Here is a 56,271-nt window from a genome sequence, read left to right on the forward strand (position 1 = left end):
GAGCCGCCCGACGTACCCCACCAGGAGCGCGTCGGGCCGGTCGCCGAGCAGCCGGACCCGCAACGCGGGGTCACGACGGCCGGGGTGGAACTGCTCCAGGTCCACCCCGCGCGGCCAGAGCGCGGTGCCGGGGACGCCGAGCGTGGCCAGCTGGGCCAGGCTCGCCGTCGACGGCGCCAGGGTGCGGTCGACGCGGGTGTGGATCCGGCGGGTCAGCCGGGCCGCGGCCCGGGCGCCGCCCGGGACGTCGTAGCGCTCGGCGAACCCGACCAGGTCGGTCTGGTAGATCGCGACCGCGGGGATCCCGAGCTCGCCGGCGGCCCTCACCGCCTGGTGGCCCAGGGTGGCCGGCGAGGCGATGTGGACGACGTCCGGGCGGAAGCGCAGCATCTCCGCGCGCAACCGGGCCGTGGTCTCGAGCCCGATCTTGAAGTCCCGGTAGAACGGGAGGTGGGCGCCGCGCGCGTGCCGCACCGGGAACCCGGCGTAGGTGTCGGGTCCGGTCGGGGCGACCAGCTCGGCGTCGTGCCCGGTGGCGGCGAGGTGCTCGAGCACCCGGCGCACCGAGTTGGTGACCCCGTTGACCTGCGGCAGGAACGACTCGCTGACGATCAGGACGCGGAGCGCATCGGTCATGTGCGTGACGCTAGGGAGCCCCCGGCAACGCACGACGAGGACGGCGTGGCCGGGATGTGAACAGCATCAGGCCGGCAGGACGTGGGAGCGTTCCCGGCCGAAGACCGCGAAGCCGGCGCGGCGCAGGATCGGCCCCGAGGTCTCGACGCGGCCCTTGACCAGCGCCATCGACGCACCGCGGGTCCGCGCCAGGTCGAGCCGCGCCGCGAGCACGGCGCGGTAGACGCCCCGGCCGCGCGCCTCGGGGACGACGCCGCCACCCCAGAGCCGCGCCACGTCGTGGCCGCCGGCCCCGGCGAGGGTCAGGCCGCCCGACCCGACGGGACGCCCGTCGAGGTAGGCCACGGCGGTGCTGGCCCGGCCGGCCTCGTGGTCGGCCGCCGCCTGGACGGCGAGCTCGCCGACCCGCTCGTCGGAGGGGACGGCGCCCTCCTCGAAGGCCTCCGCCGCGACCCGCAGCGCGTCGCGGGTGGTGGCCTCGTCGGCCTGCCACCGCACCTCGACGTCACTCGGCACGTCCAGGCCAGGCCCGCCAGGGACGCCGTCACCGAGGTCGAGCGCGAGCACGTCGAGGGTCTCGTGCACCCTCGCACCCCGGGCGGCGAGCGCGTCCTCCAGCCCGGCGGGGGCGTCGAGCCCGACCCGGACGACGAGCTCGTCGCGGCCCCAGGCCCGCACCTGCGCGAGCGCCTCGTCGAGGACGCCGTCGACCGGCGCCGAGCCCGAGACCCGCAGCAGGTTCGGCGGCGCCCCGAAGTAGTCGGGCCACCGCACCAACACCAGCCGGTCGTTGCGGACGACGTCGGCGTCGTCGGGGTACCAGACCCACGCGGCCGACTCCGCGGCGACGCGCGCCGCGGTGACCGCGGGGCTCACGCCTCGGTGGCGGCCAGCTGTCCGCAGGCCGCGTCGATGTCGCTGCCGCGGGTGTCGCGGATCGTGGTCGAGATGCCCTTGGCCTCGAGCCGGCGCACGAACTCGTCCATGTCGTGGTCGAAGGACCGGGTGAACCTCGACCCGGGAACCTCGTTCAGCGGGATCAGGTTCACGTGCACCCACCCCCAGTCGCCCCGCGCCTGCAGGACGTCACCGAGCAGGTCGGCGCGCCAGGCCTGGTCGTTGATGCCGCGCATCATGGCGTACTCGATCGAGACCCGGCGCTTGGTGACCTGGGCGTAGTGCCAGGCGGCGTCGACGGTCTCGTCGACCGAGTAGCGGGTGTTGATCGGGACCAGGTCGTTGCGCAGCTCGTCGTCGGGCGCGTGCAGGCTCAGCGCGAGGGTCACCGGGATGCCCTCGTCGGCCAGCTGCAGCATCCGCGGCACCAGGCCGACGGTGGAGACGGTGATGTTGCGCGCCGACATGCCGAGGCCGTCGGGCGTGGGGTCGGTCAGGCGCCGGACGGTGCCAATGACGGCCTTGTAGTTGGCCAGCGGCTCGCCCATGCCCATGAAGACGACGTTCGAGACGCGTCCGGGGCCGCCGGGGACCTCGCCGCGGGTCATCGCCCGGGCACCGGCCACGACCTGCTCGACGATCTCGCCGGTCGACATGTTGCGCTGCAGGCCGCCCTGGCCGGTGGCGCAGAACGGGCACGCCATGCCGCAGCCGGCCTGGCTCGACACGCACACCGTGGCGCGGTCGGGGTAGCGCATCAGCACCGACTCGACCAGGGCCCCGTCGAAGAGCCGCCACAGCGTCTTGCGGGTGGTGCCCTTGTCGGCCTCCATGGTGCGCAACGGAGTCATCAGGCTCGGCAGCAGTGTGGCGACGAGCTCGTCGCGCTGGCCGGCCGGCAGGTCGGTCATCTCCGCGGGGTCGTCGACCAGCCGGGAGAAGTAGTGGGTCGAGAGCTGCTTGGCGCGGAACCCGGGCAGGCCGTTCTCCTCGAGCAGCGCCTTGCGCTCGGGTGCGGTGAGGTCGGCGAGGTGCCGCGGCGGCTTCTTCCGCCCGCGCGGCTCGTCGAAGACCAGCTTCAGCGACGTCGCCCCCTCGGGGGCGGTCGGGCTGTCGGTGGGGGTGGGGTTCTCGGCCATGTCCGTACGATTCTCCCACCCCTGCCCACCTCGACCCAAACGTCGAGCCCGGCCCGCCGCCACCCTCCCCGGAGGTTGAGCAAGCGAGCGCCAGCGAGCGCCGACGAAACCGCAGCCCCACGCCGCCACCCCCGCCGGAGGTTGAGCAAGCGAGCGCCAGCGAGCGCCGACGAAACCGCAGGCCCTCCCCCGCCAACCTGCCCTCGGCGGCCCAGCCCGGTGGGCCAGCAGTTTCGACACGCGGGTCGCGACCTCGTTCCTCAGTCGCGCCGCTCGCCCAACCCCGTCGAGCTGCCCCGTCCTCGCAGGCTCGGACAGTCAGCTCAGCTGGTGAGCGGGACGACGTCGGCCGCGCCGAGCCGGGCGGCGTCGGCAGTGGCGTCGTCGGGCATCTGCTGGCTCTCGAGCTCGGCCTCGACCCGCTTGACGTAGTGGTCGATCTCGAGCGCCCGCTGCTCGTCGCTCCAGCCCAGCAGCGGCCCGGCCAGGTCGGCGACCTCCTCGACGGCGCGGACGCCGCGGTCGAAGGTCTCGATCGAGAGCCGGGTGCGCCGGGTGAGGATGTCGTCGAGGTGGCGCGCGCCCTCGTGGGAGACGGCGTAGACGACCTCGACCCGCAGGTAGTCGGGGGCGCCCTCGAGGGGCTCGCCCAGCGACGGGTCGGCCGCGACCAGGTCGAGCAGCTCGTGGATGAGCGAGCCGTAGCGGCCCAGCAGGTGGTCGATCCAGACCTCGTGCAGGCCCGAGGACTCCGCCAGCAGGTGCCGGGCGTTCTTCGCGGCCTGGTACCCCTCGGCGCCGAGCAGCGGGATCTTCGCGGTCACCGAGGGCCCGACCGTGCGGTCGAACATCGCCGACATGCCGTGCACCGCCTCGTCGACGGCGTCCTCGGCCATGATCCGGTAGGTCGTGTACTTGCCGCCCGCCACGACGACCAGCCCGGGCGCCGGGTGGCCCACCGCGTGCTCGCGCGACAGCTTGGACGTCGCCTCGGACTCGCCCTCCAGGAGCGGCCGGAGCCCGGCGTAGACGCCCTCGACGTCGGCGCGGGTCAGCGGCGTCTCGAGGACGGCGTTGACGTGCTCGAGCAGGTAGTCGATGTCGGCCTGGCTCGCCGCGGGGTGCGCGCGGTCGAGGGTCCAGTCGGTGTCGGTGGTGCCGATGATCCAGTGCCGGCCCCACGGGATGACGAAGAGCACCGACTTCTCGGTGCGCAGGATCAGCCCGACCTCCGAGCGGATCCGGTCCTTGGGCACGACCAGGTGGATGCCCTTGCTGGCCCGGACGTGGAACTGGCCGCGCTGGCCGCCGAGGTCCTGGGTCTCGTCGGTCCACACGCCGGTCGCGTTGACGATCTGCTTGGCGCGGATGGTGACGGTGGTGTCGTTCTCGAGGTCGCGGACGACGGCGCCGGTGACCCGCTCGCCCTCGCGGAGCAGCTCGACGACGCGGGCGCGGGAGGCCACCTTGGCGCCGTAGGCCGCCGCGGTGCGCGACAGGAACATCGTGTGCCGGGCGTCGTCGACCTGCGCGTCGTAGTACTTCAGCGCGCCGACGAGCGCGTCCTTGCGCAGCGACGGCGCCAGCTTGCGCGCACCGTTGCGGGTCAGGTGCTGGTGCAGCGGGACGCCCGCGCGGCCCGAGACGCGCGACATCACGTCGTAGAGCGCGACGCCCGAGCCGGCGTAGAAGCGCTCCCACCAGCGGTGCTGGAGCGGGTAGAGGAACGCCACCGGGGTGACCAGGTGCGGGGCCAGCTCCTGCAGGAGCAGGCCGCGCTCCTTGAGCGCCTCGGCCACGAGCCGGAAGTCGAGCATCTCCAGGTAGCGCAGGCCGCCGTGGACCAGCTTGCTGGAGCGGCTCGAGGTCCCCGAGGCGAAGTCGCGCGCCTCGACCAGGCCCACCTTGAGGCCGCGGGTGGCGGCGTCCAGCGCGCTGCCCGCGCCGACCACACCACCGCCGATCACCAGGATGTCGAGCTCCTCGGCCGCCATGGCTCGCAGGGAGTCCTCGCGGTACTCGGGCGACAGTGCGACGGACCTCATGGCAGGTGTTCCTCTCGGGGGTGGTTTCTCTCGACGGTACTGCGCGGTGGTGCGGTGGCCAGGGCCCGACCGGGTGGTCGGGCCCCGGCCGGCGGCTCAGTCGACGTCGACCCAGTCGAGCGTGCGCTCGACGGCCTTCTTCCACTGGGCATAACCCTCGGTGCGCTGCTCGTCATTCCACTGCGGCGACCAGCGCTTCGCCTCGTTCCAGTTCTCGCGCAGCTCGTCGGTGTTGTTCCAGAACCCGACCGCCAGGCCCGCGGCGTAGGCCGCACCGAGCGCCGTGGTCTCGGCCACCACCGGGCGGCTGACCTCGACCCCGAGGACGTCGGCCTGGATCTGCATGCACAGCTCGTTGGCCGTGACGCCGCCGTCGACCTTGAGCACCTCGAGGGTGACGCCGGAGTCCTTCTCCATCGCCTCGGCCACGTCGCGGCTCTGGTAGCAGATCGACTCCAGGGTCGCGCGGGCCAGGTGCGCGTTGGTGTTGTAGCGCGACAGCCCGACGATCGCGCCGCGGGCGTCGGAGCGCCAGTACGGCGCGAAGAGGCCCGAGAACGCCGGGACGAAGTAGACCCCGCCGTTGTCGTCGACCTGGCGGGCCAGCGACTCGCTCTGCGCGGCACCGCTGATGATGCCGAGCTGGTCGCGCAGCCACTGCACGGCCGAGCCGGTCACCGCGATCGAGCCCTCGAGGGCGTAGACGGCGTCGGCGTCACCGAACTTGTAGCAGACGGTCGTCAGCAGGCCGGCCTCCGAGCGGACCAGCTCGGTGCCGGTGTTGAGGAGCATGAAGTTGCCGGTGCCGTAGGTGTTCTTGGCCTCGCCCGGGGCGAAGCAGACCTGGCCGACGGTGGCCGCCTGCTGGTCGCCGAGGATGCCGGTGATCGGGACCTCGCCGCGCAGCGGGCCGTTGGCGCGGGTGGTGCCGTAGGCGTCGGGCTCGCTGGAGGAGCGGATCTCGGGGAGCATCGCCCGCGGGATGTTGAACAGCGCGAGCAGCTCGTCGTCCCACGCGAGGGTCTCGAGGTCCATCAGCATGGTGCGGCTGGCGTTGGTCGGCTCGGTGACGTGGACGCCGCCGTCGGTGCCGCCGGTGAGGTTCCACACCAGCCAGCTGTCGGTGTTGCCGAACAGCGCGTCGCCGCGCTCGGCCGCCTCGCGGACGCCGTCGACGTTCTCGAGGATCCACTGGATCTTGCCGCCCGAGAAGTACGTCGCGGGCGGCAGTCCGGCGCGCTGCCGGATCAGGTCGCCGTGGCCGTCGCGCTCGAGCTTGCTGGCGATCCTGTCGGTGCGGGTGTCCTGCCACACGATCGCGTTGTAGTACGGACGGCCGGTGTTCTTGTCCCACACGACGGTGGTCTCGCGCTGGTTGGTGATCCCGAGGGCGACCAGGTCGCTGGCGTTGAGGTTCGCCTTGCCGAGGCCGGTCTGGAGCACCGAGCTGGTGCGCTCCCAGATCTCCACCGGGTCGTGCTCGACCCAGCCGGCCTGCGGCATGATCTGCTCGTGCTCGAGCTGGTGCCGGGCGACCTCGTTGCCGCTGTGGTCGAAGATCATGAAGCGGGTGCTGGTCGTGCCTTGGTCGACTGCTCCGACGTACTGGGCCATGGGTGTGTCTCCTGTGGTGGTGTGGACGTGAGATGTCGTGGGTGGTGGGGCGGGCCGCAGGCTCAGGCCTGGACGCCCTTCTCGCCGGCGGTCTCCGGCTCCTCGGCGGGCAGGTGGATCTCGATGAGGAACTTGAACGCCGCGCCGCCGATCAGGCCGCCGATCACCGGGGCCACGATCGGCACCCAGAAGTAGAGGTCGTTGCTCCCTGCTGCCTCCCACACGTCGTTGCCGTACCCGGTCATCCAGGCGGCGAGGCGGGGGCCGAGGTCACGGGCCGGGTTGATCGCGTAGCCGGCGTTCGCACCCCAGGCCATGCCGATCGCGACGACGACCATCCCGACGAACCAGGGCGTCAGGTTCGCCAGCGGCGGGGCGTTGGTCGCCGTGGTCAGCGCCAGGACGAGGAAGACCAGGATCGCGGTGCCGAGCAGCTGGTCGGCGAACGCGGTGGTGATCGACACGACCGCCTCGCCGTCGGGCGTGGCGCCCGGCGAGGTGAAGAAGATGCCCATCGAGGCCTTGCCGAGGTCGGGGTCGATGGCCTTGATGAAGTCGGCGTAGGTGAAGCGGACGATGATCGCGGCGACGAACGCGCCCGCGAGCTGGGCCAGGGCGTAGGGCCCGACCTTGCTCCAGGGGAAGCCGCGGAACACGGCCAGCGCGACGGTCACGGCGGGGTTGAGGTGGGCTCCGGTGATCTTGCCGGCGGTGTAGATGCCGAGCACGACGCCGAGGCCCCAGGCCCAGCTGATCGAGTCTGCGTCACCGCGTCCGGCGGCGACGACGGATGCGACGACGCCGCACCCGAACAGGATCAAGATCAGGGTCCCGGCGAACTCGGCGCTCAGCTCGCCGACCAGGGTGTTCTTCTTCGTGGACACAGCAGTGTTCTCCTCCCGGGTGCCTGTGGTCGGCACCGCGACCACTGTGACGCCCGTCACGGGTCGGGCGCCACCCCTGCCGTTCGACATGGTCGAACGTCGGGTCGACATGGTCGAACGGACCCTAGGATGGGCCGGTGCCCGGCTCGATCCAGTCCATCCAGCGCGCCGCGGTGGTGCTGCACTTCCTGGGCGCGCTCTCGGAGCCGGTCCCGCTCGGGGACGTCGCCCGGATGCTCGCCCTGCCCAAGCCGACCGCCCACGGCATCCTGCGCACCCTGTGCGAGGTCGGCTTCGTCGTGCAGGAGCGCGACACGGGGCGCTACTCCCTCGGCACCGGCCTGTCGCGCCTCGGCGAGGCGCTCGACCCGCACCTCCTGCGCTCGCGCGCGGTCAACTGGGCCGACGGCCTCGCCGCGCGCACCGAGCTCGAGGTGCAGCTCGGCATCCTCACCGGCCAGTCGGTCGAGGTGCTCCACCACGTCTTCCGGCCCGACGGGTCGCCCCAGCAGCTGCGGGTCAGCGAGCTGCAGCCGCTGCACGCGACCGCCCTCGGCGTCACGCTGCTCGCCTTCTCCCCCGCCGCCGGGCGCCTGCACGACCTCCGGCTGCCGGCGTACACGCCGTCGACGCCGGCGAGCCGCGTCGACCTCACCCGCGTGGTGCAGCAGACCTTCCGGCGCGGCTGGGTCCTCACCGACGGCACGCTGCGCCCGGGCGTCGCCGCGGTCGCCGCGCCGATCCGGCACCACATCGGCATCGGCGTGGGCGCGCTGGCCGTCGTCGGGCCCCGCGACCGGGTGATCGCCGCGGCGGGCGAGCCCCGTGCCGGCATCGTCGACCAGGTGGTCGCGGCCGCCGACGCGATCTCGGTGCACCTGCAGGACCGGTTGTGAGGGACCGGCGGTGAGGGCCTACGTCGCGGCGATCGACCAGGGCACGACCTCGACCCGCTGCCTGATCTTCGACCACCACGGCCGGATGGTCTCGGTGGCCCAGCACGAGCACGCGCAGCACTACCCCCAGCCGGGCTGGGCCGAGCAGGACGCCGCCGAGATCTGGCGCAACACGCTGCGGGTGCTGCCCGAGGCGCTCGCCGACGCCGGGCTGTCGGCCGCCGACCTCGCCGCGGTCGGGATCGCCAACCAGCGCGAGACCACCGTGGTCTGGGACCGCACGACCGGCCGGCCGCTGGCCCGGGCCATCACCTGGCAGGACACCCGCACCGCCGAGCTCGTCGAGGAGCTGAACCAGGGCCCCCACGCCGACCTGTTCCGCGAGGTGTGTGGACTGGCGCCGGCCGGCTACTTCGCGGCCCCGCGGCTGCGGTGGCTGCTCGACCACGTGCCCGGGCTCGAGCGCCGGGCCCGCAGCGGCGACATCGCCTTCGGGACGATGGAGAGCTGGCTGATCTGGAACCTCACCGGCGGGCCCGACGGCGGCGTCCACGTCACCGACGTGACCAACGCCAGCCGGACCCTGCTCATGGACATCCGCACGCTCGACTGGGACCAGCGCCTGCTCGACGCGCTCGACATCCCGCGCGAGCTGCTGCCCGAGGTCCGGCCCAACGCCCAGGTCTACGGCGAGTGCGTCGTCGGCCTGCCGGGCGTGCCGATCGGCGGCGCCTTCGGCGACCAGCAGGCCGCACTGTTCGGCCAGACCTGCTTCGAGGCCGGCGAGGCGAAGTGCACCTACGGCACCGGCGCGTTCCTCCTGATGAACACCGGTGACCAGATCACCACCTCCGAGCACGGGCTGCTCTCGACGGTCGCCTACGCCCTGGAGGGCCAGGCGCCGGTCTACGCCACCGAGGGGTCGATCGCCGTCGCCGGCGCGCTCGTGCAGTGGTTCCGCGACTCGCTGGAGATGATCCGCTCGGCCCCCGAGATCGAGACGCTCGCGCGCCGCGTCGAGGACAACGGCGGGTGTTACATCGTGCCCGCCTTCGCCGGGCTCTTCGCGCCCCGCTGGCAGCCGGACGCGCGCGGCGTGGTGGTCGGGCTGACGTCGTACGTGACGCGGTCGCACCTGGCACGCGCCGTCCTCGAGGCGACGGCGTGGCAGACCGCGGAGGTGGTCGAGGCGATGGCCGCCGACACGGGGATCAACTTCACCCGGCTCAAGGTCGACGGCGGGATGACCGCCAACCACCTGCTCATGCAGTCGGTGGCCGACGTCCTCGCCGTGCCGGTCGAGCGACCGCTGGTGGCGGAGTCGGTCTCGCTCGGCGCGGCCTACGCCGCCGGCCTGGCCGTGGGCTACTGGCCCGACCTCCAGGGACTGCGCGACAACTGGCACCGCGCCGCGGTGTGGGAGCCGGCGATGAGCGACGCGCTCCGGCGCCGCGAGCGGGCCGCCTGGGACCGCGCCGTCGAGCGGACCCTACACTGGGTGCACGACGACGACGCCGCCCGCTGAGCGCCTGGGTCAGCCGTCGCTCCTGAGCAGCAGGTAGGTCGTCGCGACCGCCGTCAGGGCCACGACGAGCGGCGTGAGCAGGACGCCGAAGAGCATGTAGCGCGCGAACCGGCGGGTCCCCGGCAGCGCGATCAGCACCAGGTCGACCACCAGCACCAGGCCGACCGCGACGAGCAGGATCCACGGCTGGTCGGACACGTCGTAGCCGATCACCGTGTCGAGCAGCCAGCCGAGCGCGAGCAGCGCCACCAGGATCGCGGCGACCCCGGCGAAGAAGCCGGCCAGCGGCGTGAACACCGGGTGCTCGCGGTGCCAGAAGCGCGGGCCGTCGTCCTCGGACGACGGTGCCGGGTCGGCGGCCGGGTCGGCGGCCGGGTCGTCGGCCGGGCCGTCGACCGGCGTCGGCTCGTGCGGCGTCGTCGTCGTCGGCGGCGTCGCGGTGCCGTCGCTCGGGGTCTCGGGGCCGCCCTGGTCGACGCGGACGCCCTCATCGGTGCTCATCACCGATGATCGTAGGCGGTGGGGCGCAGCGATCAGGCCAGATCGAGGACCAGCACGTCCGGGAGGGTGAGGCGGGCCCACCGGTCGAGGTCCGGCTCGGTGCCGCCCAGGACGGCGGCCAGCGCCGTCCAGGCGGTCCCGTGGCCGACCAGGACGACGTCCTCGTCGGCGTGGGTGGCCAGGATCGGCTCGACGGCCGCGACCACGCGGGCGCGGCAGTGCGCGAGCGGCTCCCAGCCCGCGCGGACCGACACCTCGGGCCTCGCGAAGGCGTCGCGGACGGCGTCCTCGAGGTCCTCGACCCACTCCGTCGAGTCGCGCACGTGCTCGCGCAGCCCGTCGACGATCCCCACGCCGGCGTCGGTGAGCAGCTGGGCGGTCTCGGTCGCCCGGGGCTCGGGCGAGCAGTACCAGGCCGCGTGCCGCGGCAGCCGGTCGCGCAGGGTCCACACGTCGTCGTAGTGCGCAGGGTCGAGCACCCACTCGTGCGCGGGCCGGTGGCGCTCGACCGAGGGGCGGCCGTGGCGGACCAGGTGCAGCCTCACGTGAAGACGAGGTAGTGCAGGAGCAGCCAGATCGGCGCGATCGTGGCCAGCAGCGAGTCGAGGCGGTCCATCAGGCCGCCGTGGCCCGGGATCACCTGGCTCATGTCCTTGATGCCGAGGTCGCGCTTCATCACCGACTCGCACAGGTCGCCGAGGGTCGCCATGACCACGGTGACCAGGCCGAGGCACAGGCCGACCCACCAGTCGCCGTCGAGCAGGAGGACCACGAGCGCCCACCCGGCGGCCAGGCAGAACACCGCCGAGCCGGCGAAGCCCTCCCACGACTTCTTCGGGGAGATCACCGGGGCCATCGGGTGCTTGCCGAAGAGCACGCCGGCGATGTAGCCGCCGATGTCGGAGGCGATGGTGACCAGGATGAAGGCGAGGATGCCCTGGACGCCGTCGTCGTCGAGGCCGCCCCCGTCGAGGCCGCCCTCGGAGAGCATCAGCGCGACGAAGGAGCCGAGGAACGGCACGTAGACGAGCGTGAAGACCGACGCGGTGGCCGTCTTGACGTACCCGTCGATGCCCCGGCGCAGCAGCCACAGCATGACCACCAGCGCCGAGACGGCGGTGGCGGTGACCAGCGCGTCGGTGCCCCACAGGTAGGCGACGACGACCATCACGACGCCGCCGAGCATCAGCGGCTGCTCGGGCAGGTCGATGTCCTTGGCCAGCAGGCCCTGGCGCAGCTCCCAGATGGCGACCACCACGGCGATCACGACGATCACCATGAAGGCCGGCTTCCAGAACGCCAGCGAGGCCGCGATCGCGCCGAGCAGCACCACGGCCGAGCCGACGGCCGCCTTCAGGTCACGGCCGGCCCGCCCGTGGTCCTTCGGCGGCGCCGCCGACGGACCGGAGGAGGAGCCGGACGACGACGGGGAGGGGGCCGGGGACGCGGGTGGCATGGGTGGGGTCGGGCGGCGGAGGTCTCAGACCTCGAGCAGCTCGGCCTCCTTGTTCTTCAGCATCTCGTCGATCTCGTCGGTGTGCTTCTTGGTGACGCCGTCGAGCCGCTTCTCGGCGCCGGTGACGTCGTCCTTGCCGACCTCGCCGTCCTTCTCGAGCTTCTCGAGGGCCTGCTTGGCGTTGCGCCGCAGGTTGCGCACGGCGACACGGCCGTCCTCGGCCTTGCCGCGGGCGAGCCTGATGTACTCCTTGCGGCGCTCCTCGGTGAGCTCGGGGAACACGCAGCGCAGCACCTTGCCGTCGTTGGCGGGGTTCACGCCGAGGTCGGAGTCGCGGATCGCCTTCTCGACGTTGGGCATGGCGCTCATGTCGAAGGGCTGGATCATGATGACCCGCGCCTCGGGCGCGGTGAACGACGCCAGCTGCTGCAGCGGCGTCGGGGTGCCGTAGTACTCGACGACGATCTTGTTGAACATCGACGGGGTCGCGCGACCGGCCCGGATCGCCGCGAACTCCTCGCGCGTCGCCTCGACCGACTTGTCCATCTTGCTGTCGGCCTCGTTGAGGATGTCCTTGATCACGGGTGTTCCCTTTCCGGTGGTGACGCTCGTGCGGGCGGCTCGTGCGACGGGTGCTGGTGGGCGCGTGCGGCGGGTCAGTCGGCGCTGACGAGCGTGCCGATCCTCTCACCCTGCACGGCGCGCAGGATGTTGCCCTCGGGCTCCATGCCGAACACGATCATCGGCATCTTGTTCTCCATGCACAGGGCGAACGCCGTCGCGTCGGCCACGCGCAGGCCTCGCTGGAGGGCGTCCTGGAACGTCAGCGACTCGAGCTTGGTGGCGGTGGGGTCGATCTTCGGGTCGGCGGTGTAGACGCCGTCGACGCCGTTCTTGCCCATCAGCACGACCTCGGCCTTGATCTCGAGGGCGCGCTGGGCGGCGACGGTGTCGGTGGAGAAGAACGGCATCCCCATGCCGGCGCCGAAGATGACGACCCGGCCCTTCTCCATGTGCCGGATCGCGCGGCGCGGGATGTAGGGCTCGGCGACCTGGCCCATCGTGATCGCGGTCTGGACCCGCGTCTCCACGTCGAGCTTCTCCAGGAAGTCCTGCAGGGCCAGGCAGTTCATGACGATGCCCAGCATCCCCATGTAGTCGGCGCGCACGCGGTCGATGCCGCGCTGCTGGAGCTCGGCGCCGCGGAAGAAGTTGCCTCCCCCGGTGACGACGGCGATCTGGACGCCGGCCTGGGCGACCGAGGCGATCTCGCGCGCGATGGCCTGGACGACGTCGGGGTCGACCCCGACGCTGCCGCCGCCGAAGACCTCGCCCGAGAGCTTGAGCAGGACTCGCTTGTAGCCGGTCATCGGGTCCTTCCGTCCGTGATGAGTCGCTGTGAGGCTACCGCCCGACCACCCGTGCCGCACCGTCGGGCCGGACGCGCGCCGCAGACGCCAGCAGCGCCGCCGGTTCCGGCGGCGCTGCTGGGTGGTCGTGCTGGTGTCGAGCTGGTGTCGAGCTGGGTGGTGCTGGGTGGCTAGGCGCCGACCTCGAAGCGGGCGAACCGCGTCAGGGTGGTGCCGGAGGCGTCGAGGACGGCCTTGACCGTCTTCTTGTTCTCGGTCACCGAGGCCTGCTCGAGCAGGACGACGTCCTTGAAGAAGCCGTTGAGCCGGCCCTCGGTGATCTTGGCGATCGCCTGCTCGGGCTTGCCCTCCTCGCGCGAGGTCGCCTCGGCGATCTCGCGCTCCTTGGCGACGACGTCGGCGGGGACCTCGTCGCGGGTGAGGTACTGCGGGCGCATCGCGGCGACCTGCATGGCGGCCGCACGGGCGGCCTCCGCGTCACCCTCGTACTGGACGAGGACGCCCACGGCGGGCGGCAGGTCGGCCGCACGCTTGTGCATGTAGGCCACGACGTTGCCGTCGAAGTAGGCGAACTGGCCGAGCTCGATCTTCTCGCCGATGCTGACGGCCAGCCCGTCGACGACCTCGCCGACGGTCTGGTCGCCGAGCGACACCGAGCGCAGCGCCTCGGCGTCGGCCGGCTTGGCCTCCGACGCGGCGTCCGCGATCCGCTGGGCGGCGGCGACGAAGTCGGCGTTCTTGGCGACGAAGTCGGTCTCGCTCTTCAGCTCGACCAGGACGCCGGGCGCGTGCGCCACGAGTCCGGACGAGGCCTCGCGCTCCGCACCGCGCTTGGCCGCCTTGGCCTCGCCCTTGATGCGCAGCAGCTCGACTGCCTTGTCGAAGTCGCCGTCGGTCTCGTCGAGCGCCTTCTTGCAGTCCATCATCCCGGCGCCGGTCAGCTCACGGAGCTTCTTGACGTCGGCCGCGGTGAAAGCCATGGGTACTCCTTCGTACGGGTAGCGGGAAGCTGGATCAGGACTCGGAGGAGACCTCGGCCGGAGCCTCGGTGGTCTCCTCGGTGGGGGCCTCGGCAGCGGGCTCCTCGGCAGCGGGCTCCTCGGCGGCGGGGGCCTCGGTCGGCACGGCCGACTCGGCGACCTCGGCGGCCTCGGCACCCTCGGACGCGGCACCGGTGGCCTCGGCGGCCGGGGTCTCGGCGGCCGGGGCGCTGGTGGCGGCCTCGGCGGCCTTCTCGGCGTCGCCACCCAGGAGCTCGCGCTCCCACTCGGCGAGGGGCTCCTCGGCCGTGGCGGTGGCACCGGTCTTCGCACCGGAGCGGGCGATGAGGCCCTCGGCGACGGCGTCGGCGATCACGCGGGTCAGCAGGCCGACCGCGCGGATGGCGTCGTCGTTGCCCGGGATCGGGAAGTCGACCTCGTCGGGGTCGCAGTTGGTGTCGAGGATGCCGATGATCGGGATCCGCAGCTTGCGCGCCTCCTCGACCGCCAGGTGCTCCTTCTTGGTGTCGACGATCCACACCGCGGCGGGCGTGCGGACCATGTCGCGGATGCCGCCGAGGGTCTTGTCGAGCTTGTCGCGCTCCCGCTTCATCTGCAGGAGCTCCTTCTTCGTGCGACCCGAGCCGGCGACGTTGTCGAAGTCGACCTCGTCGAGCTCCTTGAGGCGGTTGATCCGCTGGTGCACGGTCTGGAAGTTGGTCAGCATGCCGCCGAGCCAGCGCTGGTTGACGTAGGGCATGCCCACGCGGGTCGCCTGCTCGGCGATCGCCTCCTGCGCCTGCTTCTTCGTGCCGACGAACATGATCGTGCCGCCCTTGGACACGGTCTCCTTGATGAAGGCGTAGCTGCGGTCGATGTAGGCCAGCGACTGCTGCAGGTCGATGATGTAGATGCCGTTGCGCTCGGTCATGATGAAGCGCTTCATCTTGGGGTTCCAGCGACGGGTCTGGTGCCCGAAGTGGACGCCGCTCTCGAGGAGCTGGCGCATGGTCACGACTGCCATGGTGGTTCTCTTCTCCTGTGGTGGGGCCACCGCCGTCCGCACGACCTTGAGGCAGGACGCGCCGGGGTGACTCCGGGTGTGTTTTCAGTTCGACGCCGCCGACGGGTGCCGGTGGCCCTGACGCCCACGCGCGATCCGACCGGCCGGGCGTTGGTGCTGGTGTCCGGCAGGACCGAGGATCGTCGCCCGCGGGTGATCGGCTGCCCGACAGGAGTCGGGCGGTCGTCGCGGTCTGGGAGCGTGCGAATTTCACTCTTCCGAGTGATGGGCACAGCGTAGTCCGTGGCCCGGCACGACCGCGAATCCCGCCCGTGACCACCTGTCGTCCACAGGTCCGCGCCGACGACGGTTCTCCCCAGGCCGGCCCGCGGACGTCGCCGGGCGCCGGAGTCCTCCGGCACCGTCGGTCCATGACCCCCACCGCCGCCCGGGCCCCGCGCGCCCTCGTCGTCCTGCTGGCCGTCGTCGGCTGGCTGCTCCTCCCCGTCGCGGCCGCTCCCGCCGTGGCCGACCCGGCCGGTGCCGACCCGGTCGGCGTCTGGCCGTTGGCTCCGGAGCCGGAGGTCGTGGCGCCCTTCGACCCGCCCGACACGCCCTTCGGGCCGGGGCACCGGGGCGTCGACCTGCGCGGCACGCCCGGCCAGGGCGTGCGCGCCGCGCTGCCCGGCACCGTGTCGTTCGCGGGCACGATCGCCGGGCGCGGCGTCGTGGTGGTCGACCACGGCACCACCCGCACGACCTACGAGCCGGTCGCGGCGTCCGCGGCCGTCGGCGACGCGGTCGCCGCCGGTCACCGGATCGGCACGCTGCAGCTGCCGGGGTCGCACTGCTTCCCGGCCGCCTGCCTGCACTGGGGCTGGATCGAGGGAGCCTCGACCTACCTCGACCCGCTGCGTCTCGTGGGGCTGGGGCCGGTCCGGCTCCTCCCCCTGTGGCGCGACCTCCCGGTCGGTCCCCCGGGCCGCCCGCCGGCCCGCCCCCTGGTCCGGCTGCCCCTGGCGCTGGTGCTCGGGTTGTTCCGGTGAGGGCGGGGCACCGGGCTCAGGCCCGGGGGTGCGCCTGCTGGTAGGCCCGGCGCAGGCGGTCGGTCGTCACGTGCGTGTAGCGCTGGGTCGTGGCCAGCGAGGCGTGGCCGAGGAGCTCCTGCACGGAGCGGAGGTCGGCCCCGCCCTCGAGCAGGTGGGTCGCCGCGGTGTGCCTCAGCCCGTGCGGACCCATGTCGGGCGCCCCGGGGACGTCGGCGATCCGCCGGTGCACGAGGGTGCGCACCGCGCGCTGGTCGATGCGCCGCCCGCGCGCCCCGAGGAAGAGCGCGCCGCCGGCGCCGTCGACGACGAGTGCCGGGCGCCCGTGACGCACCCAGAAGTCGAGGGCGCGCGCGGCCGGGCGGCCGAACGGCACGGTCCGCTCCTTGCGCCCCTTGCCGAGGACCCGGACGACGTTGCGGTCGCGGTCGACGTCGTCGACGTCGAGGCCGACCATCTCCCCTACCCGGATTCCCGTCGCGTAGAGCAGCTCGAGCATCGCGATGTCGCGCAGCCCCACCGGGCTGCCGTCGTCGGCGGCCTCCACGGCGGCGGCGATCAGGTCGCGGGCCTCGTCGGCGCGCAGCACCGAGGGCAGCGTGCGGTGCGCCTTGGGCGAGCCGAGGCTCGACCCGGCGTCGACGGCGACCCGGTCGGTGCGGGCGAGCCAGGCCGTGAAGACCCGGACCGCCGTGGCCCGCCGGGCCAGCGTGGTGCGCGAGCGGCCGAGGCTCTGCTGCTTGGCCAGCCAGCTGCGCAGGGTCCGCAGGTCCACCTCGCCGACGTCGGCGCAGCCCAGCCGGGCGGCGTGCTCGAGCATCCCGGCGACGTCGCCGAGGTAGGCCCGGACGGTGTGGGGCGTCAGGTCGCGCTCGAGGACCAGGTGTCGCTCGTAGTCGGCGAGCACCCGCGCGAACGACTCGGGCAGCACGTCGGGCTGCTCGGCTCGGGCGTCGTCGCTCACCCGCCGATCGTAGGGGCGCCACCCGCGCTCACCCGTGAGCCTCGGCGGTGAGCCGCCACCCGCCGTCGGCGAGCTCGACCAGCCCGGAGTCGAGCAGCCGGGCGAGGCCCGCGCGCACCTCGAGCAGGCCGAGACCGGCCACCCGGGCGATGGAGTCGGGATGGGCCGGGCGGCCGACCGGCACCGCGTCGAGCACCTGACGCTGCCGGACGGTGAGCCGGTCGCGCGCGGTGGACGGCTCGCGGTGCTCCTCGACCAGGTGCTCGCCGGCGGCCCCGACCATCTCCAGCACGTCCCCGCCACCGGTCACCAGGGTCATCGCACCGGCCCGGATCAGCTCGTGGACGCCGGCGGAGCCGGCGCTGGTGACCGGACCAGGGACGCCCATGAGGGAGCGTTGCAGCCGCCCGGCCCAGTTGGCGGTGTTGAGGGCACCGCTGCGCCGGGCGGCCTCCACCACCACCGTGCCGCGCGACAGTGCGGCGATCAGCCGGTTGCGGGCCAGGAACCGCACCCGTTGCGGGGAGCAGCCCGGCGCCGCCTCCGACACGACCGCGCCGGTGGCGGCGATGTGGTCGACGACCTCGCGGTGGGCCTGCGGGTAGACCCGGTCGGCCCCGCAGGCCAGGACCGCCACCGTGGGCCCGTCGGTGGCGGCACCGCTCGGCGCGCCGCCGCTGATCGCGCCGCGGTGCGCGGCCACGTCGATGCCGAACGCGGCGCCGGAGACGACCACCCTCCCGGACCGGGCCACCACGGCCCCGATCTCCCGGGCGACGTCGGCGCCGTACTGGGTGGCCGCACGGGACCCGACCACGGCGACCGCGTCGACCAGCCGGTCGAGCCGGAGCGGTCCCTTGACCCACAACCCGACCGGCACGCCCCCGCGGTCCTGGATCGAGCCGGCCGCGGCCAGGTCGCCGAGCGGCTCGGGCCACTCGTCGTCCCCGGGCACGACGAAGCGCAGCCCGAGCCGCGCCGACCGGTCGAGCTCGCCGCACGGGTCGACCGAGGCCAGCCGCGCCGCGACGTCGGTGCGCAGGCCGTGCGGGTCGCGCTCGTGCAGCAGCAGGTCGTGCAGCCGGACGGCGCCGAGCTCGGCCACCAGCGCGGTCATCTTGACGTCGCCGGGCTCGCCGAGCCGGTTGAGGGCCACCCGGGCGAGCCGCTCGCGGTCGGGCACGCTCATCCGGCCATCCCCCGCTCCAGCGTGTGCACCATCAGGGCGTCGCCGGCGCGCAGCCGCAGCGCGACGTCGACCTCGTCGCGGTCGGGCCCGACGTCGCCGCCCGCGGTGACCGCGCGCAGGTCGGCGATCGTCCAGGCGAGCCGGTGGACCCGCACGGCGCCGCGGCTGCTGAGCCTGCCCTCGTAGAGCCGGTCGTCGAGCAGGCGCTGGGCGCCGGCCGGCAGCGGCCAGCGGTCGCGCAGCACCGGACCGGGGACCTGGCTGTTGAGGCGCCACCCGCACCCGGCGTACCGCTCGGCCTGGCGGGCCCGGGCCGCGGCCACGCGCCCGCGCACCTCGGCCGAGGACTCGAGCCGCGAGAACCGGTCGTGGTCGTGGGGTCGCAGCGGCCCGACGTGGCGGGAGATGTCGAGCCGGTCGGCGATCGGCGCCCGCATCTTGCGGCGGTAGTCGCGCAGCTCCACGGCACGACAGCTGCACCGGTTCTGGCCGCGGTCGTCGCTGTAGTCACCGCACGGGCACGGGTTGCAGGCCAGGACGAGCATCCCCCGCGCCGGGAGGGTGACCGACTCGTCGGAGCGCGCGACGGTGATCTCGCCGCTCTCGAGCGGCTGCCGCAGCGCGTCGATGACGTCGGAGCGGAACAGCGGCCACTCGTCGAGGAACAGGACGCCGCCGTGGGTGCGGCTGAGCTCGCCGGGACGCACCTGCCCGCTGCCGCCCCCGACGATGCTCGTCTTGCTCGCGTCGTGGTGCGGTGCCGAGAACGGCGGCCGGGTGATCAGCCCGTCGCCGGGCTCGAGGGCGCCGGCCAGGGAGTGCACGGCCGTCAGCTCGAGCGCCTCCTCCGGCCCGAGGTCGGGCAGCACGGTCACGATGCGCTCGGCGAGGCTGGTCTTGCCCGACCCCTTGGGCCCGGACAGGTGGAGGGGGTGGCCGCCCGCCGCGGCGACCTCCACCGCGTACTTGGCGTCGGCCATGCCGTGCAGGTCGGCCAGGTCGACGTCGTCGAGCCGGTCGGCCCCGCGCCAGGCCAGCAGCCGGGTGCCGGACATCGGCGCGACCGGCGGCGCGGTCGGCACCACCTCGCCGCGCAGCTCGGCGACGACCTGGAGCAGCGAGCGCATGCCGAGCACGGCCACGCCGGGCACCATCGCCGCCTCCTGGGCCTGGGGCTCGGGCACGACGACGTGCCGGATGCCCCGGTCGACGGCGGCCAGCACCATCGGCAGCACGCCCGGCACCGCACGGAGCCCGCCGGCCAGGGTCAGCTCGCCGATGAACACGGTGTCCCTCAGCGCCTCGGGCGGCAGCTGCCCGTCGGCGGCCAGCACCGCGACGGCGATGGCCAGGTCGAAGTGCGGTCCGCGCTTGTGCAGGTCGGCCGGCGAGAGCAGCAGGGTGGTCCGCTTGGTGGCCGGCCAGACCAGGTCGCTGTTGGCGATCGCCATCCGGCAGCGGTCACCGGCCTCGCGCAGCGACAGGTCGAGCCGGCCGACCATCGCGAGCCCGGCCTGGCCGGGCGAGACGTCGGCCTGGACGTCGACGAGGTGACCCAGCGCCCCGTGCAGGGAGACCGCGTGGGCGGTCGCGAACGGCATCAGCCGACCCCGCGGACGTGCTCGACGACCGCCGGCCCCCGGCGGGGTCGCATCACCGCGACCAGGTCGACGCGGATCTGGGCCGGGCGCACGCCGCGGGCCTCGGCCCACCGGACCCCGAGGCGCTGCAGCCGCTCCCGCTTCACGTCGGTGATCGCCTCGTGCGGGCTGCCGTTGACCAGGCTGGTGCGGGTCTTGACCTCGCACACCACGAGCACCGGGCCCTCGCGCAGCACCAGGTCGATCTCGCCCTCGCGGCAGCGCCAGTTGGCGTCGAGGGTCACCATCCCCTGCTCGACGAGGTAGCGCTCGGCGACCCGTTCGCCGTACGCCCCGATCGCCTGCCTGCTCGTCGTCGCCCTCGTGACCCGTGTCGTCGTCATCTGCTGACCTCCTGCGGACAGCGTGGGCGGCGGCGCGACGTCGCGGGCCCGGCACCGAGCCGCCCTGTGGAGAACACCGGGACCGCCCGGCCTGTGGACGACAAGTGGTCGTCCCGCCGGCGTGTCAGGTGGTCAGGGCGTCGCCGGCGTCGGCGGCGAGGACGAGGCCCACGATGGTGAGCACCCAGTAGACGGCGCCGGCGCTGTGGTCGAGCATCCACGTGGACAACCGGGCGAGCGGCCGGCGCAGGATCCCCGCGAGCGCCAGCCTCAGCACGAGCAGCACCACGGCCGGGGCCACCATCACCAGGCAGTACCCGGCCACCACGACCACCCGCTCGACCGGGTTCAGGTCGGCGGCGGTGACCAGGGCGGCGGCCGCGAAGAACGGCACCATCGACGCCACCTCGACGGCGGCCGCGAGCAGGGCGACGCCGACGACCACGCGGTAGCGCCCACGAGACCCGGGGCCGGCCCCGGAGTCCTCGAGCCGTTGCTGCCAGCGCTCGAGGCGGGCCCGTCCGGCGTCCGGCCCCGGCCGGCCCCGCCCGAACCACCGACGCGGGTCGCCGAAGACCCCGATCGCGAGCAGCGTGAGCCCCACCCCGAGCTCCGCCTGCCGGACCCAGCGCCACGAGCCCAGCTCGCTGCCCCAGGAGGTGAGCCAGGCGGCACCGCTGACCACCAGGAGCCCCACGACCGCGTAGGCGACCGCGATGGTGAGCAGGTAGACCAGGTAGGAGCGCACCTGCACGCGCGGCGACAGGAGCATCAGGAGCGGGAGCACCAGGGTGCCGATGCTGGTGCTGTCGACGAGCGCCAGGGCGAGCAGCGCCCCGAGCAGTGCCGAGCCGGTCATGCGAGACCTCCCTCATTGGCGGTCGGGCACGCCGAACCATAGGCGAACGACACGCCACCGAGGTCGATGACATGATTCCGTGTCACTTTCACCGGCTGCGGCTCACCGCTGCTCGACCGCTGCCTCGCCAGTAGGGGTGTAGTCGAGGGATCGATACCGTGGTGGGTATCCGGTGCGTCGCCGCCGGTCGGACTGCGCCGTTGATCGCGCAGGGCCGACACAGGGCAATTCCACCGCAGTCACGTGGACGCAAACTTCCTCAAACACAACTCTGTACCGCTCTCTGGCGGAACGCCGGCGGCTGCCCGGCTCACCACGCGGCGACCCGTCGAATACACAGCCAGACCGGCAAACAATACAAGATTCAATTTCCGGAACAATCCGTTGTGCCCCTGCCCGGAATTGACGGACAAGTAAAGTGCGTCCCAGAAAAGTTCTCTCGAGACCAGCATCCACCAGAACTCTCGGGGGGAAGTGCCGCAATCCGGGGAGGACCATGCCAGAGCACTTCATTCCGTCCAGCACGACCAGGGGCGGGAGCGGCGCCGCGCGACTCTCGGTGGCCGACGCCGATCCCGAACCGTCCGCCGAACCGCCCGCCGAGCGGTCGGCCGCCGGGGCGTCGGCAGCGCCGGGCGACGCGGTCGTCCAGTACGACATCCACGAGCTGGCCGCGGCCACCCACCTCTCGGTGCGCACGATCCGGGCGCACCAGACCCGCGGGCTGCTGGCCCCGCCACGACGTCAGGGCCGGCGCGTGGTCTACGGCCGCCGCCACCTCGAGCGGCTCGAACGGATCAAGGCCCTCCAGCAGGAGGGCTACAACCTCGCCGCGATCGCGGCCCAGTTCCTGCCGTCGCGGGTGACGGTGCAGAACCAGACCGCCCTGCGCCTGCTGCGCCGCTCCGCGGCCAAGCACCCGGTGGTGGTGGCCAACCTGCTCAAGCACGGCGTCGTGATGATCACGCCGAGCGGGAACATCGAGATCGCCGAGGAGTCGCCGGTGCTGGCGGCCTTCGAGCTGGTGCACCTCGGCTTCGAGGTCTCCGACTGCGTCTACGTCCTCGCCGAGGTCATCGACGCCATCGCCACCGCGATGCCCGGCGTGCTGCGGAGCATCGACCAGACATCGCGGGGGCCCGGGCTGCTGGCCCTCGCCCTCGAGGGCGAGGACGCCGACCCGCGCAGGATCGAGGTGTCGGCACGGATGCTCACCGAGGCCTTCCGCATCTCGCTCCTCGCGTGTGCCGCACCGTCCGACGACGGCGCCGCGGCGGCCTACGACGAGAGCGAGCCGCTCAGCTACCTGTCCCGCTGAGGCGCCACCACCGCCGGTCGTCCCTCAGCCGGTCGTCCCTCGGTCGGTCGTGCGTCAGCCGGCCGCCGACGGGGCGGCGGCGGGCTCGTCGCCGGCCAGACCCTGACGGGTCGCGAACTCCCGGTAGAGCTCGCTGCTCGCGAGGAGCTGGTCGTGGCTCCCGGTCGCGACCACCCGGCCCTGGTCGAGCACGTAGATGACGTCGCTGCCGATCACCGTCGACAGCCGGTGGGCCACCACGACGACCGTCATCGCGCGGAACGGGCGGGAGCCCAGCAGGTTCTGCAGCCGCCACTCCGTCTGGGCGTCGAGCGCGGACGTCGGCTCGTCCAGGAGCAGGATGTCGCACCGCCGGGCCAGGGCCCGGGCCCAGGCCAGGCGCTGACGCTGCCCGCCGGAGAGCTCGGAGCCGGCCTCGCCGACCTCGCGGTCCAACCCCTCCGGGGTCGAGAACTGGCCGAGGCCGACGTCGTCGAGCACCCGGCGCAGGGTCGCGTCGTCGGCGTCCGGAGCCGCCAGCAGCAGGTTGGTCCGGATCGACCCCGCGAGCATCGGCGCGTCCTGCTCGACGATCGCGAGCAGCTCGCGCACCTCCTCGATCGGGCCGTCGAGGATGTTGCGGCCGCCGATGACGACCTCGCCGCGGTCGGCCCGGTACAGCCCGCCGATGAGCGACAGCAGGGTCGACTTGCCACTGCCCGACGGGCCGACGATCGCCACCCGGTCTCCGGTGGGGGCCACGAGGTCGACGCCGCGCAGCACGGGGTGGCCGCCGGGGTAGGCGAAGTCGACGCCGCGCAGCTCGATCGCGGGGTGCCTGGTGAGGTCGATCGCCGGGAGGTCGGGTCGCGGGTCGGCGCCCTCCTCGATGCCGAGGTCGGCCAGCTCGACCGGCTCCGCGGCGACCTCCTCGGTCCGGTCGACGGCGGCCAGCCCGACCTGCACGGCGGTCAGCGCCCGCGCGGCGTCGCTCATCGGCACCACGACGCCGAGGGCGTAGAGGACGAACGCGACCAGCTCGCCGACGGAGATGTCGCCGTTGGACACCCGGATGCCGCCCATCACGAGGACCACGGTGACCGCGGCCTGCATCGCGGTGTTGACGGCGGGCTCCACGACCGCCTGGACCGCGGCCAGCCGCCGGCCCTGACGGTGCGCGCGCCGGGCCCGGCGCGCGACCCGGTCGGAGACGCGGCGTGAGGCGCCGAAGATCCGGATCGTCCGCAGGCCCTTCAGGCTCGTCTCGAACTCGGTGACCATGCCGCCGACCTCGTGCTGCACCTGGCGCGAGACGCGACGCACCGACGCGAGCAGGAACAGCAGCAGCACGCCGACGGCGGCCACCGTGCCGACCAGGACGGCCATCAGCAACGGGTCGAGGAACCAGAGCACGACCATCGAGCCGACGAGCAGGGCCGCGCTGCTGATGATGCTGAAGATGCCGGAGGTGAAGACCGACTGCATCATCGTGGTGTCGCTGCCGAGGCGGGTCATCAGGTCGCCGCTGCGGTAGGTCTGGAGGCGGGCCACCGGCATCCGCAGGACGCGGCTGATGATGACGCGCCGTGTGTCGAGGATGACGTCCTCCGCGAGCCGCTTCAGGGTCCAGAAGTACAGCCCCGCGAGCACGAGGTCGCCGGCGACGACCAGGCAGAGCATCAGCAGCGTGTGCCCGTAGGGCTCCTGCCTCCCGAGCCGGTCGAGCAGGTCGGCCACGAGCAGCGGCTGGATGATGGCGAAGACGGGCAGGCACAGCGACATCGCGATCGCGCCGGCGATCACCAGGCGACGCCGACCGCCGCTCCCGACGGTCCGGCGCAGCAGCCGGCGCACCGGCGCGACGGAGGGCAGGGCGGCCTCGGGCGGATCGCCGTCGACGGGGTCGCCGGTCGCGGCCGGGGGGCTGTCGGTGGTGGCGGGGTCGTCGGTCTCGACCGGCGCCGCGCCCAGCCCGGGCTCGATGCCGTCGGCCTCGGCGCCCGCCTCGCGCGGACTCACCGGGGCTCCGACCTGCGCAGCGAGCGCGACACGACCCGGCCGTCGTCGTCGGGCGTGACCGCGACCGTCGGCAGGTGCCGGCGCAGCACCTTGTTGAACAGGCTGGCGGGCCCCGCGACGACGGCGCGCTCGATCCCCGTGCTCACCAGCCGGGACACCGTCCGCGGCCAGTCGACGGTGCGGACGTACTGCGCCGCGACGTGGCCGACCAGCACCCCGGGCTCCACCGTCGACGTGCCGTCGTGGTCGCTGAGGACCGGGAACCGGGCCGGGCCCAGGTCCCACCCCGAGACCAGGTCGTGGGCGAGGTCGGCGAGCTCGGCGGAGCGGACGCTGTGCACGGCGGGCCGCATCTCGTGCAGCCAGATGCCGCCGCGCGCCTCCACGCCCGCGCGCATCCGCGGGACGTCGTCGACGGTGTAGCCGACGAGGTCGTGGTCGAGGTCGAGGGCGGGCTCGGCGTGGCACCCGCCGGCCCGCATCCACCCGACGAGCCCGGCGACGGCGTCGCCGTCCAGGCGGCAGAAGAAGACCGTCGCCAGGCCGGCGAGCGAGGACTCGCCCAGCTCCTGCTCCCGCGTCGCGAGGGTTTGCACCGCGCGGGCGACGTCGGCGAGGTCGGCCACGCCGGACAGCACGCACGCCGCCCACGCACCGAAGCTGCTCGGCACCAGCACCACGTCGTCCGGGTCGGTGCCCTGCTCGAGGACGACGCGGCCCAGGGCGACGGTGTTGAGGAGGAAGGCCAGCTGGGCCGGGGCGCCGTAGGAGCCCGAGGGCTGGTCGCGGAACGCCGCCCGGACGTCGTAGCCGACGGCCCGGTCGGCGACCTCGGCCGCCTCGGCCACCTCCGCGGACGTCGTCATGTAGGCGCCGACCGCGTGCCAGGTCGACGGCGCCATGCCGGGCAGGACGACGGCCGTCGTCGGGCTGGGCACGGGGCGCGGTCCCGCGAGGACCGTCATCGGGCGAGCGATCCCGCGTGGACCCCCACCTCGGGGCCGAGACCGGTGGAGAGGTCGGTGAAGCTCAGCGACTTCTGCACGAAGTGTCCCGGACCCACCACCTCGAACGAGGTCACGCCGACCCCGGCCATCCACCGCAGGCCACCGGTCCAGTCGACGCGGTGGGTGTACTGGGCCACGAGGGCGTCCCAGACCTGCTCGCCGGTCGTCAGCGGGCGGGCCGTGACGTTGCAGACCAGGGGCACGACCGGGTCGGGCCGCGGGTCGAGGTGCACGAACTCGGCGCCGAACGCGGCCTCCACCTCGGACATCAGCGGGCAGTGCGCCGGGGGCGAGTACGGGACCCGGACCGCGAGGCCACCGGCGGCGAAGGCGAGCTCGACGAGCACGTCGAAGCCGGCCGGGTCGCAGGTGAAGAGCACCTGGTTGTCGGCGGTGAGGGCGCAGGGGACGAGGACTCCCCCGTCCGGGGCCGCACCCGGCGCCGTGACGGCGAAGTCCGACGGGACGCCGTAGGCGAACGCCGTGCCGAGCTCGGTGCCGGGGAAGAACCGGTCCTCGACCTGCGGCATCAGGCACGCCATCCGCACGGTGTCCCGGAAGCTCATCGCGCCCGCGAAGCACGCGGCGGTGAGCTGACCGAGGCTGATGCCGGCGGTGAACGCGGCGTCCTCGGGTCGGCGGCCCTCGTGCTCGGCGAGGCCGATCGCCATCGCCACCGACGCCGGCCGGATCGACGCACCGGCGTTGACCCGGTCGGGGTCGTCGCTGCGCAGGTCCTCCAGCAGCGGGCGGCCCACGACCTCCGCGGCCTCCTCGACGCGGCGGCGCGCGGCCGGCGTGGTCGCCAGGAGCTCGTCGTAGTCGCCCGGGCGCACGTGCACCTGCGGGTTGAACAGGATCGCCCGGCCTCCCGCGCCGCTCACGACGTCAGCCCCCCGTCGACCACGAGGGTCTGCCCGGTGACGAAGGCCGAGCGCTCGGAGACGAGGAAGAGCACGGCCTCGGCGACCTCCTCCGGGGTCGCGGTCCGGCCCAGGGGGGTGCGCGCCACCAGCGCGTCCAACGTGGCCCGGGGCACCTCGCCGACCATCGCCGTCCCCCCGGTGTAGCCGGGCGCGACCGCGTTGACCCGCACGCCGCGGGGGCCGAACTCGACCGCGAGCGCCCTGGTCATCCCCTCGATGCCGGCCTTGCTCGCGCCGTAGGACGCCAGGCCGAGCACGCCGACCCGCCCGGCGATCGACGTCACCGACACGATGGCGCCGCGGCCGCCGAGGAGCAGGTGGGTGGAGCTCGCGCGGACCACGTTCAGGGTGCCGAGGAGGTTGACGTCGACCGACTCGCGCAGCAGCGCCGGGTCGGTCAGGTGCAGCATCGGGGCGGCCCGGCCGGCGGCGGCGTTGTTGACGACGACGTCGACGGTGCCGCGCCGTCCGGCCACGTCGTTGACCCAGGCGTCGACCGCGGCGACGTCGGTCACGTCGACCCGGGCCCGGTCGTGGGAGAGCCCCTCGGCGTCGAGCTTGTCGGCCAGGGCGGCCGCGTCCGCGTCCGAGGTGCGGTAGGTGAAGCTGACGTGCGCCCCGGCCCGGGCCAGGCGGGTGACGACGGCCGCGCCGATCCCGCGGGCTCCCCCGGTGACCAGGGCCGTGCGTCCGTCGAGCTCGCCGCCGGCGTCGCCGCTCACAGGCCCACGCTCTCGGACTGGCGGGCGCGGGCCATCACGAGGAGCTCGCGCGCCTCCTGCTTGTCGGCGGGGCTGATCCGGTCCCGGACCGCGCCGTGGGTGTCGAAGCGGTAGAACTCCTCGCGGAGCACGGAGGTGACGATGCCGTCGTGGTACTCGCCGTCGAGGAAGAAGTAGTCCCGCAGGATGCCCTCCACGGGCAGACCCAGGCTCAGCACCATCCGCAGCGTGCGGAGGTTGAAGGCGCCGACGAGGAACTGGACCCGGTGGGCGTTGCAGGCGTGGAAGAGGTGCTCGAGGGCCAGTCCGGTCCCCTCGGCGCCCAGGCCGAGGTCCCACTGCTCGGGCTGCTCGACGAGCCCGCCGATCTCGTAGCTCCCGGCGTACTTGCGCGACACCCAGCGGACGAAGCCGATCGTCTCGCCGTCCTTGGTGACGACGCAGGCGATGGCCGAGCGACCGTGGCGGCACTCCTGGCGCAGGTCGTCGGCCTCGGGCGCGACCTCCCCGCCGGTGGCCAGGGCCGCCGCCGGTCCTCCGGCGAGCATCCGCGCGACCACCTCGAAGTCGTCGCGCGTCGGCCAGACCAGGTCGACCAGGTCGCCCTCCATGAAGGGCTCGCGACGCCCGCGCACCTCAGACCTCGGCGTTCGTCTGCGCCCGCGAGCCCAGGAAGTCCACGATCGAGGACGTCGTCAGGAAGCTCTCGGTCTTGAGGTCCCCGATGTCGAAGCTGTACCGCTCCCGCAGCGCGGCGATGAGCTTCAGCACGTCCATCGAGTCGCGGCCGAAGGCCGAGCGTGGCCCGAACAGCGGGTCGCTCCCGCCGATCGTGGCTGGGTCGACGTCGAGCTGGTAGAGCTCGACGAACATCTCGGCTGCCTCGTGCTCGGTCATCGACATGGTCGTGCCTCTCGTCGTGGTGGTGGTGGTGCGGTGCGTGAGGGGGGCGGACCCACGGGGGGCCACGTGGCGGAGCACGAGGGAGCCCCAGATGAAGCCCGCGCCGATGGCGCTGATCGACACGCGGTCGCCGGCGCCCAGCGCGCCGTCCGCGACCGACTCGTGCAGGGCCAGGAAGATCGTCGCGGCGCCGGTGTTGCCGAGCCGGTCGACGTTGACCGCGGCCAGCTCACGGGGCCGCCCGAGGGCGTCCATGGCGGCGTGGACGATGTTGAGGTTGGCCTGGTGGAAGACGAACCGGTCGACGTCCTCGACCGCCACCGCGCCGGCGGCGCACGCCTCGCGCACGCTCGCCGGCAGGTGCCGGGTGGCCATGTCCCACACGGTGCGTCCGTCCATGTGCAGGTAGTGCTCGCGACGCTCGACAGCCCCGGCGTCCACCGGTCGCGACGCCCCGCCGGCGCGGATGCCGACGTCGTGGCTCAGCTCGGAGCCCACGTGCCAGGACTCCAGGCCCGCACCGTCGGGGACGGTGCCGAGCACGACCGCGCCGGCGGCGTCACCGAAGAAGACGCGGGTCGACCGGTCCTGCGGGTCGGTGACCCGCGAGAGCACCTCGGAGCCGATCACGAGGACCGGCCGGTCGGGGTCCGCGGCGACGAGGTGGGCCGCGGTCCAGATGCCGAGCACGCCGCCCGCGCAGGCGGCCTGGTTCAGGTCCAGGGGGCAGGCCCCGGTCGCCCCGAGCCGCGAGGCCACCGTCACCGCGTTGGACGGCAGCGGCTGGTCGCCGGTGAACGTCGCCACGACGACCGCGCCCAGGTCGGCGGCCGCGACCCCGGCGGCGACCAGGGCGTCCGCCGCGGCCGCGACCATCATGTCGGTGGCGGTGAGGGCCGGCTCGAGCCAGCGGCGCTCACGGATGCCGGTGCGCTGCCGGATCCAGGCGTCGGTCGTGTCGAGGCCGCCCACCAGCTCGTCGTTGGTCACCCGGCGGGCCGGCACGAACATGCCGGTGCCGATGATCCCGACGGGCCGGGCGAAGGCGTCGAAGGTCCCGCTGCGGCTCTGGGCCACCACCGCGGGCGGGAGGTCCGGGGCCGGGCGTCGCGTCGTGTCGGTGCCCACGCTCATCGCGCGACCCCGCCAGCGTCGTCGGTGTCCCCGGCGACGGGCTCGAGCGCGCCGGTCCGCCACAGCGCGTCGACCACCCCGTCGACCAGCTCGGCGGCGATACCGGTCGCGGCGACGACGTCGGCGCGGGTGTGGGCGAGCCCGCTGTCCAGGACGCCGGCGACGGCCGCGAGCTCGCGCTCCTGCCCGGGCAGCCGCAGGGCCGAACCGCGGGCGTGGAGCACGCCGCCGGACCCGCGCTCGATAGGGTAGGTCGGACGCCGGCGCACGGGACCGGGTGGGGCCTGGTCGGTCCGGGGCCGCGGGCTCCCGCGGAACCCGGCGTTGCTCCGGCTCCGCGCGGCCAGGTCGTCGACGGCCTCGGCGAACCGGGCGCCGAGGTCGGCCCCGGCCAGGAGGCGCCGGACGTCGTCGGCCTCACCGCCGGCGGACAGGAAGGCGGCGGCGGCCGAGCGCTGCGAGACCGGCGCGAGCCGCCCCGCGACCTCGGCCAGCACCTCGGCCGGGGTGCGGCGGATCATCTCCACCGCCACGCTCACGCTGTGCTCGTCGTTGTCGGCGACGTGGAAGTCGCTGACGTTGAGGACGAAGAGCTCGTGGGGCCCGAAGGAGGCCGACCGGGCCGACCCCAGCGGGAACGGGGGCACCCGGACGGCGCCCAGCCCACCGGTTGCCGCGGCGAACTCGTCGGGTGTCCAGGTGTGGAACACCTTGGGCGCGGGCCCCAGGTTGAGGTGGATGACCCGCTCGGGGTGACCGACGTCGCGGTGCGCACCGCCGTCGGTGAAGCCGTAGTTGCCGAGGAACAGCGTCAGCCTCAGGTCGACCCACCCGTGCTCGCAGTGGTCCCAGACCGGCGCCATCACCTCGGCGAAGACCCGGGTCAGCTGCTCGCTCCACCGCTGGACGCCGTTCAGGCCGACACCGACGCGCGCGGTCCCGAACAACCGCCGGGTCCACTCACGGGTCGTCTCCCCCTCGCGGGGCGGGGCGCCGACCACCCTCTCGGTCGTGGCCGTGCTCTGGGTGCCGTCGACGGTGACCTTGAGCATCCGTCGCGCCGCCGGGTCGTCGAGGGCCCGACGCAGCAGGTCGACCACGGTGGTGTCGTCGAGGTGCTCGCGCAGCTGCGGCGCCGGCACCACGGCCTGTCGCTCGAACATCGAGGAGGCGGCGGCGCAGGCGTGCCAGAGCGACCCGAGGTCACCCCCGCCGGCCGGTCCCGCGGCCACGCCGGGGTCGTGCAGGGGCCGGGTCGTGGTCGTGGCGCTCACGACCCGGTTCCCCACGCGCTGATGCCCGGGGCGGCCGCGGAGCCGGCGCGGCGCCGCACCGGGTCGACCGGCCCGCAGACCCCTCCCAGGTCGACCCCGGCGAGCCGGCGTCCGAGCTCGGTGACGGCGTCCTGGTCGCTCGGCATCCGCCAGGCCGGTGGCAGCGCCTCGCGCAGCGACGGCGAGGAGCGCTCCGAGCGGTCGAGGGCGGCGTGCAGGACGTCGCCCCACGTGGTCGCCTGGACCGCGATCGAGAGGTGCAGGGCGTGCTTGGACTGCGTGTGCCCCTCGTGGATCCAGCCGCGCGGGATGTAGAGGCAGTCACCCTCCCCCAGCTCGAAGGTCACCGGGTCCTCGAAGGTGACGGACGCTCGGTTCCACGGACGACGGATCGCCGGCTCGACCGGTCGGCCAAGCCGCCACGACTTGCCGCCGTGCAGCTGGCGGAGGAACACGCTGCCGACGTCCCAGTGCGCGCCCGCGCCGACGGCGTCGGGCGGACTGAGGAAGGCCGCGCAGTAGCAGTGGTGGCCGAGCTCGGACTCCAGGGCCCGCGTGAAGGCGTCGACCGCGGGGAGCAGGGTGCGCACCTCCTCCAGGACCAGGGTGTGGCCGGCCGCGACCAGGCGGCGGGTCTCGTCCGGGTCGAGCAGCGCCGCGTTGTCGCCGGGGGCGCGCTCGCGACGGCGGGCCGCCGTGGCGGCCGGCTGCTCCACGCCGCCGTCGAAGAGGCGGAAGAAGCTGCGGTCGTGCACCTCCTCGAACACGAGCCGGTTGACGTCGTCGAGCGAGCAGACGTCGTCGAACGGCGGCAGCCCGCGCACGACGAACGGCTCCTCCTCCCAGCACCGGTCGAGCTCGGACCGGCCGCCCAGCAGCAGGCCGAGCGCCGTGGTCTCCTCGGACAACGTCATCGTGCTACCTCCTCCACGTCGGACCGGCGTCCCAGGCGCGCGGCGGCGCACTCCAGCCGGACCAGTTCAGGGATGTCCGGGGCCAGGACGGCCCCCAGGTCGCCGCGGACGGCGACGTAGAGCGACTCGGAGCGCAGCTCGTGCAGGCGCCGCGCCGCCTCCTCGCAGCGCCGGGTGTCGACGCTCGTGCGGGTGATGCCCCCGAGGGCGTCGGCCAGGAGGACCTCGTCGCCGGTGATCTCGGCGACCCCGGCCACCGACTCCCACGTCGTCGCGGCGGTGAGCGACTCCCCGCCCTGCTCCAGGAGCCGGGCCAGGTAGCCCAGGAGCTTGCCGCGCTCGCCGTCGTCGAGGTCGGCGATGACGGCGTGGGCGCCGAAGTAGGTCGCCAGCACGGTCTCGATGCCGGCCTCGACCTCCCCGTGCTCGAAGAGCCGTCGCGCCGTGTGCAGCCGCAGCACGACGTGCTCGAAGCTCGGCTCCTCGAGCCCCCAGCAACCCTGGAGCTGCTCCATCGGGGCCGCGGCCAGGACGCCGGCCTCGACGACCTGGAACAGTCCCGACAACGCCGGGTCGTCGCGCCACGCGCGCACCTGGGTCCGCAACCGGTCGAGGTTCCCGGTCAGCAGCAGGGCCCGGGTGGTGTCGACGACGTAGGCACGCTGGATCGCCGCGGCCGGCTCCGGCAGCGCGCGCAGCGACATCTCGTAGACCCGGCGGTAGGTCTCGAGGGCGCCCTCCAGGTCACGGCGCCGCAGCTGGAGCCGACCGAGGTTGAGCCGCGGCTGCAGCGCGTAGCCGTGGGCGGGCGTGCGGGCGCAGCGCCCGCCGTGGCCCTCGAGGATCCCGATCAGCTGGTGGCACATGGTCTCGGCCCGGTCGGCGTCGCCGACCATGGTCATCACGAGCGCGCCGCGGTTGAACGCCGTGGCGACGTCGTCCATCGCGTCGGGCAGGGACCGGCCCCGCTGCTCGATCGAGCGGGCGCAGCGCCGGGCGAGCTCGCGCAGGTCCTGGCGGACCAGCCGGGTGCCCTCGCTGAACAGCGTCCCGTCACGCACGGCCGGCCACCGCCCTGCGGCTGCCCGGGCCCTGCGCGGGATCGCGTCGCAGCGCCACCGAGCTGGTCTTGGTCATCCGCCCGTCCCAGGCGGCGGTGCTGGTGCCGACGGTGACGTCGCGCAGCTCCGCGCGCGCCGGGAGGTCGACCGCGACCACGCCGTCCGCGGAGAGGGCGCACAGCCGGGCGTCGTACCCGAAGGCGCGCACCGTGGCCGCCGCGACGTCGTCCGGCAGCGCCATCTCGCGCCGCGCCGCGACGTTGAGCAGCGTGTCGTCGCCGTCCTCGCGGCCCAGCAGCAGCCACTCGCCGCCCCCGCTGACGCCCAGCGCGCTCACCCCCGCGGCCACGGGGACGCGGTACATCTCGACCAGCCGGCCGGCGCGCAGCCCCTCGGCCACCAGGACGTGCTCCTCGGCGCGCCACACGACCTCGAGCACCTCGTCGAAGGCGACGGCGCGGACGGTCGGGGGCGCGGGCAGCGCGCCGGCGACCCAGGGCGCGGGTTCGGCGGCGTCGGGGGCGATCACGGTCACCGCCTCGCCGAGCACGATGAAGCAGCGCAGGCGCCGGTTGACGAAGACGCCACGGGCCCCCGGCACGCTCACCTCCGTGGTCGTGGGGTGCTCGCCGTCCCACCCGAGCACGTGCACGCCGCCGACGCGGTCCAGCCCGCACCAGACCTCGCGCACGACGCCGCCGGCGCGCACGCCGACGGCCGCCACCGCCCGCAGGTCGTCCGGGACGGTCCGGCTCACCCCGGCCTGGAGGACGTCGCCGTCGAGCGTCAGGGACTCGGCGGTCGTGCCGCTCCAGGCCACGAAGCCACCTCCGGCGCTGCCGGCGGCGAGGCCGTCGGGCGCCCGGTGCCCGGCGGCACGGACCCGCTCCTGGCCCCGGGCGTGCTCGGCGACCCACCACCCGTCGCGGTCGGCCCACAGCGTCACGCAGCCGTCGACGTCGGTCGCCACGCGGGGGGCGCCGGAGGACGGCCCCTGGTCGGTCATGCCGCACCGCCCACGACCGCGACGCCCTGGCGCTGGAGGTCGGCGAAGGTCTGCAGGTTGGCCCCGATCCACGTCTTGACCGACGGGCAGGGACGCACGCCGTCCTGGACCCGGATCAGCGGGCAGTGCGCGCCCTGGCACGACGGCCGGAACGCGCAGGACCGGCAGCCGGAGTCCTGGGTCTCGTCGTTGGCCGTCCAGAGCGCCATCCGGTCGTCGTCGAGGTGGAGGGTGCCGTCGGGCGCGAGCCGGCCGACCATGTTCTCCACCATGCGCAGCGCGACGGTGCACTTGTTGAGCAGCCCGTTGGGGCGCACGACCAGGGACCACGGGTTCGCGGCGTAGCAGACCGTCCCGCCGGGGCGGAGCATCTTGGTGTCCCCCACGCCCATGCCCGCGTCGGAGGCGTGCCGGTTCAGGTCGAGCTTGAGCAGCTCGGCGTCCTTGCCGGTGCAGGCCGAGATGGCGTCGTCGTCCGGGCCGCCCCACCGGCCGACCGGGCGGAAGATCACGGTGAACCGGTCGTCGCGCGCGGCGATCTCGCCGATCTCCTCCACGAGGCTCGGCACGCTCCCGACGTTCTCGGGGGTGAAGTTCGTGCGCAGCATCAGGTCGAGGTCGAGGTCGGGGTCGGCCGCGAGGCCGCGCAGGTTGGTCATGATGGTGTCGAAGGAGCCCTGCCCGCCCATCAGCGAGCGGGTGTCGTCGTGGGTGTGGCGGGGGCCGTCCAGCGTCACCTGGAACGAGCGCACCTCGAGGTCGGTGACCCGGCGGGCGGTCTCGGGCGTGAGCAGGTAGCCGTTGGTCGTCATGCCGGCCGCGTAGGTGATGTCGTTGGCGGCGCAGTAGTCGAGGAAGAACTCGCTGAGGTTCTCCACGACGTCGAGCGCGACCAGCGGCTCGCCGCCGAACCAGGAGACCGACAGGGAGGTCAGTCCCGACTCTTCGTGCCGGCGGCGGACGAGCTCGGTCACCCCGCGCTGGACGCCGGTGAGCATCCGGTCGAGGCCGAAGTCCTCGTAGCAGTAGGTGCAGCGGAAGTTGCACGACTCGGTCGGCATCAGGATCAGCTCGAGCCGGTCGGTGCGGGCGACGCGCTGGTCGCGAAGGTCGGCGGCGTCCTGCAGCTCGTCGTCGGAGTCGGGCACGACGAACCCGCGGGCGAGCAGGCCGTCGAGCATCGGCCGGAGCTCGTCGGGCAGGTCGAGCCGGCGGTGGACGGCGGTCCGGTTGCCCAGGAGCTCGCGCGCGGCCTCCGCGTGGGACTCGGGCACGTAGGTGATGGCACCGCGCATCGAGTTGTAGACGACGAGCCCTCCGTCGTCGTGCGGCACCGCGTAGGTGAAGCGCGAGGGCCGCACCTCCTGGGCGGCCGCAGCCGGCGCCTCCGGCAGGATCTGCGTGACCATCTGATCTCCCTCTGCACCTGTTCCGCGGAGCTCGGTCGGCGTGGTGCCGGTGGCACCACGCCGACCGAGCAGGGACGGCGTCCCGGGAGCAGGTCGTGCCCCCGAGACACCGCAGGCGGCGGCGCCGAGCGCCGTCCGTCGTCGGGTCTCAGCAACCGAAGTCGATTGCCGAGACCTCCTCGGTGGTCTCTTCCTCGACCATCACGTCGTTGAACATGTGCCGCACCCCCTCCCCTTCCGTCAGACATCGTGTGGACGTTCCGGACGCTAATCGCGGCCCCGGGCCGGGTCGCGGGGAGAAGCAGCCGGACCCCAGGTGAGGCAGCCCTGCACCGCGTCTCTCCCGATCGGTGCAACGCCCGCGGGGTTCGCCGCGCCCCCGCGGGGTAGGTCGCGCGGTCGTGCGGCGCTCAAGCGGCGCTCGTACGGCGGGCGTCGGCCGGGCGCGGCGGCGCCCCGCGGGCCGGGGCCCGCGGGGCGTGCTCGTGGTCGGTCCCGGCCGACGGAGGGGTCGGGCCGAGCTCAGCGACCGCGCCGGGGCCCGACCCGGGCCGGCCACCACAGCCGGTCGCCCAGGAGCACCGCGACGGCCGGCATCAGCACCGAGGCGACCGGACCCGCGGCCAGGACGATGCCGATGGCCACGGTCGCGCCCAGCTGCACCGTCGCGGGCACCCCGGAGAGCACCAGGGCGGCGAAGGTGCCGGCGAGGATGAGGCCGGCGGCCACCACCGACGGGACCGCCTGGACCATCGCGGCGCGGACGGCCTCGACGCGGTCGCCCCCGCGGGCCCGCTCCTCGCGGATCCGCAGCACCACCAGGATCGTGTAGTCGGTGCCGATCGCGAGCACGAACACGTACAGCACGATCGGGACGTTGAAGGCCAGGCCGGGTTCACCCAGGAGCTGCTGGAAGAGCACGACGCCGGCGCCGAGCGCGGCGACGACGCCGAGCACGATGGCCAGCACCAGGGTCACCCCGGCCACGAGCCCCCGCAGCGCGAGCACCAGCCCCAGCATGATCGCCGCAGCGGCCACACCGCCGATGACCAGCAGGTCCCGGTTGTTGGCCGTGCGCAGGTCCACCGAGGTGGCGGTGTCGCCGGTCAGGACGACGTCCACGCCGAGGTCGGCCGCGACCGACTCGGCGGCCGGTCGGAGCCGGTCCTCGAAGGCGTCGAGCGAGGCGTTGCGCAACGGGTCGTCGTCGAAGGCGAAGACGACCTGGCCGGCGTCGCCGCTCTCGGCGACCGGCCCCGGGACCGCCTCCCCCGGCAGGTCGCGACCGGCGAGCCCGGTGGCGAACTCCTCGACCAAGGCCTCGTCGACCCCGGAGTCGGAGGTGATCACGACGCGGGTCGGGTTGAGGGTGCCGGCCGGCAGGGAGTCGCCGAGGGTGTCGAGGGCGCGGCTCGACTCGGTCGACGGGTCCAGTGCCGACGTCGTGCTGAAGTCGGGCTGGAAGGCGACCGCGGCGGCACCGCCGCCCAGCATCAGCACGACCACCACCGTCGCGACCCCGCCGGCGTGCGCGACCACCCCGGAGGCCAGGGCACCCACCAGCCGCCGCCTCGGCTGCCGGCGCCACGGCCGCGAGGGCCAGAAGACGCCGCGGCCGAGGAGGGACAGCACGGCCGGGACGAGGGTGGTGGCGGCGAGGAACATCAGCAGGACCGAGACGATCAGGCCGGGGCCGAGGGTCCGGTAGAACCCGAGCGTCGCCAGCCCGAGCGCGGCGAAGGCGATGGTGACGGTGAGCGCCGCGGACCCAAGGACCGGAGCGGTCCGCACGGTGGCGCGCTCGAGGGCCGCGCGCGGCTCGATCCCCTCCCGCAGGCCCTCGCGGAAGCGGAAGAGGATGAAGAGCACGTAGTCGGTGCCGACGCCGAAGAGGACGACGGTCAGGATCAGCGGCAGGTTCTCGTCCACCGGCCAGCCCCACTCCGAGGCCAGGGCGGCGGTGACCCGCGCGGCGAGCTCGTAGACGACCGGGACGACCAGCACCGGCACCAGCGCCGCGAGGATCCCGCGGAAGGCCAGCAGCATCAGCACCAGGATCACCACGACCGTGGCGACGGAGATGACCAGCTCGGACTCGGCCGCGGCCTCGCGCCCGTCGTGGTTGAGGGCGGCGTTGCCGGTGAGCTCGGCGACCACGCCCTCGGGCGTCGCGTCGGCCACCACCTCCCGCACCCGGTCGACGGTCCGGTCCGACTCGTCCGCGCCGACGTCGGCCAGCGACAGGTCGACGAAGCGCACCGTGCCGTCCTCGGAGACCGCCGCCTCGTCGCTGCCCACGGCCACGAGGTGCTCGATGCCGGCGTCCTCGAGCGCGTCCACCAGACCCTGGACCACCCCGGGCGAGTCGGCGACCGGGGCGCCCGACTCCAGGCTGACGACCAGCACGGCCGTGCTGACGTCGTCGTCGGGGAAGGCGGCGCCCTCGACCTCGGCGGCCGCCACGGAGTCGGCGGAGTCGGGGAGGAAGGCCGCCTGCTCGGACTCGGTCACCGAGCCGAGGCCGGGCAGCAGGACGACGGCGGCGACGAGCGCGGCCAGCCAGGCGAGGATCGTCGCGAGCCGGTGCCGCTGGGAGAAGCGGACGGTGCCTCCGAGCATCAGGGTCCGTCGGGACCGGCGGCGGTGACGTCCGGGGTCGCGGTGGGCTCCGCGCCGCGCGAGAGGCGGACCTGGCCGGTGCCGGAGGCGACGCTGACCCGGCGCGCCGGGGCACCGCCGCCGGGATCCTCGCGGGGGCCCCCGGCCGGGGGCTCGACGACCGGCGGCAGGCCCGACAGGTCGACGGTGCCGGCGGTGCTGAGCGAGAGGTCGACCGCACCGCCCGGCCGCAGGGTGAGCGCGACGGCGCCCCGCGACGAGACGACGTCGGCGTCGCCGCCGAGGTCGGCGACCTCCAGGGAGGCGGCGCGCAGGTCGGCGGTGAGGGGCCCGTGCACGCGGTCGACGCGGGCGCTGCCCTGGCGCAGCCGCAGGTCGAGGGAGGACGCCGAGGCCACGTGGACCTCGCCCCGGCGGGCCTTGACCCGGACGTCGCCGGCGGCGCCGATGGCGTCGAGGGTGACGACGTCCCCGCGGACGACGAGGTCGGACCCGGCCGGCACGCGCACGGTGATCGCGACGGTGCCGAACCGGACCGCGCCGCGCTGCGGGCTCCGCACGACGAGCCGGCGGTCGAAGGAGGAGCAGGTGATCTCGGTCGAGGACAGCAGGTGCGAGCGCAGGCCCTCCTCGGAGTCGGCGTCGGCCCCGAGCGCGGTGCCGCGCACGGCCTGCAGGAAGCGCTCGTAGTGCCCGTTCCCGTCGAGCGTGGTGTCGAGGGCGACGTGCACCTCCGCCTGGCGCGACCCCTCGACCAGCTCCACGACCACCGGGTCGGCGCCGACGTGGACCAGGACCTGCGGCGGCTCGGCGACGGCGAAGGACTCGTGGCGCACGACCCCCGCGGACGCCGGCACCGCCTCGGTGGTCACAGCTCGACGCGTCCTCGGACGGTGTCCGCCGGCTGCGGTGCCCGACCGCGGCCGGACAGCAGCAGGTCGGGCCGGGACAGCTGGCGAACCAGCTCGGCGCGGTCCTGGGAGGCGAGGTCGCGGGCCTGGGTGACCACCCGGCGCACGAGCGCCTCGATCTCGCTGGTGCCGCGGCTCGGCGCCGGCTCGGTGGCGTCCTCGGAGTCGGGGGCGCCCTGGGAGTCGGCGGCCGGGTCGGAGCCGGCGCGGACGCGCCCGACCGACTCGGCGACCTGCGCGACGACCTGCATCACCAGCTCGGTCCCGGTGGCGACCAGCGCGTCGGTCGAGCGTCGCGACGAGCCGGCGGACGAGGGCCCCGGGGCGCCGCTCGACGTGGTGGCGGACGAGGACGTGTGAAGCTCCTCGATCAGGTCCTTGACGATCGCTTCGAACTTCATGTGCCACAGTGTGGGCCGGGCGTGACCCGCGCCACCAGGATCGTGCGACCCTTCCGCCGATCGACGCAACAGTCGCCGTCGAGGACTCCTTGTGCAGCAGCCCTCCTCCCCGCTCGCCCGCCTCGGGACCCGGGTCGGCCGCGCCGGCATCGTCCTGCGGGCGGCGCCGGTCGACGTCGTGACCGACGCCCTCGGCGACCTGCCGGACGTCGAGGCCGGCCTGGTCCGGGAGGCCGGGCCGGCGCGGCGCGCCCAGTTCGCGGTCGGTCGCCGGCTGGCGCGCGCGGCCCTCGCGGCCAGCGGCAGCGACGTCGTCGCGCTCGGCGCCGACCACCTCGGAGCGCCCCGGTGGCCGGCCGGGCGGGTCGGGAGCATCAGCCACCTGCCCGACCTCGCCGTCGCGGTGGTCGCCCGCGCGGCCGACCACCGCGGCGTGGGTGTCGACGTCGCCCCGGCCGCCCCGCTCCCACCGGAGGAGGCCGCCGTCCTGCTCGGGGACGACGAGCAGCGGGCGGTCGTCGCGGTCACGGGCGGCGTCGGGCCCACGGTGGCGTTCGCGGTGAAGGAGGCGACGTACAAGGCGGTGCACCCCACCCTGCGGACGCCGGTCGGCTACCGCGACGTGACGGTGTCGCTCGGTGCCGACCACGGGTTCACCGCGACCGTGCGCGTCCCCGGCGCTGTGCCGCCCACCCGGGTGACCGGCTGGTGGGAGGTGGCGGGAGCGCACGTCGCCGCCGTCGCCGTCCTCGGGTGACTCAGGCCCCCGGCCCGCGGGGACCCAGCTCGACCGGCGCCAGCTCGGCGAACCGGTCGCCCGGGCCCGGGTTCGACGGCGGCGACGAGCCGCCGAGGTCGCGGGCCACCCCCCACACGGCGTTGAGCGCCGTGGCGATCGCCCCACCGGCGAACCCCCCGGTCCACGACACGTCGTCGCCGGCGACGTAGAACCCGAGGCCGGGCGGGCGCGGGCGCACGAAGTCGCAGTAGAGCCCTCGCTGGAGGTCGTACTGCCCGGGCAGGTTCTGGCTGAACGCGTCCGCGCACCCCTCCTGCTCGTCCCACGTGACGGCGACCGCGGGACCGCGCCGGTGCTCGCGGACCGCGTGCCCGGGCAGGACGCCGTCGAGGTAGCGCAGGCAGGCCTCGGCCCGCGCCTCGGCGTCCATGCCCCGGAAGACGTCGGCGTCGTCGTTCCAGGTGTAGGAGAGGCAGACCGTGCCGGGACCCTCCGGGCTCTGCCCGAAGAGGTACACCGCACGCGGGTACCGGTCGGTGAGGACGCTGAGCAGGGACTCCTGCCCGGGATCGAGCCAGTAGGCACGGTCGACCGGGACGAGGACCTTCGAGGAGGCCATGTAGTGGATGCCCTCGGCCCCGCGCACGACGTCCGGTGCGAGAAGCTCCTCGGCGACCCGGAGGCGCACCAGCAGGTGGCGCACGGGGGCGGTGCAGACCACGGCGGCGTGCCGGGTGCGGCGGCCGGACCGCTCGGTGACGACCAGCTCGGCGCCGTCCCGGACGACGGCGGCGACCTCGCCGCCGAGGCGTTCCTGGCCGGTGGCGGCACGGGTCCGGTCCCACAGCAGCCGGGGCAGCTGCTGGCAGCCGCCGACGACCCCGACGTGGTCGGTGTCGAGGCCCGCGGCCACCACCCGCAGGACCTCGAGGACGCCGTTGTCGAAGTCGGTGTCCCACCCGCCGCTGCCGAACCCGACGTGGCCGAACAGGTCGCGGCTGGTCCGGTCGGTGAAGTGGGGCGACTCGAGCAGCACCGACCGCAGCGAGACCTCGTCGAGCGCGCGCACGATCTTCGGCCAGATCCGCAGCACCGTGCCGGCGTCCCGCTCGGCGAGCGCCTCCCCCACCAGCCCGACGTCGGCGACGTCCTCGACGGTGGCCCGCCAGGCGCGGTCGACGGCGGCGAGGTCGGCCGGCAGGTCGCCGCGGCCGACCACGCGGCGCACCCCGCCGACGTCGACCAGTGCCCGCGGCGCGGCCGGGGACAGCGGGTTGGGGAACGGGTAGGTGCGCAGCCCGAGGTCGCGCAGGTAGTGCGCGACCAGGTGGTCGCGGGTCGAGAAGCGCATCGCCCCCAGCTCGGCCGGGTAGGGGTCGTCGGGTCGCAGCGGCACCGAGCGCATCCGGCCGCCGACGCCGACCCCGTCGTACACGACCGGCCGGAGACCGACCGCGCTCAGCGCGTCGGCCGCGACAGTGCCGGCGATGCCCGCGCCGATCACCGCGACCGTGCGACCGACGTGGCGTGCGCCGACCCGGCCGATGCCGTGCGGGTGCTCCAGCCAGCCGACGTGGTCGAACGGGAAGTCCGGCGCCGTCACGAGGCGTCCTGGCCCACGACCCTCCCCGAGCCCCCCGGGTCGTCGCGGTCGAGGAGCCGCAGCAGCGCGGCCCGGTCCGGCTTGCCGTTGAGGTTGGTGGGCAGCCCCGCCACCAGGCGCAGGTCGTCGATCGCCTCCTCGCCGACGCACACGGTCGCGACCAGCCCCCGCACGAGCTGCTGCTGCTCCTCCGAGCGGGCCTCGGCGAAGCACACCAGCCGCCCGCGCCGCTGGTCGGCCAGGACGACGACGCCCCCGGGCACCCCCGCCTCCCGGAGGCGGTGCTCGACGGCGGCGGGGTAGGTCCGGGTCGGTCCGCGGCCCAGCACCTCGGCCCGGCCGACGACGTGCAGCGCGCCGTCGACGTCGAGGCTGCCCAGGTCGCCCGTGGGGCACCAGCCGTCGACGACCTCGACCGGCTCGATCTGGCCGTCGACGAGGTAGCCCGACATCACGTGCTCGTGGGACACGTGGATCTCGCCCACGCAGCCCGGCGGCAGGCGGCGCCCGTCCGCGGCCCGCACCTCGATCCGCACGCCGCGGACCGGCGGTCCGCAGGCCGTCGGTCGACCCGGCACCGCGAAGGTCAGGTTGCCCAGCTCGGTGCTGCCGTAGCTGTCGAGCAGCGGCACGCCGAAGCGTCGCCGGCCCTGCTCGGCCAGGGCCGGCGGCAGCGGGGCGGCACCGCTGCACGGCAGCCGCACCCGCTCGAGCGCGCGGGCGAACTCCGCGCGGCGCTCGGCCAGCGCCAGCAGCGTGCGCCACGTCGTCGGGGTGCCGTCGACCACGGTCACCCCGGCCGGCCCCGCGAGCCGCAGGCCGACGTCGATCCGCTCGGCCGGGCAGAGCACCAGGTCGGCGTCGAGGCGCCAGGCGATCATCGCCATGCCCAGGCCGTACTGGTGGGGCATCGGGAGGATCGGCCAGAAGACGTCGTCGGGGCGGTGGCCCATCGCCTCGATGTTCGCCTCGAGGTTGGCCAGGAACGCCGTGCCCGACTTCGCGACCGGCTTGGGATCCCCGGTCGAGCCCCCCGAGGCCATCACGAGGGCGTCCGGCAGCACGCGCCAGCGCTCGAGGTCGAGGGCGCCGGTCGCGCCGGCACCGTCGTCCGTCGGCGTCGTCCGGCCGCCGGCCCGCACGGGCAGGATGCGGCCGGGCCACGGGCCGGGCTCGTCGGTCACGAGCAGGTCGGCACCGGTCGAGGCCAGGCGCCGGGCCGTGAGCGCGTGCGGCGTGCGCGGGTCGACCAGCACGATCGAGGCGCCGGCGTGTGCCAGCCCGAGGAACCAGGCCAGCCACTCGGCGGAGTTGGCCGCCTTGAGGGCGACGCGGTGGCCGGGCGCGGCGCCGAGGTCCCGCACCTCGGCGGCGTGCTCGAGCGCGCGCCGCTCGACCTCGGCGAAGCTCGTGCCGCCGGCGGGGGTCAGGAGGGTCGCCATCCACCCAGGCTCGGTGGCGCGGGACGCCGGGTCGGCGGCGCCGGCACCGTTGCACCGTTCGCGGCAACCCGGGGGGCCGGCGGCACCGACCTCGGCGGTCCTGGGGGGCGCTAGTCCTTGAGGACGCTGTAGACCACCACGACGACCAGCAACGGGACCACCACCCAGGCGAGCATGCCGAGCTCGATGTCCCACGGTCCGATTCCGATCGTGACGAATGCGTCGATCATGGCTGCGTCTCCTCCGCGTCCGGGTGGCGCTGGTTGGGCGTCGCGACCCCGGTGGTCGCGACGTCGTCGGGGGGAACGACGCCGCGGAGGGCCGCGGCGGCGTCGGGGACGCCGGCCCGGTGGCCGGCGTAGAGGCAGGGACGGCGGTCGCGCAGGTAGCCGAGCTCGGCGCGGGCCGCGGCCACGGCCGTCGTCCGCACCGTGGCCCGCAGGACGTCGGGTGCGGGGCCGCACCCGGCCAGGACCGTCCCGTCCGGGCCGACCAGCCGGCTCGACCCCACCCCCTCGGTCTCGGCGTCGCCGGCGACGTTGACGTAGAGGACGTAGCACCGGCACTCCCACGCGCGGGCCGGGAGCACCAGGTCGAGGATCGGGCGGGTGACGGCCGGGGGTCCGAGGAGCACGGCGGGGACGACGACCAGGTCGACCTCGTCGGCCACCATCCGGACGTACTCGGGGAACTCCACGTCGTAGCAGAGCGCGACCGCGACCCGGAGGCCGTCGAGGTCGACGACGACCGGCGCCGCGTCGCCCGGGGTGAACCAGTCGTGCTCGTCGCCGAAGAGGTGGGCCTTGGCGTGGACCGCCCGGACCCTGCCCCGGCGGTCGACGACCACGGCCGCGTTGCGGACGGCCCCGCCGGTGGTCACGGCGTGCCCGACCACGAGCGCCACGTCGTGGTGTGCCGCGATCGCCGCGAGCCGGTCGAGGACGACGGCGTCCGGGAGCGCGTCCGGCGGGGGTGGCCCGTAGCCGGTGAGCGTCAGCTCGGGCGTGACGACGAGGTGCCGGCCGGGCGCGTGCTCGCCCACGAGGGCGTCGAGGGCGTCCAGGCGTGCCGCGACGCCGGCGCGGGCGGGCGCCAGCTGGAGCCCGACGATCCCGAAGTCCACGGCGCACCTCCGCTGCGAGCCTCCCAGGGCGGATGCCGTGGTCCAAGCGTCGAGGAGCACTTGCAGCGATCCGGGCAACCCACCGGTCGGCCGGCGGTCAACCCGTGAGGCGGACGCCCGTGCAGGTCGGGCGGTCCTCGCCGTAGAGGTCGGCGCCACCGCGCCGGGCCCCCAGCAACACCGCGAGCCGGGCGACCTCGGACCCGACCGTGGTCACCGCACCAGCGTCCACCTGGGTGTCGATGGCCTGGTTGAGGTCGCGGCGCAGGTCGCGGAGCACCCGGGCCGCCCGCCCGGGACGGTTCGGGGCGTCGACCACGACGCCGTCGGTGTCCGGACCGAGGTCCGCGCGCCTGATGGCGGGCAGCCCCGCCAGGGCGGTGAACGGCTCCCCGGTGGTGCCCGGTGAGCTCGGAGCACCGCGGCGGACCGCGTTGGTCGGGACCAGGAGGTCGACCGACGACGGACCGACACCCGGCGGGGCCGGCGCCACCAGGTCGATCTCCACGTCGACCGTGACCTCCTCGACGCCGGGCGGGAGTGGCGAGATCGTGCCCACGACGCGCACCGTGGCCGAGACCGCGGAGGTGCCGAGCCCGTCGGCCGCCGCGACGACGAGGCGGTCCTCGCCGTCCTCGACGTCGCGACACTCCACCCCGCCCGACATCGTGAGGGCCGCGCCGCCCACGGCGACGGCGGCCTCCACCTCGACGTCGACGACGCCGAGGTCGCGGCGCCGCACCGGTTGGTCGGCGAACAGCTCCACCGCGCCGGAGAACGTCGCCCTGACCTCGGCGCCACGAGCCTCCTCGGCCGCACAGACCCGCTGCACCCCGGGCACGCCGGTCACCTCGACCGCGGCGTCGAAGCCTCCGCCGGCGGGGACCGACGACGGCTGCGGGCCGAGCGAGGCGAACAGCAGGGGCGCCACGAGGTCGAGCACCGGCGTCGGGTTGTCCAGCGCGAGCCGGTCGTCGACGGACACCTTGACGACGTCGGCGACACGGGCAGCGGCGGACGTCGCGACGGCGTCGGCGGCACGGGCGAGCACCCCGCGAGCCCCCGAGCCGGCCGGCACCGCCGCGGCGACCGCCCGCAGCAGGTCGCGCACCCGCACCTGGTCGTCGAACGACGCCAGACCGGCGGGCAGCGCCTCGGCCACGTCGTCGAGGGCGACGTCCTCCCGCGCGAGGACGCGGTAGTCCTCGGCCGAGAGTGACTGTCCGAGCAGGTCGTTGAGGGTGGCGGGGATCGCGGCGTCGGCACGCTCCACGGCCGCCGCGAACGAGCCCACGTGGAAGCAGGCCGACGACTCGGCGCCGGCCGTCGCCGACCGCTCGACCCGACCGCTCCTGACGTCCGCGACGGCGGCGAAGCCGAACGGCACGTCGATGGAGGCGACGACGCGCACCGCCTCGGGGGACTCGTCGGGACGAGCCTCGCGCCACACCGGGGTGCCGCCGCCCTGCCCGGCGTCGTCGGCCACCAGCAGGGTGGGGACCACCTCGAGCGTGTCGGCGGCGCCGACGACGTCGTCGTCGTTGCGGGCCAGGCTGGCGGCCGTGGCGTCGTCCAGGGTGGGGCTGACGGTCCTGAGGTCCCCGGCGGTGCGGTCGCCGTCCAGCATCCGGGCCAGGTCGAGGGCGACGACGTCCACGAGCGCCTGGACGTCCTGGCGCGCGACCCGCTGCAGGCCGAGGTCGACGACGAACGCGGCGACGCCGAGGACCACCACCATCACCGCGGCACCGATGATCGCGATCGCGCCCTGCTCCTCGCGGCGGCGCATCAGTCGACCTGGACGCTGGTGGTGTAGGTCAGCTGGTCGGGCAGCAGGTAGCCGTACCCGAGACCGACGAGCGGCTCGTAGTCGTAGGCGAGCCTGATCGCGACGCACTCCGCGTCGACGGTGCCGCTGGCACAGGTCGCCTGCTCCCCCACCGTGCAGTCGCCGACCTCGGGACCGTCCCGTCCCTCGCGGAGGGTGCCGTCGTCGTCACACGTCAGGTCGTAGTTCGAGAGGGCGTCGGTGATCGCGTCGCGGGCTGCCTGGCGGGGTTCGACCTCCGGACCGCCCACCGCGGCCGCCCGCGCACCCTCGGCCGCGGCCTGGCTGATCGCCTGGCGGACGCTGAGCATGTAGCCGTACTCGATGACCCCGAAGACGAGGTAGAGCAGCGGGACGACGACGAGGGCGAACTCGACGGCGGCGGCGCCGCGGTCGCCGCGCCCCGCCCCGGTCGTCCTCACGGCTGCAGGCTACGGCTTGGGCGGGTCGACGTCGGGCTGGACGAGCTCCTCGACGTTGACGTCCTTGAACGTGAGCACCTTGACGCTCTTGGCGAAGCGCGCCGGGCGGTACATGTCCCACACCCACGCATCCGACATCGAGACCTCGAAGAACACGTCGTCGGCCTCGGTGCGGGCCTTCACGTCGACCTGGTTGCACAGGTAGAAGCGCCGGTCGGTCTCGACGACGTACTTGAAGATGCCCACCACGTCGCGGTACTCGCGGTAGAGGGTGAGCTCCTGCTCGGTCTCGTACTTCTCGAGATCTTCCGCACTCATGCCGGCTCCTTGTCCACCTCGGGGTGACCGCGCGGTCCCGCAGCGCTGCGAGCCTAGACGCATGACCCTCGGCGCCGCGCTGGACCCGCAGGGCCCGCCGCTGCCCAGCCGGCAGATCATGAGCCAGTGGTGGCGCGACGTGGTGTTCGTGCACTGGCGCGTCGACCCCGACGCCGTGGCCCGGCTGCTGCCGCGCGGCGTGCGCCCCGACGTGCACGACGGCAGCGCGTGGGTCGGTCTGGTGCCGTTCCGGATGGTCGACGCCGGCCTGGGCCACCGCGGTCCGGTGCCGCGGCTGGGCACGTTCCTCGAGACGAACGTGCGCACCTACTCCGTCGACGCGGCGGGCCGGCGGGGCGTCGTCTTCCTCTCGCTGGACTGCGACCGCGCGGCCGTGGTGGCCGGCGCGGTGGCGACGCTGCGGGTGCCCTACCGCTTCGCCCGGATCACCCACGACCGCCGCGGCGACGTCGTCGGCTACCGCACCGCGCGCCGCACCGGCACCCGTCCGCGCAACGCGGTCGCCGTCCGCGTGGGGGCCGCGCTGGCCGAGCCCTCCCCGCGCGACGTCTTCCTCACCGCGCGCTTCGGGCTGCACACCCGGGTGGCCGGCCGGACGCTGTGGGTGCCGAACACCCACGGCCCGTGGCCGCTGCACGCCGCCGACGTCGTCGAGCTGGACGACGGCCGCGACGGGCTGCTGGCGGCGGCCGGCGTCGACGTCGGCGGCTCAGCCCCCGACTCGGTGCTCTTCTCCCCCGGCGTCCACACCGTCTTCGGGCTCCCCCGCCGGGCCTGACAGGGGCGGCTCGAGACCGGCGGCCCGCCGGACGTTGACGAAGCGCATCCGGTGCACCGGCGACGGCCCGTGCTCGAGCAGCGCGGCGGTGTGGTCGTCGGTGATGTAGCCCTTGTGGGTCCGGAAGTCGTAGTGCGGGAAGTCGTCGTGCATCTCGACCATGATCCGGTCGCGGGTCACCTTGGCCAGCACCGACGCCGCGGCGACGCAGGCCGCCACCCGGTCGCCCTTCCAGACCGCCAGCGCGGGCACGCCGAGCCCGTCGACGGGGAAGCCGTCGGTGAGCACGTACTCCGGCCGGACCTCGAGCAGCGCGACCGCGCGCCGCAGCGCCTCGATGTTGGCGACGTGCATGCCGAGGCGGTCGCACTCGTCGTGCGGGACCACCACGACGGCCCACGCCAGCGCCCGCCGCACGACCTCGGTGTAGCAGCGCTCCCGGGCTCGCTCGGTGAGCAGCTTGGAGTCGGCCAGCCCCGGGACGACGCCGGCCCTCCCCGCCGGGAGGATCGCCGCCCCCGCGACCAACGGGCCGGCGCAGGCGCCGCGGCCGGCCTCGTCGACACCGGCGACCAGGCCGACGCCGTGGCGACGCAGGGCGCGCTCGAAGCCGTAGATGCCGGCGTCGCGGCGCACCGCCAGACCACGCGGGAGCGAGCTCATCGAGACCGACCTGCGCCGCTCAGCCCGCGTCGGGGACGGCGTCGAAGGAGTCGGGGCGGCCCAGGAACCGGGCGTTGCCCAGCGGCCACGCCACCGCGAAGACCGTCCCGACCACGAGGTCGAGGTCGACGAACGGGTCGCGCGCGCAGTCGACCTCGTCGGGCAGGCACAGGTGCACGGTGGAGTCGGCGGAGTCGTCGCGGTTGTCGCCCATTACGAAGACCTCGCCGTCGGGCACCGGGCCGGCGCTCCACTCGCAGCCGATCATCGGGCCGTTGCAGTCGACGTCGGCGGACCGGCCGGACGGACGCTCGGCGACGTAGCCGTCCTCGTCGACCGGGGCCCCGTTGACGAGGATCCGGCCCTGCTCGTCGCAGCAGGTGACGGTGTCGCCGGCGACGCCGACGACCCGCTTGACCAGGTGGCCGCCGCTCGGGAGGAGCCCGACCCGCGACAACGCGTCCTGGAGCCCGTTGGTGGTGTCGGGCGGCCCGGTGAGCCAGCCGCCGGGATCCTCGAACACGATCACGTCACCGCGCTCGGGCGAGCCGCCGAACCAGGTGGAGACCTTCTGCACCAGGATCCGGTCGTTCTCGACCAGCCCCGGCTCCATCGAGGACGACGGGATGTAGAAGGCCTGGAGGAAGAACGTCTTGACGACGATCGCCAGCACCACGGCGAGCACGAGCAGGACCAGCGACTCCTGCCACGGCGAACGACGCCGGCGCGGCCCCCCACGAACGACGGACGCCCCGTCCACGGGGGACGGGGCGCTCTCGTCGGTGGTCACGCGTCGAGTCTAGGAAACCCGGGGTGGGCCACCGCGGTCGGATCGGCCGCGCGGTCGGACCGGGGTCCGGTCAGAACTCGCGGCGCTCCTTGATCTTGGCGGCCTTGCCGCGCAGGTTGCGCAGGTAGTACAGCTTGGCGCGACGGACGTCACCGCGGGTGACGATCTCGATCTGGTCGAAGATCGGGGAGTTCAGCGGGAAGGTGCGCTCGACGCCGACGCCGAAGGAGACCTTGCGGACGGTGAAGGTGCGGCCGATGCCGGCACCGTGGATCCGGATCACGACGCCCTGGAAGACCTGGACGCGGGCGCGGTTGCCCTCGACGACCTTCACGTGGACCTTGACGGTGTCACCGGCGCGGAAGGCCGGGACGTCGGTGCGCTTCTGCGCGTTGCCGAGCTCGGCAACCAGCTTGTTGGTCATGGTGTCTCCTCGCGGGCGCCACAGGTCGACCGCGGACAAGGATGGTGTTCAGGTGGGTTCGTGCTGGCGGTCGCGACCGGTGGCCGGCGGCGTGCGACGTCCCCTGTGGCAGGCGTCCACGCAGTCCCTCCGGGCGGACGACGAGGCGTTCCCCGGGGCGGACCTTCGGCCGGTCGGACCAAGGAGCGAGTTTGCCACACCGCCGCGGGGCGGGGTTAATCCGCCCGCGGCCGCCGCTGCTTGGTCAGGACCACGGCCAGCGGCGGCGGCGTGATGTCGGGACGCAGCCGGAACCCGGCCCTGCGGTACATCCGGATGTTGTCGCTGCTGTGCTGCCCGGTGAACAGCACGAACGACGTCGCCTCCACCGGCGCGACGTCCTGGATGTGCTCGAGCAGCACCCGGCCCAGGCCGCGGCCCTGGAGGTCGGGGGCGACCATGATCCGGCCGATGTCCCACGCCGGCCCGGCGGGGGTGCTCTCCAGCCGGCCGCGGACGGCGCCGACCAGGCGGCCCTCGACCCGCACGACGTACGTCGTCCACTCCGGGAGCCAGCGGCGGACGTCGTCGAGCGACTCCCCCAGGGCCGGGATGCCCTCGACGCTGCCGTTGGCGATCGCCTCCTGCAGCCAGCAGGCGCGCTGCAGGGTGAGCAGCTCCCCGGCGTCGGCGGCCACGGCGGGCACGACCTCCCACTCGTGGCGGGCCTGGCTGGCGGGGAGCAGGTCGGGGCGCCGCGCGGCGGTCCGCTCCACCTGCTGCCGGTGCCGCCACGCCGCGATCCGGGCGTGGTCGCCCGAGCGCAGCACGTCGGGGACGTCGAGCCCGCGCCAGGAGGCCGGCTTGGTGTAGACGGGGTACTCGAGCAGGCCGTCCTCGTGGGACTCCTCGACCAGCGAGGCGGCGTTGCCCATGAAGCCGGGGAGCAGCCGGACGACGGCCTCGGTGATCGCCAGCGCGGCTACCTCCCCGCCGTTGAGCACGTAGTCGCCGAGACTGACCTCGACGACCTCGACGACGTCGGGGCGGCCGGCGGCGTGGTCGAGCACCCGCTGGTCGATGCCCTCGTAGCGCCCGCACGCCCACACGAGGTGCTCGCGGGTGGCCAGCTCGCGGGCCAGGGCCTGGGTGAAGGGGCGCCCGGACGGCGTCGGCACCACCAGCGTGGCGGCGTCGGAGGAGGCCAGGACGGCGTCGAGCGCCTCGCCCCACGGCTCGGGCTTCAGCACCATGCCGGCGCCGCCGCCGTAGGGGGTGTCGTCGACGGTGCGGTGCCGGTCGTGGGTCCAGTCGCGCAGGTCGTGCACGGCGATGCTCAGCAGACCGGACTCGATCGCCCGGCCGGGCAGCGACAGCGACAGCGGGGCGAACCAGTCGGGGAAGATGGTGATGTAGTCCAGGCGCACGGCGGGGTGCCCGTCAGTCCGGCAGCGGGGTGACGAGCCCGGGGCGGTCGGCGACGACGACGCGGCCGCCGGCGACGTCGACCTCGGGGACCAGCGCGGTCACGAACGGCACCAGCGTCGGCCGGCCGTCGACGGCGCGCACCGCGAGCAGGTCCTGGGCGCCGTGGACCAGGCCGGTGACCTCACCGATCAGGGTGCCGTCGACGTCGTGGACGGCGAGCCCGACCAGCTGGTGGTCGTAGTACTCGTCGGGGTCCTCGGGGGTCTCGGTGGGGTCGACCATCGCGTGCAGGACGACGCCGCGCGCGGTCTCCGCGGCGTTGCGGTCGGTGAGCTCCTCGAAGGTCGCCAGCAGCGTCTGCTGGTGCCAGCGGCTGCGGACCACCGTCAGCGTGCGGTGGGCGAACGCCGAGCCGCGCGGGGCCTCGACCCGCAGCGCCGCGCCGTCGGCGAAGCGCCGGTCGGGCTCGTCGCTGCGGACGTCGACGGTCACCTCGCCGCGGATGCCGTGCGGCTTGCCGATCCTGCCGACGACGACCTCGATGCTCTCCACGGTGCTTCCTCCCGGTACTCGGACACACTCACACGAAAAAGACGCTGACCCGTCGCTGATCAGCGACGGGTCAGCGTGGACGGCAGTGCTCAGCGGCGGCGGTCGACGTCGACGAAGTCGATCTTCGCGCCGTCGCGGCCGGCCAGGGCCGAGATCACGGTCCGGAACGCGGACGCCGTGCGCCCGCCCCGGCCGATGACCTTGCCGAGGTCGTCGGGGTGCACCCGGACCTCGAGGATCGACCCACGACGCAGCTGCTTGTCGCGCACGGTGACGTCGTCGGGATTGTCGACGACCCCCCGCACGAGGTGCTCCAGCGCGTCGGCGAGCATCAGCTGCTCGGCTCGGTGCTGGTCTCGGCGGCCTCAGCGGCCTCCGTGGCGGCCTCGGGCGACTGACCGGCGGCGACCTCGGGGGCGGGCGCCTCGGCGGGCGTCTCGTCCTTGGTCTCGGCCTTGGTCTCGACCTTGGCGTCGTCCTTGGTCTCGGCCTTCTTGTCGGCCTTCTTGGCCGCGGCCTTCTTGGTCACCGCGGCGCCACCGGACTCGCCACCGGCCTGCTTGAGGGCCTCGTTGAAGAGGTCCTGCTTGTTGGGCTTCGCGGGAGCGCTGCGGAGGGTGCCCTCGGCGCCGGCGATGCCCTTGAAGGTCTGCCAGTCGCCGGTGATCCGGAGGATCTTCGCGACGGCCTCGGACGGCTGCGCGCCGACGCCGAGCCAGTACTGGGCCCGGTCGGAGACGACGGTGATGTAGCTCGGCTCCTCCTTCGGGTGGTACAGGCCGATCTCCTCGAGGACCTTGCCGTCGCGCTTCTTGCGCGAGTCGACGACGACGATGCGGTACTGCGGCACCCGGACCTTGCCCAGGCGCTTCAAACGGATCTTGACGGCCACGGTTGTGGTGTCTCCTCAGTGATGGTGTGCGGGGGTGGAGGGCGCCGGACACGGGTGGGGAACACCAGGTCGGGACCTCCGGAGGGCCACGACGCGTCGGAGAGAGGGTCCGAGCGCGCGGGACTCAACGGGGAAGTCTGCCAGACGGGCCGACCGCACCGAAAATCGCTGCGGAATCCTGGGTCCGGGCCACAACCCGGGGCCCCCGGACGTCGTCCCACCAGCATGACCGTCCTCCTCGCCCCGCCCCGACCGGCGCCCGCCCCGCGGGTGCGACCCTCCCAGCGCCACCCGTGGCTCTTCCCGTGGGCGGTGCGCGCCCACCAGCTGCGTCGCCACGCCCGCTGGCTGCTCCCCGGGACGACGTGGGCGCACGACCGGAGCGGGGACGACCTCCCCGTGCGCGTCAAGCGGCACGCCTCGCTGCTCGTGCGCGAGCTGTCGGAGGCGGAGATGGTGCTGCAGCGCAACAAGGTCGTCAACCTCCGCCTCGCCTCCGCCCGCACCGACGGCGTGCTGGTCCACCCCGGCGAGACCTTCTCGTTCAACAAGGTCGTCGGCAGCTGCACCCGCCGGCGCGGGTACGTCGAGGGCATGCGCCTCTCGAACGGCGAGGCGGTGCCCGGGGTCGGCGGGGGGATCTGCCAGCTCGCGAACCTCCTGCACTGGATGGTCCTGCACTCCCCGCTGACCGTGGTGGAGCGCAGCGAGCACTCCTTCGACCCGTTCCCCGACAAGGGCCGGGTGCTGCCGTGGGGGGTGGGCTGCTCGATCGTCTACAACTACGTCGACCTCGTCGTGCGCAACGACACGAGCACGACGTTCCAGCTGCGCACCTGGGTCGACGAGCGGCACCTGCGCGGCGAGCTCCGCGCCGACGAGCCGACCACGACGTCGTACCGGGTGGAGGCGCGCGGGGAGGAGTTCGTCGCCGTCGGTGACGACGTCCACCGCCGCAACGAGATCTGGCGCACCACGATCGACAAGCGCACCGGCGACGTCGTCTCCGACGACCTGGTGAAGCGCAACTGCGCGCTGGTCAGGTACGTGCCGGACGCCGCGCTGGTCCGGCGGGCCTGAACCCTCAGCGGGCGGCGACCATGGCCACGATCGAGGCGGTCGCGAGGCCGGTCGAGAGCAGGCGGCGGGCGCTGACCCGCTCGCGCAGCACGACGGCGGCGGCCAGCGCCGTCCAGACCAGGCTGGAGCTGCGGACGGCGGCCACGAGCGAGACCGGGGCGTGCTGGGTCGCGTGGAGGCCGAGCACGTACGACGTCGGGATCAGCACCGCCAGCACCGCCACCGGCCGCGGGTGGCGCCGGACCTGGGCCAGGCCACGGCCCACCCGCCCGCGCAGCAGCACGGTGACCAGCGCGAGCTGGAGCACCGCGCCGAGGGTGTAGTACGTGAGCGGGTCGGCGCCGCGGGACACGACCACCCAGCCGTCGAAGGTCGTGTACGACGCCACGGCGACCCCGATGCCGAGCCCCCACAGCGCCGGGCGCCAGGAGAGCCGGGTGTGCTCCCCGGTCTCCCCGACCAGGGCCGCGACGGCGAGGCACATGAGCAGCAGCCCGAGCCACGACGACCAGGACAGCCGCTGGCCGAGCAGCGGCCACGCGACCAGGGCCACGAGCACCGGCGCGGCACCGCGCGACAGCGGGTAGACCACGCTGACGTCGTGGTCGCGGTAGGCGCGCTGCAGGGCGGCGGCGTACCCGGTGTGCAGCACGGTGCTGACGGCCGACCAGGCAACGAGCTCGGGCGTGACGTCGATGGGGACCGTGGTGGCCCTCACGCCGAGCACCACGACGACGACGCCCAGCCCGGCGAGGCTGTAGGCCCAGAGCACCGCCAGCCCGTCGGCGGCGACCCGCTTGATCGAGGTGTTCCAGGCGGCGTGCGTGACCGACGACCCGAGGGCCAGCACGACACCCAGCAGCACGGCCGCTCCTCCCCCGACGCGGCGCCCCGCCGCAGGGCAGGTCTACCGGGACCCGGACGGCGTCCTCGTGCCGGGGTCAGATCCGGGTGGCGACCACCGTGCCGCGCAGCACGACGCAGGCCGGGCGGGCCAGGGTGGACAGGTCCCGGCGCGGGTCGGCGTCGAGGACGACGAAGTCGCCGGGGTCGCCCTCGCCGAGCTCACCGTTCCAGCCGAGCCACTCCCGGCCGCGCCAGGAGGCGGCGGCGACGACGCTCTCGGCGGGCAGGCCCAGCCCAACCATCGCCGCGATCTCCTCGGCGAGGTAGCCGTGCCGGCCGGTGCCGCCGCCGTCGCTGCCGACATACAGCTCGACGCCGGCCTCGTGGGCGGCCATCAGCGTGTCGCGACGCCGCCGGTGGAGCTCCTCCATCGTGGCGGCGTAGGCCGGGAACTTCTCGCGCCCGGCGTCGGCGAACTCGGGGAACTTGTCGGTCTGCTGCACCGTCGGCACCAGCGCGACGCCGTTCGCGACCATCCGCTCGAGGTGGTGCTCGCGCAGGCCGGTGCCGTGCTCGATGCAGTCGATGCCGGCGTCGAGCAGGCCGTCGAGCACGTCGCTGCCGAAGCAGTGGGCGGTGACCTTCGCGCCGTGCTCGTGGGCGGCGGCGATGGCCGCGGCGAAGGCCTCGGCCGGGAAGGACGGCGTCAGGTCGCCGGCGTCGCGCGAGATCCAGTCGCCGACGAGCTTGACCCAGCCGTCTCCGGCACGGGCCTGCTCGGCCACGGTGGCGGCGAGGTCCTCGGGCTCGACCTCGTGGGCGTAGGCGCGGATGTAGCGGCGGGTCCGCGCGACGTGGCGCCCGGCGCGGATCAACCGCGGCAGGTCGTCGCGCTCCTGCACCCAGCGGGTGTCGACCGGCGACCCGCAGTCGCGCAGCAGCAGGGCGCCGCTGTCGCGGTCGGCCAGCGCCTGGCGCTCCACCTCGTCGTCGTCGACGCCCCCGCCGTCCTCGAGGCCGAGGTGGTTGTGGGCGTCGACCAGGCCCGGCACGATCCAGCCCTGGGCCGCGGTCTCGGCGCCGGCCTGGGGCTCGTGGGTGACCCGGCCGTCGACGACGTACAGGTCACGGGGCTCGCCGTCGGGCAGGACCGGTCCTCGGAAGCGTTGCGCCGTCATGGTTGTGGACGCTAGCCCAGGGGTAGGGCCGTGGTCATGGACGGCGACCCCCTGTACCTGGCCACCGAGTCCACCCACGAGCGGGTGGACGCCTACTGGAGCACCCAGGGCCGCACGACCACGACCGGCTTCATCGGCCAGGGCCCCGGGCTGGCGTGCGACGCGTGGGCGCTGCTGCCGGTCTGGACGCGCAGCACCGGCGTGCTGCGCACCTCGGGGCTGTCCGGGCCGCTCGAGGTCGACGCCGGCGGCACCCCGTCGGGCGGCGAGGGGTTCGAGCTGTACGTCGAGTCCCCCGCCTGGGTCGACCGGGAGACGACCGACTTCATGCAGGAGTGGTGGCCCACCGCGCTGCTGCGCACGATGGTTCAGTACGTCGGCACCGCCATGCGGCCGACGATCGAGGAGCACGGCCTGCTCACGATGGCGGTGACCGGCTTCCCGGACCGGGCGGCCGCGAGCCTCGAGGGCTGGCTGGACGACGACGGTCGCGCCGTGGTCGGCATCGGGCGCCTCGACACCGCCCGCGAGGGACTCGTGATCGACGTCGGCTGGGCGAGGGAGACCGCCTACCCGGTCACGCCGCTGCTGCCGGTGGAGGCGGCGTACCTGCGCGACACCGGGGACCGGGCCGGACTGCTGGCGGCCCTGCGCCGCGGCCCGACCCGGCACTGGGCGGTCGCTGGGCGCGACCCCGTCGTGCGCTGACGGCCGCGCCCGTCCGCCGGTCCCGGGGAGGGCCCGCGGACGTCGCTCAGAGCTCGCCGAGCAACCAGGTCGGGCTGAGCACCATCGCGCCGTACCGCTCGACGCGGCCCATCAGGATCCGGTCGGCGGTGACGACCGAGACGCGGTCGCCGCGCTCGGAGGCCCGCTTGGCCTCGGCCACGATGGCGTCGTCGCCACTCGCCTTCGCGTGCACGGTGCGGACGTGGGCGTCGCGGCCGGCCCGGACGCCGCCCTTGGCCGCCCCCTCGAGCACCAGCACCACGACGTCCTGCGGGACGTCGGCGGTCATCAGCTGCTCGTGCAGGCGCAGCGCCGCGCCGGCGCGGTCCCTCCACCACCCGTCGGGGCGGGCACCGACGACGTTGGCGCCGTCGACGACGAGGACGGTGGGCATGGGACCAGCCTAGGACGGGGTCCCGCCCTACGATCGGCGGCGTGACGACCGCCCCGACGCCGAGCGCCCGCCGGCGCGTCCTGGGTGCGCTGGTGTCGACGGTGCTGCTCGTCGGCTGCGGTTCCGGCACCGGTCCCGGAGCCGGTCCCGGCGCCGGTCCCGGTGCCGACCGCCCGGGGGACCCGACGAGCGCGGCGACCGGCCCCGCGGCGTCCACCCCGGCAGCGGACCCGACCCCCGCGAGCCCGGTGGCACCGAGCCCGACCACACCGGGCACCGACGAACCCGGCACGGCACAGGCCGAGCCGCGTCCGGGTCGCGAGCGGTGGGTCCGCGGCATCGACGCCTCGCACCACCAGGGCGCCATCGACTGGGAGCGGGTGGCCGGCGACGACGTCGCGTTCGCCTACCTCAAGGCCAGCGAGGGCAGCACCTTCACCGACCCCCGGTT

Annotated in this window: 57 protein-coding genes (2 of these 57 running past the window's edge); 9 read left to right on the forward strand and 48 right to left on the reverse strand. The window is 74.4% G+C overall.

The window, feature by feature from the left end:
- The 6 genes from FE634_RS14075 to FE634_RS14100 form a co-directional block, all read right to left on the reverse strand.
- Positions 1–636, reverse strand: partial view of a glycosyltransferase family 4 protein gene (locus FE634_RS14075; protein WP_137294863.1) — the 5' portion only. It extends 501 nt beyond the left edge of the window; 636 of the gene's 1,137 nt are visible here — the first part of the coding sequence; its start codon is at positions 634–636; the stop codon falls past the left edge of the window.
- Positions 637–702: 66 nt separating this feature from the next.
- On the reverse strand, positions 703–1,512 hold the full coding sequence (locus tag FE634_RS14080) for a GNAT family N-acetyltransferase (protein ID WP_138876232.1): 810 nt from the start codon (positions 1,510–1,512) through the stop codon (positions 703–705).
- A complete protein-coding gene (rlmN, locus tag FE634_RS14085; protein WP_137294865.1) occupies positions 1,509–2,672 on the reverse strand; it encodes a 23S rRNA (adenine(2503)-C(2))-methyltransferase RlmN in 1,164 nt (387 codons plus the stop codon). Before rlmN ends, FE634_RS14080 begins: the two co-directional genes overlap by 4 nt.
- 323 nt (positions 2,673–2,995) lie before the next feature.
- Positions 2,996–4,717: a glycerol-3-phosphate dehydrogenase/oxidase gene (locus tag FE634_RS14090; protein ID WP_137294866.1), complete on the reverse strand. Its 1,722-nt coding sequence runs from the start codon at positions 4,715–4,717 to the stop codon at positions 2,996–2,998.
- Positions 4,718–4,813: 96 nt separating this feature from the next.
- On the reverse strand, positions 4,814–6,331 hold the full coding sequence (glpK, locus tag FE634_RS14095) for a glycerol kinase GlpK (protein ID WP_148240702.1): 1,518 nt from the start codon (positions 6,329–6,331) through the stop codon (positions 4,814–4,816).
- Positions 6,332–6,393: 62 nt separating this feature from the next.
- Positions 6,394–7,215, reverse strand: a complete 822-nt coding sequence (locus FE634_RS14100; protein WP_246060879.1) for an MIP/aquaporin family protein — start codon at positions 7,213–7,215, stop codon at positions 6,394–6,396.
- Between the two features lie 137 nt (positions 7,216–7,352).
- On the opposite strand from FE634_RS14100, the gene FE634_RS14105 reads away from it, so the two are divergent.
- Together FE634_RS14105 and glpK (FE634_RS14110) are read left to right on the forward strand one after the other, a co-directional pair.
- Entirely contained in the window at positions 7,353–8,111 is a 759-nt protein-coding gene (locus tag FE634_RS14105) for an IclR family transcriptional regulator (RefSeq protein ID WP_148240703.1), read from the forward strand.
- Between the two features lie 10 nt (positions 8,112–8,121).
- Entirely contained in the window at positions 8,122–9,636 is a 1,515-nt protein-coding gene (gene glpK, locus FE634_RS14110) for a glycerol kinase GlpK (RefSeq protein WP_137294869.1), read from the forward strand.
- Between the two features lie 9 nt (positions 9,637–9,645).
- Here glpK (FE634_RS14110) and FE634_RS14115 read toward each other — a convergent pair whose 3' ends face one another.
- From FE634_RS14115 to rpsB, 7 genes are all read right to left on the reverse strand, one after another.
- Complete coding sequence (locus FE634_RS14115; protein WP_138876235.1) at positions 9,646–10,137, reverse strand: hypothetical protein; 492 nt, start codon at positions 10,135–10,137, stop codon at positions 9,646–9,648.
- A 32-nt stretch (positions 10,138–10,169) separates the two neighbouring features.
- A complete protein-coding gene (locus FE634_RS14120) occupies positions 10,170–10,682 on the reverse strand; it encodes a histidine phosphatase family protein (RefSeq protein ID WP_187366707.1) in 513 nt (170 codons plus the stop codon).
- Positions 10,679–11,593, reverse strand: a complete 915-nt coding sequence (locus tag FE634_RS14125; RefSeq protein WP_137294872.1) for a phosphatidate cytidylyltransferase — start codon at positions 11,591–11,593, stop codon at positions 10,679–10,681. Before FE634_RS14125 ends, FE634_RS14120 begins: the two co-directional genes overlap by 4 nt.
- A 24-nt stretch (positions 11,594–11,617) precedes the next feature.
- Positions 11,618–12,172, reverse strand: a complete 555-nt coding sequence (gene frr / locus FE634_RS14130; RefSeq protein ID WP_187366896.1) for a ribosome recycling factor — start codon at positions 12,170–12,172, stop codon at positions 11,618–11,620.
- A 77-nt stretch (positions 12,173–12,249) separates the two neighbouring features.
- Positions 12,250–12,963 (reverse strand): UMP kinase, encoded by a 714-nt coding sequence (gene pyrH, locus FE634_RS14135; RefSeq protein WP_137294874.1) that lies wholly within the window; start codon positions 12,961–12,963, stop codon positions 12,250–12,252.
- A gap of 170 nt (positions 12,964–13,133) precedes the next feature.
- On the reverse strand, positions 13,134–13,943 hold the full coding sequence (gene tsf / locus FE634_RS14140; RefSeq protein WP_137294875.1) for a translation elongation factor Ts: 810 nt from the start codon (positions 13,941–13,943) through the stop codon (positions 13,134–13,136).
- Positions 13,944–13,977: 34 nt separating this feature from the next.
- Complete coding sequence (gene rpsB, locus FE634_RS14145; protein ID WP_137294876.1) at positions 13,978–14,967, reverse strand: 30S ribosomal protein S2; 990 nt, start codon at positions 14,965–14,967, stop codon at positions 13,978–13,980.
- A 410-nt stretch (positions 14,968–15,377) separates the two neighbouring features.
- On the opposite strand from rpsB, the gene FE634_RS14150 reads away from it, so the two are divergent.
- On the forward strand, positions 15,378–15,992 hold the full coding sequence (locus FE634_RS14150; protein WP_137294877.1) for a peptidoglycan DD-metalloendopeptidase family protein: 615 nt from the start codon (positions 15,378–15,380) through the stop codon (positions 15,990–15,992).
- A 16-nt stretch (positions 15,993–16,008) separates the two neighbouring features.
- On the opposite strand, the gene FE634_RS14155 is transcribed toward FE634_RS14150, so the two are convergent.
- The 5 genes from FE634_RS14155 to FE634_RS14175 all read right to left on the reverse strand — a co-directional run bounded on the left by FE634_RS14155 (position 16,009) and on the right by FE634_RS14175 (position 20,988).
- The gene (locus FE634_RS14155; protein WP_137294878.1) at positions 16,009–16,956 is read right to left on the reverse strand and encodes a tyrosine recombinase XerC; all 948 of its coding nucleotides are present in this window, start codon (positions 16,954–16,956) and stop codon (positions 16,009–16,011) included.
- Positions 16,957–16,984: 28 nt separating this feature from the next.
- Positions 16,985–18,145 carry a DNA-processing protein DprA gene (gene dprA / locus FE634_RS14160; protein WP_138876238.1) on the reverse strand — a complete coding sequence of 387 codons (1,161 nt, stop codon included), beginning with the start codon at positions 18,143–18,145 and terminating at the stop codon, positions 16,985–16,987.
- On the reverse strand, positions 18,142–19,746 hold the full coding sequence (locus FE634_RS14165; protein ID WP_138876239.1) for a YifB family Mg chelatase-like AAA ATPase: 1,605 nt from the start codon (positions 19,744–19,746) through the stop codon (positions 18,142–18,144). The genes dprA and FE634_RS14165 overlap by 4 nt, the downstream gene beginning before the upstream one ends.
- Positions 19,746–20,129, reverse strand: a complete 384-nt coding sequence (locus FE634_RS14170; RefSeq protein ID WP_137294881.1) for a YraN family protein — start codon at positions 20,127–20,129, stop codon at positions 19,746–19,748. Before FE634_RS14170 ends, FE634_RS14165 begins: the two co-directional genes overlap by 1 nt.
- A gap of 124 nt (positions 20,130–20,253) precedes the next feature.
- Positions 20,254–20,988 (reverse strand): GAP family protein, encoded by a 735-nt coding sequence (locus FE634_RS14175; RefSeq protein WP_137294882.1) that lies wholly within the window; start codon positions 20,986–20,988, stop codon positions 20,254–20,256.
- Between the two features lie 496 nt (positions 20,989–21,484).
- On the opposite strand from FE634_RS14175, the gene FE634_RS14180 reads away from it, so the two are divergent.
- Positions 21,485–22,306, forward strand: coding sequence for a helix-turn-helix domain-containing protein (locus FE634_RS14180; protein WP_138876240.1), 822 nt, complete (start codon positions 21,485–21,487; stop codon positions 22,304–22,306).
- Positions 22,307–22,360: 54 nt separating this feature from the next.
- Here FE634_RS14180 and FE634_RS14185 read toward each other — a convergent pair whose 3' ends face one another.
- The 14 genes from FE634_RS14185 to FE634_RS14245 form a co-directional block, all read right to left on the reverse strand.
- Positions 22,361–24,304, reverse strand: coding sequence for an ABC transporter ATP-binding protein (locus FE634_RS14185; protein ID WP_148240704.1), 1,944 nt, complete (start codon positions 24,302–24,304; stop codon positions 22,361–22,363).
- Positions 24,301–25,269 (reverse strand): hypothetical protein, encoded by a 969-nt coding sequence (locus FE634_RS14190; RefSeq protein ID WP_138876242.1) that lies wholly within the window; start codon positions 25,267–25,269, stop codon positions 24,301–24,303. Before FE634_RS14190 ends, FE634_RS14185 begins: the two co-directional genes overlap by 4 nt.
- On the reverse strand, positions 25,266–26,195 hold the full coding sequence (locus FE634_RS14195) for an ACP S-malonyltransferase (protein WP_138876243.1): 930 nt from the start codon (positions 26,193–26,195) through the stop codon (positions 25,266–25,268). The genes FE634_RS14190 and FE634_RS14195 overlap by 4 nt, the downstream gene beginning before the upstream one ends.
- On the reverse strand, positions 26,192–26,959 hold the full coding sequence (locus FE634_RS21100) for an SDR family NAD(P)-dependent oxidoreductase (RefSeq protein ID WP_170981651.1): 768 nt from the start codon (positions 26,957–26,959) through the stop codon (positions 26,192–26,194). Before FE634_RS21100 ends, FE634_RS14195 begins: the two co-directional genes overlap by 4 nt.
- Complete coding sequence (locus FE634_RS21105; protein WP_170981652.1) at positions 26,956–27,594, reverse strand: GNAT family N-acetyltransferase; 639 nt, start codon at positions 27,592–27,594, stop codon at positions 26,956–26,958. Before FE634_RS21105 ends, FE634_RS21100 begins: the two co-directional genes overlap by 4 nt.
- A 1-nt stretch (position 27,595) precedes the next feature.
- Positions 27,596–28,996 (reverse strand): beta-ketoacyl-ACP synthase 3, encoded by a 1,401-nt coding sequence (locus tag FE634_RS14205; RefSeq protein ID WP_138876244.1) that lies wholly within the window; start codon positions 28,994–28,996, stop codon positions 27,596–27,598.
- Entirely contained in the window at positions 28,993–30,270 is a 1,278-nt protein-coding gene (locus FE634_RS21110; RefSeq protein WP_187366708.1) for a hypothetical protein, read from the reverse strand. The genes FE634_RS14205 and FE634_RS21110 overlap by 4 nt, the downstream gene beginning before the upstream one ends.
- The gene (locus FE634_RS14215; RefSeq protein WP_138876245.1) at positions 30,267–31,184 is read right to left on the reverse strand and encodes a JmjC domain-containing protein; all 918 of its coding nucleotides are present in this window, start codon (positions 31,182–31,184) and stop codon (positions 30,267–30,269) included. Before FE634_RS14215 ends, FE634_RS21110 begins: the two co-directional genes overlap by 4 nt.
- Positions 31,181–32,245: a hypothetical protein gene (locus FE634_RS14220; RefSeq protein WP_137294889.1), complete on the reverse strand. Its 1,065-nt coding sequence runs from the start codon at positions 32,243–32,245 to the stop codon at positions 31,181–31,183. The genes FE634_RS14215 and FE634_RS14220 overlap by 4 nt, the downstream gene beginning before the upstream one ends.
- Entirely contained in the window at positions 32,238–33,251 is a 1,014-nt protein-coding gene (locus FE634_RS14225) for a hypothetical protein (protein ID WP_148240705.1), read from the reverse strand. Before FE634_RS14225 ends, FE634_RS14220 begins: the two co-directional genes overlap by 8 nt.
- Positions 33,248–34,660, reverse strand: coding sequence for a radical SAM/SPASM domain-containing protein (locus tag FE634_RS14230; RefSeq protein ID WP_138876247.1), 1,413 nt, complete (start codon positions 34,658–34,660; stop codon positions 33,248–33,250). Before FE634_RS14230 ends, FE634_RS14225 begins: the two co-directional genes overlap by 4 nt.
- Before the next feature lie 522 nt (positions 34,661–35,182).
- Entirely contained in the window at positions 35,183–37,279 is a 2,097-nt protein-coding gene (locus FE634_RS14235; protein ID WP_138876248.1) for an MMPL family transporter, read from the reverse strand.
- Positions 37,279–38,151, reverse strand: coding sequence for a hypothetical protein (locus FE634_RS14240; protein ID WP_138876249.1), 873 nt, complete (start codon positions 38,149–38,151; stop codon positions 37,279–37,281). The genes FE634_RS14235 and FE634_RS14240 overlap by 1 nt, the downstream gene beginning before the upstream one ends.
- Entirely contained in the window at positions 38,148–38,591 is a 444-nt protein-coding gene (locus tag FE634_RS14245; protein WP_137293446.1) for a hypothetical protein, read from the reverse strand. Before FE634_RS14245 ends, FE634_RS14240 begins: the two co-directional genes overlap by 4 nt.
- Positions 38,592–38,682: 91 nt before the next feature.
- Between FE634_RS14245 and FE634_RS14250 the strand changes: the two genes are divergently transcribed.
- Entirely contained in the window at positions 38,683–39,348 is a 666-nt protein-coding gene (locus tag FE634_RS14250; RefSeq protein WP_138876250.1) for a 4'-phosphopantetheinyl transferase superfamily protein, read from the forward strand.
- A gap of 1 nt (position 39,349) precedes the next feature.
- Here FE634_RS14250 and FE634_RS14255 read toward each other — a convergent pair whose 3' ends face one another.
- From FE634_RS14255 to FE634_RS14280, 6 genes are all read right to left on the reverse strand, one after another.
- Positions 39,350–40,933, reverse strand: coding sequence for a flavin monoamine oxidase family protein (locus FE634_RS14255; RefSeq protein WP_187366709.1), 1,584 nt, complete (start codon positions 40,931–40,933; stop codon positions 39,350–39,352).
- Positions 40,930–42,375: a class I adenylate-forming enzyme family protein gene (locus FE634_RS14260; protein ID WP_148240706.1), complete on the reverse strand. Its 1,446-nt coding sequence runs from the start codon at positions 42,373–42,375 to the stop codon at positions 40,930–40,932. Before FE634_RS14260 ends, FE634_RS14255 begins: the two co-directional genes overlap by 4 nt.
- 226 nt (positions 42,376–42,601) lie before the next feature.
- Positions 42,602–43,498 (reverse strand): nitrilase-related carbon-nitrogen hydrolase, encoded by an 897-nt coding sequence (locus tag FE634_RS14265; RefSeq protein ID WP_170981531.1) that lies wholly within the window; start codon positions 43,496–43,498, stop codon positions 42,602–42,604.
- A gap of 97 nt (positions 43,499–43,595) precedes the next feature.
- A complete protein-coding gene (locus FE634_RS14270) occupies positions 43,596–45,287 on the reverse strand; it encodes a hypothetical protein (RefSeq protein ID WP_148240708.1) in 1,692 nt (563 codons plus the stop codon).
- Complete coding sequence (locus FE634_RS14275) at positions 45,287–45,748, reverse strand: TadE/TadG family type IV pilus assembly protein (RefSeq protein ID WP_148240709.1); 462 nt, start codon at positions 45,746–45,748, stop codon at positions 45,287–45,289. Before FE634_RS14275 ends, FE634_RS14270 begins: the two co-directional genes overlap by 1 nt.
- Positions 45,749–45,757: 9 nt before the next feature.
- Positions 45,758–46,066 carry a DUF2469 domain-containing protein gene (locus tag FE634_RS14280; RefSeq protein ID WP_134767391.1) on the reverse strand — a complete coding sequence of 103 codons (309 nt, stop codon included), beginning with the start codon at positions 46,064–46,066 and terminating at the stop codon, positions 45,758–45,760.
- Positions 46,067–46,127: 61 nt separating this feature from the next.
- Between FE634_RS14280 and FE634_RS14285 the strand changes: the two genes are divergently transcribed.
- Positions 46,128–46,865: a YqjF family protein gene (locus FE634_RS14285; protein ID WP_138876254.1), complete on the forward strand. Its 738-nt coding sequence runs from the start codon at positions 46,128–46,130 to the stop codon at positions 46,863–46,865.
- On the opposite strand, the gene FE634_RS14290 is transcribed toward FE634_RS14285, so the two are convergent.
- The 7 genes from FE634_RS14290 to rpsP form a co-directional block, all read right to left on the reverse strand.
- Positions 46,797–47,528: a ribonuclease HII gene (locus tag FE634_RS14290; RefSeq protein WP_138876255.1), complete on the reverse strand. Its 732-nt coding sequence runs from the start codon at positions 47,526–47,528 to the stop codon at positions 46,797–46,799. The genes FE634_RS14285 and FE634_RS14290 overlap by 69 nt on opposite strands.
- A gap of 19 nt (positions 47,529–47,547) precedes the next feature.
- Positions 47,548–48,318, reverse strand: a complete 771-nt coding sequence (gene lepB / locus FE634_RS14295) for a signal peptidase I (RefSeq protein ID WP_138876256.1) — start codon at positions 48,316–48,318, stop codon at positions 47,548–47,550.
- Positions 48,319–48,388: 70 nt separating this feature from the next.
- The gene (gene rplS, locus FE634_RS14300) at positions 48,389–48,742 is read right to left on the reverse strand and encodes a 50S ribosomal protein L19 (RefSeq protein WP_137293436.1); all 354 of its coding nucleotides are present in this window, start codon (positions 48,740–48,742) and stop codon (positions 48,389–48,391) included.
- 215 nt (positions 48,743–48,957) lie between these two features.
- Positions 48,958–50,148, reverse strand: coding sequence for a tRNA (guanosine(37)-N1)-methyltransferase TrmD (trmD, locus tag FE634_RS14305; RefSeq protein WP_138876257.1), 1,191 nt, complete (start codon positions 50,146–50,148; stop codon positions 48,958–48,960).
- A gap of 13 nt (positions 50,149–50,161) precedes the next feature.
- Positions 50,162–50,701, reverse strand: a complete 540-nt coding sequence (rimM, locus tag FE634_RS14310) for a ribosome maturation factor RimM (protein ID WP_212721627.1) — start codon at positions 50,699–50,701, stop codon at positions 50,162–50,164.
- A gap of 89 nt (positions 50,702–50,790) precedes the next feature.
- Positions 50,791–51,033, reverse strand: coding sequence for an RNA-binding protein (locus FE634_RS14315; RefSeq protein WP_134767384.1), 243 nt, complete (start codon positions 51,031–51,033; stop codon positions 50,791–50,793).
- Positions 51,033–51,593 (reverse strand): 30S ribosomal protein S16, encoded by a 561-nt coding sequence (rpsP, locus tag FE634_RS14320; protein WP_138876258.1) that lies wholly within the window; start codon positions 51,591–51,593, stop codon positions 51,033–51,035. Before rpsP ends, FE634_RS14315 begins: the two co-directional genes overlap by 1 nt.
- Positions 51,594–51,818: 225 nt before the next feature.
- Between rpsP and FE634_RS14325 the strand changes: the two genes are divergently transcribed.
- Positions 51,819–52,673 (forward strand): VanW family protein, encoded by an 855-nt coding sequence (locus FE634_RS14325; RefSeq protein ID WP_138876259.1) that lies wholly within the window; start codon positions 51,819–51,821, stop codon positions 52,671–52,673.
- 4 nt (positions 52,674–52,677) lie between these two features.
- Here FE634_RS14325 and FE634_RS14330 read toward each other — a convergent pair whose 3' ends face one another.
- Together FE634_RS14330 and FE634_RS14335 are read right to left on the reverse strand one after the other, a co-directional pair.
- Positions 52,678–53,538, reverse strand: coding sequence for a DMT family transporter (locus FE634_RS14330; protein ID WP_148240710.1), 861 nt, complete (start codon positions 53,536–53,538; stop codon positions 52,678–52,680).
- Between the two features lie 76 nt (positions 53,539–53,614).
- Positions 53,615–54,697, reverse strand: coding sequence for an amidohydrolase family protein (locus FE634_RS14335; protein ID WP_138876261.1), 1,083 nt, complete (start codon positions 54,695–54,697; stop codon positions 53,615–53,617).
- Positions 54,698–54,733: 36 nt separating this feature from the next.
- On the opposite strand from FE634_RS14335, the gene FE634_RS14340 reads away from it, so the two are divergent.
- Positions 54,734–55,405, forward strand: a complete 672-nt coding sequence (locus tag FE634_RS14340; RefSeq protein ID WP_138876262.1) for a hypothetical protein — start codon at positions 54,734–54,736, stop codon at positions 55,403–55,405.
- Between the two features lie 46 nt (positions 55,406–55,451).
- Here the strand turns inward: FE634_RS14340 and FE634_RS14345 are convergent, their stop codons facing one another.
- Positions 55,452–55,820 carry an NYN domain-containing protein gene (locus FE634_RS14345; protein WP_137293429.1) on the reverse strand — a complete coding sequence of 123 codons (369 nt, stop codon included), beginning with the start codon at positions 55,818–55,820 and terminating at the stop codon, positions 55,452–55,454.
- Positions 55,821–55,861: 41 nt separating this feature from the next.
- Here FE634_RS14345 and FE634_RS14350 point away from each other — a divergent pair, with 41 nt between their 5' ends.
- Positions 55,862–56,271: the start of a GH25 family lysozyme gene (locus FE634_RS14350; RefSeq protein WP_187366710.1), read on the forward strand. 442 nt of this gene lie beyond the right edge of the window; the window shows 410 of its 852 coding nt (coding positions 1–410); the start codon lies at positions 55,862–55,864; its stop codon lies off the right edge, out of view.

Source organism: Nocardioides sp. S-1144, assembly GCF_005954645.2.
Taxonomy (GTDB): Bacteria; Actinomycetota; Actinomycetes; order Propionibacteriales; family Nocardioidaceae; genus Nocardioides; species Nocardioides dongxiaopingii.

Excerpts from the sequence above, each read along its gene's own strand:
- rlmN (WP_137294865.1), bottom strand. The coding sequence starts at position 2,672 with ATGGCCGAGAACCCCACCCCCACCGACAGCCCGACCGCCCCCGAGGGG.
- FE634_RS14090 (WP_137294866.1), bottom strand. The coding sequence starts at position 4,717 with ATGAGGTCCGTCGCACTGTCGCCCGAGTACCGCGAGGACTCCCTGCGA.
- glpK (WP_148240702.1), bottom strand. The coding sequence starts at position 6,331 with ATGGCCCAGTACGTCGGAGCAGTCGACCAAGGCACGACCAGCACCCGC.
- FE634_RS14115 (WP_138876235.1), bottom strand. The coding sequence starts at position 10,137 with ATGAGCACCGATGAGGGCGTCCGCGTCGACCAGGGCGGCCCCGAGACC.
- FE634_RS14125 (WP_137294872.1), bottom strand. The coding sequence starts at position 11,593 with ATGCCACCCGCGTCCCCGGCCCCCTCCCCGTCGTCGTCCGGCTCCTCC.
- pyrH (WP_137294874.1), bottom strand. The coding sequence starts at position 12,963 with ATGACCGGCTACAAGCGAGTCCTGCTCAAGCTCTCGGGCGAGGTCTTC.
- tsf (WP_137294875.1), bottom strand. The coding sequence starts at position 13,943 with ATGGCTTTCACCGCGGCCGACGTCAAGAAGCTCCGTGAGCTGACCGGC.
- rpsB (WP_137294876.1), bottom strand. The coding sequence starts at position 14,967 with ATGGCAGTCGTGACCATGCGCCAGCTCCTCGAGAGCGGCGTCCACTTC.
- FE634_RS14150 (WP_137294877.1), top strand. The coding sequence starts at position 15,378 with ATGACCCCCACCGCCGCCCGGGCCCCGCGCGCCCTCGTCGTCCTGCTG.
- dprA (WP_138876238.1), bottom strand. The coding sequence starts at position 18,145 with ATGAGCGTGCCCGACCGCGAGCGGCTCGCCCGGGTGGCCCTCAACCGG.
- FE634_RS14165 (WP_138876239.1), bottom strand. The coding sequence starts at position 19,746 with ATGCCGTTCGCGACCGCCCACGCGGTCTCCCTGCACGGGGCGCTGGGT.
- FE634_RS14170 (WP_137294881.1), bottom strand. The coding sequence starts at position 20,129 with ATGACGACGACACGGGTCACGAGGGCGACGACGAGCAGGCAGGCGATC.
- FE634_RS14175 (WP_137294882.1), bottom strand. The coding sequence starts at position 20,988 with ATGACCGGCTCGGCACTGCTCGGGGCGCTGCTCGCCCTGGCGCTCGTC.
- FE634_RS14180 (WP_138876240.1), top strand. The coding sequence starts at position 21,485 with ATGCCAGAGCACTTCATTCCGTCCAGCACGACCAGGGGCGGGAGCGGC.
- FE634_RS14190 (WP_138876242.1), bottom strand. The coding sequence starts at position 25,269 with ATGACGGTCCTCGCGGGACCGCGCCCCGTGCCCAGCCCGACGACGGCC.
- FE634_RS14205 (WP_138876244.1), bottom strand. The coding sequence starts at position 28,996 with ATGAGCGTGGGCACCGACACGACGCGACGCCCGGCCCCGGACCTCCCG.
- FE634_RS14215 (WP_138876245.1), bottom strand. The coding sequence starts at position 31,184 with ATGACGTTGTCCGAGGAGACCACGGCGCTCGGCCTGCTGCTGGGCGGC.
- FE634_RS14225 (WP_148240705.1), bottom strand. The coding sequence starts at position 33,251 with ATGACCGACCAGGGGCCGTCCTCCGGCGCCCCCCGCGTGGCGACCGAC.
- FE634_RS14230 (WP_138876247.1), bottom strand. The coding sequence starts at position 34,660 with ATGGTCACGCAGATCCTGCCGGAGGCGCCGGCTGCGGCCGCCCAGGAG.
- FE634_RS14235 (WP_138876248.1), bottom strand. The coding sequence starts at position 37,279 with ATGCTCGGAGGCACCGTCCGCTTCTCCCAGCGGCACCGGCTCGCGACG.
- FE634_RS14245 (WP_137293446.1), bottom strand. The coding sequence starts at position 38,591 with ATGAAGTTCGAAGCGATCGTCAAGGACCTGATCGAGGAGCTTCACACG.
- FE634_RS14260 (WP_148240706.1), bottom strand. The coding sequence starts at position 42,375 with ATGGCGACCCTCCTGACCCCCGCCGGCGGCACGAGCTTCGCCGAGGTC.
- FE634_RS14270 (WP_148240708.1), bottom strand. The coding sequence starts at position 45,287 with ATGCGCCGCCGCGAGGAGCAGGGCGCGATCGCGATCATCGGTGCCGCG.
- FE634_RS14280 (WP_134767391.1), bottom strand. The coding sequence starts at position 46,066 with ATGAGTGCGGAAGATCTCGAGAAGTACGAGACCGAGCAGGAGCTCACC.
- FE634_RS14285 (WP_138876254.1), top strand. The coding sequence starts at position 46,128 with ATGACCCTCGGCGCCGCGCTGGACCCGCAGGGCCCGCCGCTGCCCAGC.
- FE634_RS14290 (WP_138876255.1), bottom strand. The coding sequence starts at position 47,528 with ATGAGCTCGCTCCCGCGTGGTCTGGCGGTGCGCCGCGACGCCGGCATC.
- rplS (WP_137293436.1), bottom strand. The coding sequence starts at position 48,742 with ATGACCAACAAGCTGGTTGCCGAGCTCGGCAACGCGCAGAAGCGCACC.
- FE634_RS14315 (WP_134767384.1), bottom strand. The coding sequence starts at position 51,033 with ATGCTCGCCGACGCGCTGGAGCACCTCGTGCGGGGGGTCGTCGACAAT.
- FE634_RS14325 (WP_138876259.1), top strand. The coding sequence starts at position 51,819 with ATGACCGTCCTCCTCGCCCCGCCCCGACCGGCGCCCGCCCCGCGGGTG.
- FE634_RS14335 (WP_138876261.1), bottom strand. The coding sequence starts at position 54,697 with ATGACGGCGCAACGCTTCCGAGGACCGGTCCTGCCCGACGGCGAGCCC.
- FE634_RS14340 (WP_138876262.1), top strand. The coding sequence starts at position 54,734 with ATGGACGGCGACCCCCTGTACCTGGCCACCGAGTCCACCCACGAGCGG.
- FE634_RS14345 (WP_137293429.1), bottom strand. The coding sequence starts at position 55,820 with ATGCCCACCGTCCTCGTCGTCGACGGCGCCAACGTCGTCGGTGCCCGC.